This window comes from Flavobacterium phragmitis (assembly GCF_900112575.1).
Classification (GTDB): domain Bacteria; phylum Bacteroidota; class Bacteroidia; order Flavobacteriales; family Flavobacteriaceae; genus Flavobacterium; species Flavobacterium phragmitis.
Genome location: NZ_FOMH01000007.1, coordinates 115,343 through 173,013 on the forward strand (window position 1 = coordinate 115,343; position 57,671 = coordinate 173,013).

At 33.9% G+C, this 57,671-nt stretch carries 48 protein-coding genes (2 of these 48 running past the window's edge); 33 read left to right on the plus strand and 15 right to left on the minus strand.

Features of this window, described 5'->3' with window-relative positions; genetic code table 11:
* A protein-coding gene (locus BM289_RS13650) for a DUF6932 family protein (RefSeq protein ID WP_091494443.1) crosses the window boundary here: on the minus strand, positions 1-76 show its 5' portion. The gene continues 401 nt to the left of window position 1, outside the view; the window shows 76 of its 477 coding nt (coding positions 1-76); the start codon lies at positions 74-76; the stop codon falls past the left edge of the window.
* A gap of 74 nt (positions 77-150) precedes the next feature.
* On the minus strand, positions 151-894 hold the full coding sequence (locus tag BM289_RS13655; protein WP_091494445.1) for a DUF3298 and DUF4163 domain-containing protein: 744 nt from the start codon (positions 892-894) through the stop codon (positions 151-153).
* Positions 895-1,044: 150 nt separating this feature from the next.
* Here BM289_RS13655 and BM289_RS13660 point away from each other — a divergent pair, with 150 nt between their 5' ends.
* Entirely contained in the window at positions 1,045-2,232 is a 1,188-nt protein-coding gene (locus tag BM289_RS13660) for a cystathionine gamma-synthase (protein ID WP_091494905.1), read from the plus strand.
* Positions 2,233-2,317: 85 nt separating this feature from the next.
* Here the strand turns inward: BM289_RS13660 and BM289_RS13665 are convergent, their stop codons facing one another.
* Positions 2,318-3,109: a THC0290_0291 family protein gene (locus tag BM289_RS13665; RefSeq protein ID WP_091494446.1), complete on the minus strand. Its 792-nt coding sequence runs from the start codon at positions 3,107-3,109 to the stop codon at positions 2,318-2,320.
* 324 nt (positions 3,110-3,433) lie between these two features.
* On the opposite strand from BM289_RS13665, the gene gdhA reads away from it, so the two are divergent.
* From gdhA to BM289_RS13700, 7 genes are all read left to right on the plus strand, one after another.
* Positions 3,434-4,777, plus strand: coding sequence for an NADP-specific glutamate dehydrogenase (gene gdhA, locus BM289_RS13670; RefSeq protein WP_091494448.1), 1,344 nt, complete (start codon positions 3,434-3,436; stop codon positions 4,775-4,777).
* A 119-nt stretch (positions 4,778-4,896) separates the two neighbouring features.
* On the plus strand, positions 4,897-7,179 hold the full coding sequence (gene porZ / locus BM289_RS13675; RefSeq protein WP_091494450.1) for a type IX secretion system anionic LPS delivery protein PorZ: 2,283 nt from the start codon (positions 4,897-4,899) through the stop codon (positions 7,177-7,179).
* A gap of 82 nt (positions 7,180-7,261) precedes the next feature.
* On the plus strand, positions 7,262-7,975 hold the full coding sequence (gene recO / locus BM289_RS13680; RefSeq protein ID WP_091494452.1) for a DNA repair protein RecO: 714 nt from the start codon (positions 7,262-7,264) through the stop codon (positions 7,973-7,975).
* Positions 7,976-8,092: 117 nt separating this feature from the next.
* Positions 8,093-9,988 carry an outer membrane protein assembly factor BamB family protein gene (locus BM289_RS13685; RefSeq protein WP_091494454.1) on the plus strand — a complete coding sequence of 632 codons (1,896 nt, stop codon included), beginning with the start codon at positions 8,093-8,095 and terminating at the stop codon, positions 9,986-9,988.
* Between the two features lie 50 nt (positions 9,989-10,038).
* Positions 10,039-11,958 carry a hypothetical protein gene (locus BM289_RS13690; protein ID WP_167365427.1) on the plus strand — a complete coding sequence of 640 codons (1,920 nt, stop codon included), beginning with the start codon at positions 10,039-10,041 and terminating at the stop codon, positions 11,956-11,958.
* Between the two features lie 204 nt (positions 11,959-12,162).
* On the plus strand, positions 12,163-15,564 hold the full coding sequence (ileS, locus tag BM289_RS13695) for an isoleucine--tRNA ligase (protein ID WP_091494456.1): 3,402 nt from the start codon (positions 12,163-12,165) through the stop codon (positions 15,562-15,564).
* A 6-nt stretch (positions 15,565-15,570) separates the two neighbouring features.
* Entirely contained in the window at positions 15,571-15,951 is a 381-nt protein-coding gene (locus BM289_RS13700) for a TraR/DksA family transcriptional regulator (RefSeq protein WP_012022792.1), read from the plus strand.
* Positions 15,952-16,189: 238 nt separating this feature from the next.
* Here BM289_RS13700 and BM289_RS13705 read toward each other — a convergent pair whose 3' ends face one another.
* On the minus strand, positions 16,190-16,570 hold the full coding sequence (locus tag BM289_RS13705; protein WP_091494458.1) for a hypothetical protein: 381 nt from the start codon (positions 16,568-16,570) through the stop codon (positions 16,190-16,192).
* 32 nt (positions 16,571-16,602) lie between these two features.
* Positions 16,603-16,959, minus strand: a complete 357-nt coding sequence (locus BM289_RS13710; RefSeq protein WP_091494460.1) for a roadblock/LC7 domain-containing protein — start codon at positions 16,957-16,959, stop codon at positions 16,603-16,605.
* A 181-nt stretch (positions 16,960-17,140) separates the two neighbouring features.
* On the opposite strand from BM289_RS13710, the gene BM289_RS13715 reads away from it, so the two are divergent.
* The 6 genes from BM289_RS13715 (at position 17,141) to BM289_RS13740 (ending at position 27,043) form a co-directional block, all read left to right on the plus strand.
* On the plus strand, positions 17,141-17,359 hold the full coding sequence (locus BM289_RS13715) for a hypothetical protein (protein WP_091494462.1): 219 nt from the start codon (positions 17,141-17,143) through the stop codon (positions 17,357-17,359).
* 119 nt (positions 17,360-17,478) lie between these two features.
* Positions 17,479-18,078: a lipoprotein signal peptidase gene (locus BM289_RS13720; RefSeq protein WP_091494464.1), complete on the plus strand. Its 600-nt coding sequence runs from the start codon at positions 17,479-17,481 to the stop codon at positions 18,076-18,078.
* A 139-nt stretch (positions 18,079-18,217) separates the two neighbouring features.
* Positions 18,218-21,376 (plus strand): UvrD-helicase domain-containing protein, encoded by a 3,159-nt coding sequence (locus tag BM289_RS13725; protein WP_091494466.1) that lies wholly within the window; start codon positions 18,218-18,220, stop codon positions 21,374-21,376.
* A gap of 82 nt (positions 21,377-21,458) precedes the next feature.
* Entirely contained in the window at positions 21,459-22,652 is a 1,194-nt protein-coding gene (gene kbl / locus BM289_RS13730; protein WP_091494468.1) for a glycine C-acetyltransferase, read from the plus strand.
* A gap of 113 nt (positions 22,653-22,765) precedes the next feature.
* Positions 22,766-24,217: an OmpA family protein gene (locus BM289_RS13735; RefSeq protein WP_091494470.1), complete on the plus strand. Its 1,452-nt coding sequence runs from the start codon at positions 22,766-22,768 to the stop codon at positions 24,215-24,217.
* A gap of 63 nt (positions 24,218-24,280) precedes the next feature.
* Positions 24,281-27,043, plus strand: coding sequence for a PD-(D/E)XK nuclease family protein (locus BM289_RS13740; protein ID WP_091494472.1), 2,763 nt, complete (start codon positions 24,281-24,283; stop codon positions 27,041-27,043).
* Between the two features lie 155 nt (positions 27,044-27,198).
* On the opposite strand, the gene BM289_RS25435 is transcribed toward BM289_RS13740, so the two are convergent.
* Positions 27,199-27,342 carry a hypothetical protein gene (locus BM289_RS25435; protein WP_167365428.1) on the minus strand — a complete coding sequence of 48 codons (144 nt, stop codon included), beginning with the start codon at positions 27,340-27,342 and terminating at the stop codon, positions 27,199-27,201.
* A 288-nt stretch (positions 27,343-27,630) separates the two neighbouring features.
* Between BM289_RS25435 and BM289_RS13745 the strand changes: the two genes are divergently transcribed.
* A complete protein-coding gene (locus BM289_RS13745) occupies positions 27,631-27,951 on the plus strand; it encodes a roadblock/LC7 domain-containing protein (RefSeq protein WP_091494474.1) in 321 nt (106 codons plus the stop codon).
* 26 nt (positions 27,952-27,977) lie between these two features.
* Positions 27,978-28,352, plus strand: a complete 375-nt coding sequence (locus tag BM289_RS13750; RefSeq protein ID WP_091494476.1) for a hypothetical protein — start codon at positions 27,978-27,980, stop codon at positions 28,350-28,352.
* Between the two features lie 85 nt (positions 28,353-28,437).
* Here the strand turns inward: BM289_RS13750 and BM289_RS13755 are convergent, their stop codons facing one another.
* Together BM289_RS13755 and BM289_RS13760 are read right to left on the minus strand one after the other, a co-directional pair.
* A complete protein-coding gene (locus BM289_RS13755) occupies positions 28,438-29,214 on the minus strand; it encodes an alpha/beta fold hydrolase (protein ID WP_091494478.1) in 777 nt (258 codons plus the stop codon).
* Between the two features lie 28 nt (positions 29,215-29,242).
* On the minus strand, positions 29,243-29,785 hold the full coding sequence (locus BM289_RS13760; protein WP_091494480.1) for a sigma-70 family RNA polymerase sigma factor: 543 nt from the start codon (positions 29,783-29,785) through the stop codon (positions 29,243-29,245).
* 168 nt (positions 29,786-29,953) lie between these two features.
* On the opposite strand from BM289_RS13760, the gene BM289_RS13765 reads away from it, so the two are divergent.
* The 3 genes from BM289_RS13765 (at position 29,954) to BM289_RS13775 (ending at position 36,498) form a co-directional block, all read left to right on the plus strand.
* Positions 29,954-31,087 (plus strand): FecR family protein, encoded by a 1,134-nt coding sequence (locus BM289_RS13765; protein ID WP_091494482.1) that lies wholly within the window; start codon positions 29,954-29,956, stop codon positions 31,085-31,087.
* 163 nt (positions 31,088-31,250) lie between these two features.
* On the plus strand, positions 31,251-34,637 hold the full coding sequence (locus BM289_RS13770) for a TonB-dependent receptor (protein WP_091494484.1): 3,387 nt from the start codon (positions 31,251-31,253) through the stop codon (positions 34,635-34,637).
* A 4-nt stretch (positions 34,638-34,641) separates the two neighbouring features.
* A complete protein-coding gene (locus BM289_RS13775) occupies positions 34,642-36,498 on the plus strand; it encodes a RagB/SusD family nutrient uptake outer membrane protein (protein WP_091494486.1) in 1,857 nt (618 codons plus the stop codon).
* Positions 36,499-36,724: 226 nt separating this feature from the next.
* Here BM289_RS13775 and BM289_RS13780 read toward each other — a convergent pair whose 3' ends face one another.
* Positions 36,725-37,528: a TIGR00266 family protein gene (locus BM289_RS13780; RefSeq protein ID WP_073410371.1), complete on the minus strand. Its 804-nt coding sequence runs from the start codon at positions 37,526-37,528 to the stop codon at positions 36,725-36,727.
* 179 nt (positions 37,529-37,707) lie between these two features.
* Here BM289_RS13780 and BM289_RS13785 point away from each other — a divergent pair, with 179 nt between their 5' ends.
* Complete coding sequence (locus BM289_RS13785) at positions 37,708-38,061, plus strand: hypothetical protein (protein WP_091494488.1); 354 nt, start codon at positions 37,708-37,710, stop codon at positions 38,059-38,061.
* 89 nt (positions 38,062-38,150) lie between these two features.
* Positions 38,151-38,669, plus strand: coding sequence for a ferritin (locus BM289_RS13790; RefSeq protein ID WP_091494489.1), 519 nt, complete (start codon positions 38,151-38,153; stop codon positions 38,667-38,669).
* Positions 38,670-39,073: 404 nt separating this feature from the next.
* On the opposite strand, the gene BM289_RS13795 is transcribed toward BM289_RS13790, so the two are convergent.
* Both BM289_RS13795 and BM289_RS13800 read right to left on the minus strand, forming a co-directional pair.
* Entirely contained in the window at positions 39,074-40,366 is a 1,293-nt protein-coding gene (locus tag BM289_RS13795) for an aminopeptidase P family protein (protein ID WP_091494491.1), read from the minus strand.
* A gap of 449 nt (positions 40,367-40,815) precedes the next feature.
* A complete protein-coding gene (locus tag BM289_RS13800; RefSeq protein ID WP_091494493.1) occupies positions 40,816-41,175 on the minus strand; it encodes a hypothetical protein in 360 nt (119 codons plus the stop codon).
* A gap of 84 nt (positions 41,176-41,259) precedes the next feature.
* Between BM289_RS13800 and BM289_RS13805 the strand changes: the two genes are divergently transcribed.
* The 8 genes from BM289_RS13805 (at position 41,260) to BM289_RS13840 (ending at position 47,319) form a co-directional block, all read left to right on the plus strand.
* Positions 41,260-41,472, plus strand: a complete 213-nt coding sequence (locus BM289_RS13805) for a hypothetical protein (RefSeq protein ID WP_091494495.1) — start codon at positions 41,260-41,262, stop codon at positions 41,470-41,472.
* 62 nt (positions 41,473-41,534) lie between these two features.
* Positions 41,535-43,061: a tail fiber domain-containing protein gene (locus BM289_RS13810; RefSeq protein ID WP_091494496.1), complete on the plus strand. Its 1,527-nt coding sequence runs from the start codon at positions 41,535-41,537 to the stop codon at positions 43,059-43,061.
* 193 nt (positions 43,062-43,254) lie between these two features.
* Entirely contained in the window at positions 43,255-43,959 is a 705-nt protein-coding gene (locus BM289_RS13815; protein ID WP_091494497.1) for a hypothetical protein, read from the plus strand.
* A 7-nt stretch (positions 43,960-43,966) separates the two neighbouring features.
* Complete coding sequence (locus BM289_RS13820; RefSeq protein WP_091494498.1) at positions 43,967-44,578, plus strand: hypothetical protein; 612 nt, start codon at positions 43,967-43,969, stop codon at positions 44,576-44,578.
* Between the two features lie 7 nt (positions 44,579-44,585).
* Positions 44,586-45,023 (plus strand): GNAT family N-acetyltransferase, encoded by a 438-nt coding sequence (locus tag BM289_RS13825; RefSeq protein ID WP_091494499.1) that lies wholly within the window; start codon positions 44,586-44,588, stop codon positions 45,021-45,023.
* A gap of 195 nt (positions 45,024-45,218) precedes the next feature.
* Positions 45,219-45,668 (plus strand): GNAT family N-acetyltransferase, encoded by a 450-nt coding sequence (locus BM289_RS13830; protein WP_091494500.1) that lies wholly within the window; start codon positions 45,219-45,221, stop codon positions 45,666-45,668.
* Between the two features lie 2 nt (positions 45,669-45,670).
* Positions 45,671-46,231, plus strand: a complete 561-nt coding sequence (locus tag BM289_RS13835; protein WP_244165377.1) for a hypothetical protein — start codon at positions 45,671-45,673, stop codon at positions 46,229-46,231.
* Between the two features lie 353 nt (positions 46,232-46,584).
* Positions 46,585-47,319 carry an alpha/beta hydrolase gene (locus tag BM289_RS13840; RefSeq protein ID WP_091494501.1) on the plus strand — a complete coding sequence of 245 codons (735 nt, stop codon included), beginning with the start codon at positions 46,585-46,587 and terminating at the stop codon, positions 47,317-47,319.
* Between the two features lie 253 nt (positions 47,320-47,572).
* Here the strand turns inward: BM289_RS13840 and BM289_RS13845 are convergent, their stop codons facing one another.
* A complete protein-coding gene (locus BM289_RS13845) occupies positions 47,573-48,934 on the minus strand; it encodes a hydroxymethylglutaryl-CoA synthase family protein (RefSeq protein WP_091494502.1) in 1,362 nt (453 codons plus the stop codon).
* Between the two features lie 355 nt (positions 48,935-49,289).
* On the opposite strand from BM289_RS13845, the gene BM289_RS13850 reads away from it, so the two are divergent.
* From BM289_RS13850 to BM289_RS13860, 3 genes are all read left to right on the plus strand, one after another.
* Positions 49,290-49,955 (plus strand): succinate dehydrogenase cytochrome b subunit, encoded by a 666-nt coding sequence (locus BM289_RS13850; protein WP_091494503.1) that lies wholly within the window; start codon positions 49,290-49,292, stop codon positions 49,953-49,955.
* A 15-nt stretch (positions 49,956-49,970) separates the two neighbouring features.
* Positions 49,971-51,971, plus strand: coding sequence for a fumarate reductase/succinate dehydrogenase flavoprotein subunit (locus tag BM289_RS13855; protein ID WP_091494505.1), 2,001 nt, complete (start codon positions 49,971-49,973; stop codon positions 51,969-51,971).
* Between the two features lie 95 nt (positions 51,972-52,066).
* Positions 52,067-52,813 (plus strand): succinate dehydrogenase/fumarate reductase iron-sulfur subunit, encoded by a 747-nt coding sequence (locus BM289_RS13860; RefSeq protein ID WP_091494507.1) that lies wholly within the window; start codon positions 52,067-52,069, stop codon positions 52,811-52,813.
* Between the two features lie 56 nt (positions 52,814-52,869).
* Here the strand turns inward: BM289_RS13860 and BM289_RS13865 are convergent, their stop codons facing one another.
* Positions 52,870-55,161 carry a family 20 glycosylhydrolase gene (locus tag BM289_RS13865; protein ID WP_091494509.1) on the minus strand — a complete coding sequence of 764 codons (2,292 nt, stop codon included), beginning with the start codon at positions 55,159-55,161 and terminating at the stop codon, positions 52,870-52,872.
* A gap of 157 nt (positions 55,162-55,318) precedes the next feature.
* Here BM289_RS13865 and BM289_RS13870 point away from each other — a divergent pair, with 157 nt between their 5' ends.
* Complete coding sequence (locus BM289_RS13870; protein WP_091494511.1) at positions 55,319-56,095, plus strand: DeoR/GlpR family DNA-binding transcription regulator; 777 nt, start codon at positions 55,319-55,321, stop codon at positions 56,093-56,095.
* Here the strand turns inward: BM289_RS13870 and BM289_RS13875 are convergent.
* Complete coding sequence (locus tag BM289_RS13875; protein ID WP_091494513.1) at positions 56,092-57,162, minus strand: dipeptidase; 1,071 nt, start codon at positions 57,160-57,162, stop codon at positions 56,092-56,094. The genes BM289_RS13870 and BM289_RS13875 overlap by 4 nt on opposite strands.
* Positions 57,163-57,171: 9 nt before the next feature.
* A protein-coding gene (locus tag BM289_RS13880; RefSeq protein ID WP_091494515.1) for a D-TA family PLP-dependent enzyme crosses the window boundary here: on the minus strand, positions 57,172-57,671 show its 3' end. It continues 604 nt past the right edge of the window; the window shows 500 of its 1,104 coding nt (coding positions 605-1,104); the start codon falls outside the window, past its right edge; the stop codon is at positions 57,172-57,174.

The following is a 57,671-nucleotide window of genomic DNA, read 5'->3' on the forward strand; positions in this document are numbered from 1 at the left end:
CATTTTCTAACTCTTGGATTGTTGAAGCAATTTTATTGTCAGGAACCAGAAGTCCTGAATGATTAAATGTTAACATATTTGAGAACCTTGAATGATATTAAAAAACTTATTTTGTAGTAAAAATAGTATTTTTAAAATAAATCACGATACTTAATTAAAATTCAAATATTGCCTCACTTCATCATAAGAAAACAAAAGCTCTTTTGGGCCGTCTGCATAAGATGCTGCTTCGTATGAGTTGTAATATAAAAGTAAACCTTGAGAAGTATAAAATATATTTTGAGGCAATTGAAAAGTATCATTTTCAAACATTAAACCCGTGGCATTGATATTGGCTTTTTCAGGAATTTTATATTTGGAACGGAATGCCTTTTCGGCGAAAGCCTTAAACTCTTTTTCGTTTTTGAATAATTGGTTGTTAAAAACAGCTTTCCCAGTTTTCGGATTGAATAATAAAGAACGATAACCTTGATAGCCGTGGGCGCCTCCTGTAAAAGTATAATGATCAATTTTTAGGTTTAAAATCTGTTCCGATTGAAACTCTACATTTCCGATTATTTTAGCTTCCCAGCCAAAAGTATCTTCCGGGAATTTCTGATGCATTTCTTCATAAGAAGTAATAAAAGATTTGGCCAATGATTTATAGCCATCAACTTTTACGGAATCTTCTTCAAAAAATACAATCTCTTTAATGACAGCAAAAACCTTTTTATTGATGCTGTCTGATATTACTTTGATATTTTTGGCAACTGGAACTTCTATTGTGATACTCGGGCAATCGTTTTTGCACGGTTTAGTAGATTTTTCTTCAAAGGTTTCATTCTCAAATGAAAGCTCTTTTTTGCAACTTGTAAAAATCAAACACAAAAAGATTATAAATATGTAATTTTTCATATCAAAAAGTGTTAATTATCTACAAAGGTAAGAACTTGTGGCTCGATAAAATAAATTAAGCGGTAAATTTGTAAAACAATTAAGGAAATAAAATTTATAACTATATGAAATGAGCATAATCATAAATTGGTCGCAAACACCAATGAAGATATGCGAATTAAGTATGAACAACAAAAAAACAATAAATATCTACATATGAAATTCAATACAAAAGTAATACATGGTGGTCAGCATCATGATCCAAGTACAGGTGCTGTTATGCCTCCGGTATATCAAACTTCAACATTTGTGCAATCTAGTCCGGGGAAACCTTTAGCAGATTACGAATATAGCCGAGCTTCAAATCCTACTCGTACAGCTTTAGAAGAGGCGCTTGCAAGTATTGAAAATGGAACTCGCGGATTAGCTTTTTCATCTGGTCTTGCGGCGACGGATTGTATTTTAAGATCTTTTAAAGCAGGTGATGAAATCATTGCGATGGATGATTTATATGGAGGAACTTATAGAATGTTTTCAAGAATTTATAAAGATTCCGGAATTAAGTTTCATTTTGTTGATATGACAGATATTGAAAAATTCAAAAGTTTAATCAACGAAAACACTAAATTAATCTGGGTTGAAACACCAACAAACCCATTGATGAAATTGGCAGATATTCAGGAAATAGCAAAAATTACAAAAGAGAACAAAATTCTTCTTGCGGTAGATAATACTTTTGCTACTCCTTATTTACAAAGACCTCTTGATTTAGGTGCAGATATTGTAATGCACTCTGCAACAAAATATTTAGGTGGACATTCGGATGTTATCGCTGGAGCTTTAATTGTAAAAGACGCAGCATTAGGAGATCAATTGCATTTTCAACAATTTGCTACTGGTGCAACACTCGGACCAATGGATAGTTTTTTGGTTTTAAGAGGAATCAAAACTTTAGCTTTACGAGTACAGAGACATTGTGAAAATGGAGAAAAAGTGGTGGAATATTTAAGTAATCATCCAAAGATTAAAACGGTTTATTATCCAGGTTTAAAAAATCATCCATTTCACGAAATTGCTAAAAAACAAATGAAAGCTTTTGGCGGAATGGTTTCGTTTGATTTTAAATCGGGGAAAAAAGAAGATTCTATTGCATTTTTAGAAAAACTGAAAGTATTTACTTTAGCTGAATCTTTAGGAGGGGTTGAATCATTGGCAAATCATCCAGCTTTAATGACTCACGCATCAATTCCTGCAGATAAAAGAGCAGAAGTTGGTATTACCGATGATTTAGTTCGATTAAGTGTTGGTATTGAAGATGCGGAAGATCTGATTGCAGATTTAGAACAAGCTTTGGTTTAAAAATAAATTCCAATAAAAAAATCCCAAGTTCCAAAAAGTAAAATTGGAATTTGGGATTTTTTATATTTTGAAATTTAGAATGTTTTTAGAATTCTAAATAGTAAATGTATCCGAAATTAAACCAAACTTGCCAGTCGTTAGATTTGTTTTCTTTGTAAATATCTTTATTTGGATTTAAACCGTCAACCCAGTCAGAGTTATACATCTGAAAACGAGTTTCAAACATTAAATCACTCATGTCTGTTAATTTGTAATGTACTCCAAGTGCTGCTGTTGCAGATAAAACAATGCCACTTTCTGTAGAAAATCCGTGAGCACGGCCATCAGAAGGAGTCAAATATTTCCCTGGCGTATTGGCTGGAAGTGTAATGTCTCCTAAACGAGATCCTACTTTTGCAGAATAATAGCTTACTTGAAAACCTACACTACCGTACGGACTAAGACTACCAACTGAGTTTTCAAAGTCGTGAATTTTCATAAATGGAGAAAATTCCAACTGTGTACCCAATCCTAATATAGAAGAAGACGCATGCATATTTCTAAGCTGCTGGGCAAATAGTCCATTAGGTTTTCTTTCAACCCACTGGCCAAAGTGTTTTAAATTAGTTCTGCTGAAATTTAAGTCAGATCGAACTTTAAAGTGTTCAGTGAAGTAATTTTCTCTGTTGTTATTGGCAGAGAAGTTAATGAAATGCATAATTCCAATTCCAAAGCCAGAGTTTCCAGCATTGGTGTCAAAGTTGTGTCTTTCACCAAAATCTGACTGTAAAGTAACTGGTCCGGCATAAATTCCGATCTCTTGAGCTAGTCCTTGTGCTGTTACAGCACTTGATATGCCCAGTAGGGCAAATAATGTGATAAATAGGTGTTTAGACATTTTCGAGGGCTTACAAATCTCGGCAAATATATAAAAAACATATTCGATTCAAAATATTAAATCATTCTATTGAATAATAACTATCAAAATACTTAATTTACTAACTTTTAATTAGTGATTTGCATGTAAAGACCTACATGAAAAATGTGTTTTTTTTGCAATGTTTGAAAAAAACACAAATCGTTTCAAAAAAGTGAAAAATATAACATCGAATCATTATTTGATATATCTTTGTGTGTTAAAACGAAAACGTTTTCTTAAACTCCCTTTTGGGGTCAGAAAATAAAAATTAAATCAAAAATTATCTGAAAATTTATTTCAAATATGGAACAAAAAATAAATGAATTTATGGCTCTTATTGAGTCAAAAAATCCAAACGAGCCAGAATTTCTTCAAGCAGTAAGAGAATTTGCAGAAACAGTTATTCCTTTTATATCTGAACGTAAAAAATATGATGGAAAGAATATACTCTTGAGAATTGCTGAACCAGAACGTTCAATCATTTTTAGAGTTCCGTGGGTAGACGATAAAGGAGAAATTATTGTAAACAGAGGTTTTAGAATTCAAATGAATTCTGCAATTGGACCTTATAAAGGAGGAATCAGATTTCATCATTCTGTGAATCTGTCTGTTTTGAAGTTTTTAGCTTTTGAACAAGTTTTCAAAAACAGTTTGACTACACTTCCAATGGGTGGTGGTAAAGGAGGTTCTGACTTTGATCCTGAAGGAAAATCGGATGGTGAAATTATGCGTTTCTGCCAATCGTTTATGACTGAATTATGCCGTCATATTGGACCTGATTTAGATGTTCCTGCTGGAGATATCGGTGTTGGAGCAAGAGAAATTGGATACTTATTTGGGCAATACAAGAGAATCAGAAATGAATTTACAGGAGTTTTAACTGGAAAAGGTTTGGCTTATGGAGGTTCATTAATCAGACCAGAAGCTACAGGATACGGAGTCGTTTATTTTACCGATCAAATGTTACGTACAATTGGTCATGAAATTAAAGGTAAAAAAGTAGCTATTTCTGGATTCGGAAACGTGGCTTGGGGAGTAGCGCTTAAAGTAAATGAACTTGGTGGAAAAGTTGTTACAATCTCTGGACCTGATGGATATATTTATGATGAAGAAGGTATTTCGGGAGAAAAAATTGATCATATGCTTGAAATGAGAGCAACTGGTGATAACAGAGCTGAAAGATATCTGGAGAAATATCCAAATGCTGTTTTCCATAAAGGGAAAAGTCCTTGGGAAGTAAAAGTGGATATTGCTATTCCATGTGCTACTCAAAACGAATTGAATGGAGAAGACGCTCAAAAGTTAATTGATAATGGCGTTTTATGTGTAACTGAAGCAGCAAATATGCCTTCTACATTAGACGCTATCAAACTTTTCTTAGACAATAAAGTATTATTTGCTCCAGGAAAAGCGGCTAACGCGGGTGGTGTTGCAGCTTCTGGGTTAGAGATGACTCAAAACTCTATTCGTTTAAACTGGACAAGCGAAGAAGTGGACTTGAGGTTAAAAGAAATTATGGTTGGAATTCATAACCAATGTAAAAAATATGGTGCTGAAGAAGACGGATATGTAAACTATGTAAAAGGAGCAAACATTGCCGGATTTGTTAAAGTAGCCGATGCTATGCTTGCACAAGGTGTAGTTTAAAAATCTATCTGTAATAATAAGGATGCCTTCGATTAATAAAGTCGAAGGCATTTTTTATTGGTGCCAAAAATTAAATACTCTTGTTTGTAGTATATTTGTCTAATCGAATATATGAAGTGATGAAAAAAATACTTTTCTGCGTTTTCTTTTTAACAATAATTCAGTTTTGCCAAGCCCAAAATAAACTGTCTTGGCAAGGGTATTTTTCATTTAATGAAATCAAGGATGTTTCAGAATCTTCTACAACTGTTTTAGCAGCTTCAGAAAATGCTTTGTTTTCTAAAAATACTTCAACAAATGTTCTAAAAACAATAACTACAGTCGACGGATTATCAGGTCTGACGATCTCTGCGATTTATTATAGTGAAGCCTTCAAAAAAACTTTAGTTGGTTACGAAAATGGAATGATGATTTTAATCAACGAAAGCGACGGGAGCATGTTGAAGATTGTCGATATAATCAACAAACAGCTCCCGGCAAACACTAAGAAAATCAATCATTTTATGGAGTACAATGGGTTGGTTTATGTTTCCTGCGATTTTGGAATTGTTCAGTTTAATTTGACTACTTCGCAATTTGGCGATACTTATTTTATTGGCGATAATGGTGCAGAAATTAGTGTCAAACAAACGACCTTATTTAATGGATTTATTTTTGCAGCAACATCAAGCGGTATAAGAAGAGCGGATATTGCAAACGCAAATCTAATAGACTATAATCAGTGGTTGGTAGTGAATACAGGAAATTGGTTTAGTGTAGAAGCTTTGGATACTGAACTTATTGCGATAAGTGATTCTGGAAATATTCATCGATACAATTCTAATACCTTTAATAGTTTTTTTCAATTGCCTCAAGCTTCTGTTGATATGAGAGCAAAAAATCATAATTTGTTTATCACTACGCCAAGTACAGTTTATGTGTATAACAATCAAATGGTTTTAACCCGTCAGATTACGAATTCTCAGGTTTTAGAAAATACTTTAAATTTTAGTTGTACCACTGCAGTTGGAGATCGAATTTTTATTGGAACTAAAGAAAAAGGAATGTTTTTTTCTACTCTTAGCAATGTGTCGGCTTTTGAAAATAATACCCCAACAGGACCTGTAAAGAATAATATTTTTTCGATAGATGTAAGTCCAAATACTGTATGGGCAGTTTATGGAGATTACGACACGTCATATGATCCATATCCATTGGATAGCTATGGCATAAGCCGGTTCAATGTATCAGGCTGGTTGAATATTCCGTATTCTGAAGTTTATGATGCAAAATCGATTACTAGAATTTTAGTAAATCCAAATAATGAAAAGCAGGTTTACGCAAGTTCTTTTTTCTCGGGATTATTAAGGATAGAAAATGATGTGCCAAATTTTCTTTATAATGAAAAAAACAGCGGTTTAGAATCAATCACAAACGCAGGTGCAGATTATATAGATGTACGTATAAATGCCAATGCTTATGATAAAGCAGGAAATCTTTGGATTACCAATAGCCGTATCAATAATGGTTTGAAAGTTTTAAAAACAAATGGACAATGGGGAAGTTATTCAATGGTTCCGATTTTTGATATTGCTGAAAATATAAGTTACTCAAGTATTGCTGTTGATAGGAATAATGTAAAATGGCTTGGAACCAATCGCGATGGAGTTGTTGGTTTTAATGAAACTACCAATACATTTAAAAAAATGACTTTTGGTACCGATACTGGAAATCTTCCTATTGCAGACGTTAGAGCTATTGCTTTAGATACCAAAAATCAGCTTTGGATTGGTACTACAAAAGGATTAAGAGTGCTGTCGAATATTGGTAATTTTCAATCGGAAAGCCAGCTCAAAGCAAATCCGATTATTATTACGGAAGATGGTCTGGCGCAGGAGTTACTTTACGAGCAATTTATTACTTCTATAGCCGTTGATGGAGCCAATAATAAATGGATTGGAACTGCAGATTCAGGTATTTTTATGGTTTCTTCAAACGGTCAGGAAACAAAATATCATTTTACAATAAACAATTCGCCACTGCCAAGTAACTATATAAACGATGTTAAAATAAACAATAAAACAGGCGAAGTTTTTATTGTTACTAATAAAGGAATGGTTTCGTTTAATGGAATTGCAACTGGAGCAAATGATAATCTTAATAATGTATATGTTTATCCAAATCCAGTGCGTCCTACTTACACAGGAACGGTAAAAGTGGCCGGTTTAATTGATAAAGCCAATATTAAAATTACGGATATAGAAGGAAATTTGGTTTTTGAAACAACCTCTTCCGGCGGAACAATCGAATGGGATACAACAGCTTTTGGTAAATACAAAGTAGCTTCTGGTGTTTATATGGTTTTTATATCTGCACAAGATGGCGGGGAAACCAAAGTTAAGAAAGTGATGATTATTCGATAGTTTTCAGTCGCAGTTATAGTTTTCAGTTAGATTTTAGAATTCATCAATCTAGAATCTAAAATCATCAATCTAAAATCATTTCGTGCAAGTCAAAACCAAAGCCATAGTAATCTCTTCTTTGAAATTTCAGGAAAAAAGCCTGATTGTAAAGTGCTTTACACTTTCGAGCGGGCTGAAATCATACTTTGTGCGTGATGCTTTTTCGAGTCGGAAAGCAAGTCAGAAGATTGCCTATTTTCAGCCGTTTTCTATTTTGGAAATTGAAGCCGTTCATAAAAATAAAGGAACACTTGAAAATTTTAAAGAAATAAAAACTGCTATTCCGTTTCAAAGTATTCATACCGATATTGTCAAAAGCACAATGGTAATGTTCTTGTCTGAAATGCTGCATTATTCCATTCAGGAAGAAGAAAAAAACGAACAGCTTTTTTTGTTTTTAGAAACCGCTCTAACTTGGCTGGATCATCATGATGAAATTTATAATTTTCATCTAATTCTACTTTTAGAAATCACAAAATATTTGGGTTTTTATCCAGATCTTTCGGAAGTAGAATTACCATTTTTTGATATTAATGAAGGAGTTTTTACGGTTTTCCACAATTCTACGGCACTTTCTGAGCATGAAACTAATTTGTTTAAAAGACTTATTGAGCTAAAATTTGATAATGATCAAAAAATCTTTCATGTTATTGAAAGACAAATGCTCTTAAAAATCCTAATTGACTTTTATTCTTCTCATTTAGAGGGTTTTAAGAAGCCTAAATCGCTCGATATTTTGAAAGAAATTTTTTCATAATAACATTTCTATTTTTATATATTTGTTCAGTAAATTTTTACTAAAAAAGCTTCCCAATTTTTTAGTAAGAAGGCAATTCTCATAAATATCTAATACCAATTATTAAAAAAATCTACCATGAAGAAAATTACGTTTTCGATTATTTTGCTTCTGTCGGTAACGGTTTCATCAATTGCCCAAAGAAAATATGATGAAATAGTTACAACAGAAAACACTGTCCAAGATTTGGTTCAGAATGAAATCACTGGAGTTGTAGTCTTTAAAGAAGGCGGTACTATTAAAGGTCTTGATCCTGAAACAAAAAAAGTAATCTGGACTCTAACAAAAGAAGATTTTGGAACTACATCCGCAGGTGACATTTTAAGTGATCCTGATTTTGGAAAAGTTTTCAAAGAAAAAAGTGCTTTAACAACTGTTCCTGGAAGTCCTTATGTTGAGGCTTACATCAACAGTAAGTACATTATCATTAATACCGATTCTGGTAAAGTGGTTTACAATTCATCAAAAGAGTCTTTTTGGGTTACGCAATCAGACTTTATTCCTGAAACAGACGAATATCTGCTTACTTTAAAGAAAGATGGAGATATGGCGATTGCTTTATTGGATATGAAAACGGGTGAATTAAAATGGAATACTACTGTAGATAAAGCAAAATCTTTATTCAGTTTTTCTTTCAAAGAATCTGCAAATACCAATACTGCAACAGTTCACGGATCAGTAATCTATTATTTGCTGTACGGAAAACTATATTCTTTTGACAGAAGCAGTGGAAAATTAAACTGGAAAGGTGAAGAAGATTATTCAAAATTCTATCTGACTCAAAACAACAAAAATATTGTAGTTGTAAATAATGCGGGAACTTTTTCTTCTAAACAATATTTAAATGTATTAAACACAGAGACTGGAAAAAGTATTTGGAAAGAGTCTATCAAAACAAAAAGAGTCGTTTATCTTGAAGACTGGGGAACAAAATTATTAGTGGCGCATTTCAGCGGATTTAATTTTTATGACTTAAACTCAGGTGAAAAAATCTGGAAAAAAGACGCTCGTGGAGACGGATTGAAAAGAGTTATTCCAATCGATCAAGATTTCTTATATGTTGCAGAAAATGAAATGATGTTAATCAACAAAGATGGAGAAAAGCTTTGGAAAAAGTTCATCGAAATTTCTGATGATAAAGAAGATCCAATTTACTACTTAGGAAAAGTTGGTGAAAAGGTTATGTATCTTACAGGAACTTACGGAAATATGGTAGATTATAAAACTGGAGTTAAACTTTGGAAACGTAATATTAAGTTTGAAAAAAGCCGTCCAGTTTTACCAACTTATGACGAAGCTACAAATTCTTACTTAGTTTATAATGATGAGAAATTATATAAATTTGATCCAAGCATCAACGATAAACCAGAGCCTTTTGCTAAAGTAAATATCAAAAGAGAAAAAGAATTAAACAGTATCGAACAGTTTCCTTGGGGGGTTGTGCTTTCAGGACCTCTTGAAGTAATGGGGGTTAATATGGATGGAACTGTAAAATACCATTTCACTTACAATCAACCAGGTGAAACAGGAAGACGTTTACTTAAAAGTGCCGCAATTGCAGGAAGCATTGGTTTAGGTGTTGGTTCTGTAGCGAGTGATATCAAAGGTGCTGATTTGACTATGACCTATCGTGATGCTGACGGTAACATGAGAACCTCAGTTGCAAAAGGAGATCAGACAAATAAAGATCAGGCAAAAGCTTATGCGGCTGGTTCTGCAGCTCTTGGCGTAGTAGCGGCTAAATTTAACTCTCGTTTTAATGCAATGAAGCAAAACAGAGATTACTCATATATTTTTGCAAAAGCAGATACGGGAGAAAAAGTTTTAGTTAAAGTTAGTAAAGCAGAAGGAAAAGAGATTGATAAAATCATCTTCACGAACAATAAACCTCTTTATGAGATTGACCCAGCAACTCAGAATATTTTTTATGTTTCTGATAAGTCAATTCAGATCTTTAACAAGAAAGAAAAATAAAAAAAATCCATGGCCATCAGGATCTGATTCTGATGGCTTTTTTTTTGCCTATGAAAAAAACATTACTCCTAATAGCTTTGCTTGTGATTGGTTCAATTCAGGCACAAGAAAAAATAAGTTCCAAAAAAAAGAAGTTTTACATCCCAGTAATAAACTATTCAGAATTTCCTGTTCTAGATAATGTTTTAACGCAGACCACTTTTTATCAAATGGACAAACAGTTAATACAGGAAGAACCTATACTAAAGAAAAACTATTTTAATATAGAGGGTTTTATAAAAGATCCTGCAAACGGAAAACTGAAAATTTATTTAACCATTGAACTACCGCAATATAAAGCCACTAAAATTGATAGTATCTTTGATAAAAAGAAAAATGGATGGAAATTTCAGGCATTTTCGAATTATAGCGTAAAAATAAAAATGGAAGCGAAATGTGCAGATAAGCTTTTATTAACCAAAGATTTTAATACAGTAGAATCCTATTTAATCGCTGTAGGTAGCCAAAAAGACAATTTAAAGGCTGCAGTTGAGATGAATAATAAAAAAATTGCAGAAGCAGAAAAAGATGGTAATTATACCGTTGCAGAATTGGGATTAGATACGGTAATTTACAGTTCTGTTCAGGCAATACAAAACTACCTTAATTATAAATTAAGGTACACTATAGGCGAAGAAAAAATAAAGTTTGAGTTTGTAACTTCAAAAACACATCCTGAGTACAATCAGATGCTGGCATTTGAGAACGAAATTACAGCTCAGATGCAAAAAGTAACACTTGAAAAAGGTTTAGACGAAAAAACTTTAGTGCCTCATTTGCAATATTTGGAAAGTCTATTGGTGAAATATCCGCCTTCGCCTGCAAACGAAAATATTCGTTTCATAGTTACAAACAATTTAGCAGAGACTTATTATTTACTTGAGAATAAAGAAAAAGCGTTGCTTTATGCTAGTCTGCTTATTGAGAATGATAAACAGGATTCCAGAGGATCTTCGATAGTTAAAAAAGTAAATAACGGCTTTTTTGTCGATAAAAAAATAAGAAGCCATACCACACGCTTTGCAGATCTTCAAAAATTGGGGCTAAAGATAGCTGAAGAAAAAGAAGAAAAGAGATTAGCATTTTTTGAAAAGATTCAGCAGCAAGATGCAGAATGGGAAATCGAAAAAGCTAATCGTGAAGCTTATCTGGAAAAGATTAAAACCCAAAGACATAATTTGCTTGACTCTATACCGTATCAATTAAATGCAAATCTTTTGGCAAAAGTAGTTGATAATCTGGGAGGAAGCCAAGCGCTTAAGAAAGTAGAAAAAGCACATTTGTATTCTAAAATTTCGATAGAAGGAACGAATATTCCTCAAACAGAAGAAAAATGGGCCACAACATCTCATTATCTTCTTAAGAAAAAAATGCCTGAAGCTTATTATGAAATTGTAAACGGGGCAGAGGCTTGGAGTCATGACGATCGTGAAACGGGTATAAATGCCAAATGGGCAAAATTAACAGCCTATGATTATGGAAATTTATCTAAGAATGTTGATTTGGTAAACTTTCTTACCGATTTAAGACTCGATTTATGGAATAATTTTGAGATTTTAAACGATGAGATGTATGAAGGCAGATTGTGTTATCATTTGAATTATTTTGAAAAAACATTAAGTTCAGGAAACAGAACAATTCCGAAGACTGATTATCACGTTTTTATTGATAAAGAAAATTTTAATATTGTTTCTACGGAAAAAACAGAATTTGATAACGGCAACAAAAGCTTTTTTGAAAGAAAACTATTTGGTGATTATCGTCCAGTTGCGACATTAAATTCAGGAAAAATTCCGCATAAAATTAACTATGAAATTGAAGATTTTAATGGGGAAACTTTGTATCAGGAAATCCGTGAAAAAGTGGATGTGAATCCCGTTTTTGGAAATCGAATTTTTATGAAGGAAGTGTATTTCGGCGGATTTAAATAAGAGATAAAGTTTAGCAATAAGCTATTTTTAGAATTGGTTATTTTTAGGTTCATTAGCTCAAAAAAATGAGAATAATGTCAGAAAGTAACCAATTCTTCTGTTTTTGTATCTATTATCTCAACAAAAGTTTGTGAAATTTAAAGAAATTGGTGGTCAATAGTTCAAAATTTCTTACTTTCGCACCTCGTTTAAGAAAAGGATAAAATGAGTACAAAATTTACTGAATACAAAGGACTTGACTTACCAACTGTAGCGTCTGAAGTTCTTGATTTTTGGAAGAAAGAAAATATATTTGAAAAGAGTGTAACTACTCGCGAAGGTGCTGAGCCTTTCGTATTTTTTGAAGGTCCGCCTTCAGCAAACGGATTACCTGGAATTCACCACGTAATGGCACGTGCGATTAAAGATATTTTTTGCAGATATAAAACTCAAAAAGGTTTTCAGGTAAAAAGAAAAGCCGGATGGGATACTCACGGTTTACCTGTAGAATTGGGTACCGAAAAAGAATTAGGAATTACAAAAGAAGATATTGGCAAAACGATTTCGATCGAAGAATATAACGAAGCGTGTAAAAAAACCGTTATGCGTTATACTGACGTATGGAATGATTTGACCGAAAAAATGGGGTATTGGGTTGATATGGAAGATCCATATGTGACTTATAAACCAAAATACATGGAGTCTGTTTGGTGGCTTTTGAAACAAATCTACGATAAAGGTTTGTTGTACAAAGGTTATACTATTCAGCCTTATTCTCCAAAAGCAGGAACAGGATTGTCTTCTCACGAGGTAAATCAGCCTGGTGCTTACCGTGACGTTACCGATACTACAATCGTAGCGCAATTCAAAACTTTACCAGAAACGCTTCCGAGCTTTTTACAAGGTTTTGGAGATATTCACATTTTAGCCTGGACGACAACTCCTTGGACTCTTCCATCAAATACAGCTTTGACAGTTGGACCAAAAATCGATTATGTTTTAGTTAAAACATTCAATCAATATACTTTTGAGCCAATCAATGTGATTTTGGCTAAAAACTTAGTTGGAAAACAATTCGGAAAAGGATATTTTGTAAGTGAAGATGACGCTGATTTTGACAATGTGAAAAACGGCGACAAAAAACTTCCGTACAAAATTTTAACTGAGGCAAAAGGAGCGGATTTAGTAGAAATCCGTTACGAGCAATTATTGCCTTACGTGTTGCCATACCAAAATGCTGAAAATGCATTTAGAGTAATTTCTGGTGATTTCGTTACAACAGAAGATGGAACAGGAATCGTGCATACGGCTCCGACTTTTGGTGCTGATGATGCTAAAGTAGCAAAAGAAGCTAAACCAGAAGTGCCGCCAATGTTGGTTTTGGACGAAAACGGAACTGCAGTTCCTTTGGTGGACTTACAAGGTAAATTCACTTCTCATGTAGGTGATTTAGCTGGTAAATATGTTAAAAACGAATATTACGATGCAGGACAAGCTCCAGAGAAATCTGTGGATGTTGAAATCGCTATTCGTCTTAAAGAAGAAAACAAAGCTTTTAAAGTTGAAAAATACGTGCACAGTTATCCACACAGCTGGAGAACAGATGAGCCGTTATTATATTATCCTCTAGATTCTTGGTTCATCAAAGTAACCGATGTAAAAGATAGAATGTTCGACCTGAACGAAACTATCAATTGGAAACCTAAATCTACTGGTGAAGGACGTTTTGGAAATTGGCTTAAAAATGCTAATGATTGGAACTTATCTCGTTCTAGATATTGGGGTATTCCGTTGCCAATTTGGAGAACAGAAGATAAAACAGAAGAAGTTATTATCGGTTCTGTTGAAGAATTGTACAATGCAATCGAAAAATCGATCGAAGCAGGTTTCCAAAAAGAAAATCCGTTTAAAGGATTTGAAATCGGAAACATGTCTGAATCAAATTATGATTTAATCGATTTGCATAAAAATGTGGTTGATGCTATCACTTTGGTTTCTGCTTCTGGAAAACCAATGAAGCGCGAAAGTGATCTAATCGACGTTTGGTTCGATTCTGGAGCAATGCCGTATGCGCAATGGCATTATCCTTTTGAGAACAAAGATAAAATTGACGGAAACAAAGATTTTCCAGCGAACTTCATTGCCGAAGGAGTAGACCAGACACGTGGATGGTTTTATACCTTGCACGCTATCGGAACTTTGGTTTTTGATAAAATTGCATACAAAAACGTAGTTTCAAACGGTCTTGTTTTGGATAAAAATGGAATTAAAATGTCTAAGAGTAAAGGAAATACTATAGATCCATTTAAAACCATTGCAGAAAACGGTCCAGATGCTACACGTTGGTATATGATTATGAATGCAAATCCGTGGGATAACTTGAAGTTTGACCTTGAAGGAATTGCTGAGGTTAAACGTAAATTCTTCGGAACGCTTTACAATACCTATTCATTCTTCTCGTTATATGCTAACATCGATGGATTTAAATATGCTGAAGCTGAAATTCCGTTAAACGAAAGACCAGAAATCGATCAATGGATTATTTCTGAATTGCATTCTTTAATCAAATTTGTTGACGAATGCTACGAAGATTATGAGCCAACAAAAGCGACAAGAGCAATTTCTGATTTCGTTCAGGAAAACTTAAGTAACTGGTACGTTCGTTTATGCCGTCGTCGTTTCTGGAAAGGGGAATATGCAAAAGATAAAATCGCAGCTTACCAAACGCTTTATACTTGTTTGCTTACAATCAGTAAACTAAGCGCTCCAGTAGCTCCATTTTTTATGGATAAATTGTACAGAGATTTAACAACATCTACGGGAACCGAGGATTTTGCTAGTGTTCACTTGGCTGAATTCCCGAAATTTGTCGAAAACTTTGTTAATAAAACGTTGGAAAGCAAAATGCAGAAGGCGCAAACGATCTCTTCTTTAGTTTTATCACTACGTAAAAAAGAGATGATTAAAGTTCGTCAACCTCTGCAAAAGGTAATGATTCCAGTACTTGACGACAATCAGCGTGCTGAAATCGAAGCTATTTCTGACTTGGTAAAAGCCGAAGTAAACGTGAAAGAAATTGAACTTTTAGACGATGCTTCTGGTATTTTAGTAAAGCAGATTAAGCCTAATTTTAAAGCCCTTGGTCCTCGTTTCGGTAAGGATATGGGCTTGATTTCTAAGGAGATACAAGGTTTTTCGGCTGAGCAGATCAATCAGTTGGACAAGCAGGGGACGCTAGATATTGTTATTTCTGGAAATAATGTAACTTTATCACTAGAAGACGTCGAGATAACATCACAGGATATCGAAGGATGGCTGGTTGCAAATTCAAACGGAATAACAGTTGCACTTGACATCACAATATCTGAAGAATTGAAAAATGAAGGTATCGCAAGAGAGTTAGTAAACAGAATTCAGAATATCCGTAAAGATTCAGGATTTGAGGTTACTGATAAAATTAAGGTACAAATAAAAAGAGATGGTATTTTAGAAGATGCCATTTTGAAAAACGAAGAGTATATTAAGTCTGAAACATTAACAGACGACTTAGTTTTTGTTGACACTTTAGAAAACGGCACAGAAATTGAGTTTGATGATATTAAAACAATGATATTAATTTCAAAATAGATAAACATGATAGATGAAATTACAAGATACTCTGATGCAGATTTAGCAGAGTTCAAAGAGATAATCCAAGCAAAAATTAAAAAAGCACAAGAAGATCTTGATTTGATCAAAAGTGCCTATATGAACGATTTGAATAACGGAACTGACGATACTTCTCCAACTTTCAAAGCTTTTGAAGAAGGAAGTGAGACCATGTCTAAAGAAGCAAACTCTCAGTTGGCTATCAGACAAGAGAAATTCATTCGTGACTTAAAAAACGCACTTTTCCGTGTTGAAAACAAAACATACGGTATTTGCAAAGTAACAGGTAAATTAATAAGCAAAGAAAGGCTTAAAATCGTTCCTCATGCAACAATGAGTATCGAAGCTAAAAACTTGCAGAGATAATAAAAATAAACTCCAATTAAACGCTCCTTTTAGGGGCGTTTTTTTGTTTAATGTTTTAGTGATTTGTGGTAGTTTGCGGTGTTTTTTGTTTGAAAGAAAATGTTTATGTTTCTAAAATTTGTTTTCAAAAAAGCGTGTGATTTTTTGTAAGAATGAAAAAGGTATTAGTCTGAGACTGTGCAAAAAAAAAGAACTGTCTTGGTTAGAGACAGTTCAACAGTAAAGAAAAGTAAAGTTATTAAGCTAGATTTTTTTCAACATCAGCTTTGTGTTTTCTTAAAATAGCTCTCGTCATACCTAAATTAGCTTTTGAGGCATCAGCGGCTAAATAGATCATAAATTTTTTGTTTGGAGAAATATCGATAATGTGAATTTGATTCGAAAGTGTAATCAAAATATCTTCAATATCTTGATTTAAGCCTAAGGCTTTTACGGCATTTAGTTTTGCTTTTACAACTTCAAGGTTGTAAGCTGCGGCAAGTTCTGGGTCAAAACCTGGATCAACTGTTAAATTTCCAAAGCTTAGTCCAGATTCAATTTCCGTTACAGCGACAGCAATAAAGCCGTTTACGTTGGTTTTCATTTCATTTAAAAACACGTTTAAAAAGTCATTACTCATAGTGATGTGGGTTTGTTTGTTAATAGATTATGTTATTTCAGTAGGGAATTTTTACTTAATTCAGCAGAAACTTCTTCTGTTGAACGCATTAATAAAGCCAAATTGCTTCCTTCTTTTGAGAAGGCAACGATAAAATTGGAACCGCTGATTTTGTTTCCAACAATAACGCCTTCGGCACTTTTTAGATACAATTGTTTTAAAGAACCTTTTTCTAAATCAATTAAGAATTTTTCACTCATTGATAAGATTGCGGCGCTCATAGCGGCGATACTGTCTCCGTAGTCAAGGTTTAAGGAAGTGATTAATTTTCCTTTTCCGTTTAAGATTAATGCTGCTGTGGATTTTGTGCTGACAAGAAAGTCATTCAGTGTAGTTGTGATTTCATTCATGATTTTGTAGGATTTAGGGAGGAATGTTAAATTTAGTTTGTTTTGGTATTTGATTTTAAAATTAATCTTGAATCATCCTAAACAAGTGTTAATTTTGTTTAACAAATATAAATTAAATTATGTATCATTGTAGTACCAAATCGTTAATAATTTAAATTATTTACTGTAAAAAACTTACATTATGGCTAAAGTATTGAAATTCAAAGAAGTAAACTCTGACGTAGAGCGCAGAATGAAAGATTTTGAAAAACTGCGCGTCAAGTTTAAGGCGGATGTAAAAAAAGGGGAAGCGAAGAAGCTTGCTGCCGGAAAAGAAAGCAAAGGAATATTTAAATCTATTTCAGATTTTTTCTCCGACAGTCCAGCAAAAACGGCTGCAAAAGCTCCCGTGAACAAGTAAGCTTTCTTGGGTTTAGATTAGCAGATAAACTTAGTTTACTTATCAGGAAAGAATTAACGCTCCATTGGGAGCGTTTTTTTTGATTTAATTGCTATTTTTGCCCATCAAAAAATAATAAAATGTCATTACGAAAAGCGTATTTAATTATATTCCTAGTTTTAATTATAGATCAACTTTCTAAAATTTATGTCAAGACAAATTTCGTTCTTGGAGAAGAAGTCATAATTTTTGATTGGTTTAGAATTCATTTTATCGAAAATGAAGGTATGGCTTGGGGCACAAAAATCCCAGGAGAATATGGAAAACTGATTTTAACTGTTTTTAGAATTTTTGCGGTTTTCGGAATCGGTTGGTGGCTTTCTGATGTGGTGAAGAAACGTCAATCAACTTATTTAATAGTTGCTATCGCTTTGATTTTTGCAGGTGCGGCAGGAAATATTATTGATTCTGTTTTTTATGGAGTAATTTTCGACGACAGTACGCATAACTTGGCAACACTATTTTCTCCAGCTCCATATGGAACATGGTTTCATGGTTTGGTCGTAGATATGTTTTATTTCCCTATTTGGGAAGGTAATCTTCCAACTTGGCTTCCTTTTTTTGGAGGCAAACACTTTGCTTTTTTCAATGCAATTTTCAATGTTGCAGATATGGCAATTTCTACTGGTGTGGGAATTCTTTTGGTTTTCAATAAAAAAGCATTTCCAAAACACGCATAAATTTAAAAATCCCAAAATTTTCAAAATTCCAAATCCCAATATTTGTAGCATTCGCAGCAAAAAGATATTGGGATTTGGAATTTTTCATTATTGAGGGTTGAATATTTTGTATTATTTTTACAATACAAAAAAACAAACTATGCAAAGTCCGTCTTTTTCTATTTATGATGCTTCTGCGGGATCAGGAAAGACGTATACATTGGTAAAGGAATATTTAAAGATTATTCTTTCTTCACCAAAAAATGATGCATACCGAAATATCCTTGCTATAACATTTACCAATAAGGCTGTTCATGAAATGAAAAGCCGTATTGTGGGCAATCTATCTGAATTTGCCAAAGACGATCCATCTCCAAAGGCGGTTGATTTAATGGAGGATTTATCTCGGGAAACTGGGCTTTCAATCATTAAGCTTAAAACAAAATCACAACAAATCATAAAGCACTTAATTCATAATTATGCTGCTTTTGATATTTCTACCATTGATAAGTTTACCCATAAAGTAATTCGTGCTTTTGCGCACGACTTAAATCTTCCGATGACTTTTGAAGTTACTTTGGATACCGAGAATTTATTGGTCGAAGCGGTTGATGCCATTATTGCGCAGGCAGGAGAAGATGAGACGCTGACAAAACTGCTCATCGATTTTACAATGGAAAAAACCGATGATGATAAAAGCTGGGATGTTTCGCGTGAAATTCTCGATACTGGAAGATTGGTTTTGAATGAAAACAATCGGAATGAAATTCTGCATTTTCAAGATAAAACGATTGGAGAGTTTGTTGAGATTAAAAAGAAAATGCAGGCGCTTTGCAAAGAGTTGGAGGATACAAATACAGGGCTGGCTCTTAAAGCAATTGAATTGATTGATAAAAACGGAATCGATCCGAAATCATTTTCAAGAGGAACTTTTCCAAATCATTTAGAAAGCATTCGTGACGGCAGATTCAATCCCAAGAATAAAACTTTTCATGAGTTTGAAGATATTGCGATTAACAAAACAGCAAAAGATAGAGCTTTAATAGAAAATATTATTCCTGAGCTGCTTCAGGTTTTGAAAGAGGTTTATCAAAACTTTGAAAAAAGAGATTTTTATAAAGCCTTCTTAAAAAATATCACACCGCTTTCTTTGCTGAATACAGTTAGTAATGAATTGTCGAAAATTCAGTCGGAACAAAATATTTTGTCTATTTCTGAATTTAATGCCATTATTCACCGCGAAATTCAAAATCAGCCAGCGCCTTTTATTTATGAACGTTTGGGGGAGCGTTACCGTCATTTTTTTATTGATGAATTTCAGGATACTTCTGAAATGCAATGGCAGAATTTAATTCCATTAATAGATAACTCGCTTTCAGGTTTAGATGATTTCGGAAATAAAGGAACTTTGATGATTGTTGGTGATCCTAAACAATCAATTTATCGCTGGCGTGGAGGTAAGGCAGAACAGTTTATTGAATTGAGCAAAGATATAAACCCGTTCAATAATCCGGATAAACAGATTAAGCATTTAAATACAAATTACCGCAGTTACAGCGAAGTAATTGAATTTAATAATGCTTTTTTTAAACTGATTTCAGCTGAGTTTTCGAATGAAGATTATAAAGATTTGTATAAAAATCACAGTTTTCAAAATACAAACTCGAAAAAAGGAGGGTATGTCAATATTTCTTTTCTTCCTGTTGCGGAAAAAAATGAATTTGCGGATGAAGAAGAAGCGGTTGAAAAATCAGATTTATATGTTTTGGCAACTTTAAATACAATTCAGGAAGTTGTAAAACAAGGATTTGAGTATAAGGATATTGTGATTTTAACTCGCAAAAGAGGTCAGGGAATTGCAATTGCAAATTATTTGACGGAGCAGGGAATTCCACTTTTGTCTTCCGAGACTTTGATGGTTCAAAATGCTTCAGAAGTTCGTTTGATTATTCATTTGTTGCGTTATTTGAGCAATAGTGCAGATTTAGAATCCAAAGCAAATTTTCTTCATTTTTTGGCTTCAACCAAAGATTTATCAATGCCAATTCATGATTTCATTGCAATGGGAATGAATCATAAAATAGAAAAAGAATTTGAAGATTGGCTTTTGACTTTTGATGTTTCTTTTTCTTTTAAAGATGTTCGGAAGAAATCATTGTATGAAGCAGTTGAGATTATAATTTCTAAATTTATTCTTCCATCAGAAGGGAATGCTTATGTCCAGTTTTTTCTAGATATTGTGTTGGAACGCGATATTAGAAATCAGTCAGGTGTAGCAGATTTTTTAGTTTTCTGGGATAAAAATGGAGAAAAATATAGTATTCCATCTCCTGAGGGAAATAATGCGGTTCGTATTATGACCATTCATAAATCAAAAGGGTTAGAATTTCCTGTTGTAATTATGCCTTTTGCGGACGAAGATTACAATCGTAAACCAAAAGATAAATTATGGTTGGATACAGACGAAGTTGATTTGGGAGTTCCGAAAGCACTTGTAGATAACAGCAGTGTTGTGGAAAGTTTTGGAGAAAGTGCATCGGCGGTTTTTAATTTGAAAAAACAAGAAGAGTTACTGGATAATATCAATGTACTGTATGTTGCATTAACTCGTGCTGAAGAACAATTGTACGTGATTTCTCAATCTCTTGAAGCAAGGAAAGATGGAGAATATCCAAATAATATGGCTTCTTTTTTTATTAAATTTTTAATTCATGAAGGAGTTTATGATGAAGCAAAATTAAATTATGAATTCGGTGATAAAACAAGGCTTTCGAAAGTCTCGAAAACTGTCGATTTGGTAAAATCAATTCCGATAGTAAAAGAAGTTTTAAATCCGAAAAGTATAAAAATTGCACAGCGCGAAGCTTTGATGTGGGGAACGCATCAGCAGGAAGCGATTTCTTATGGGAATGTTGTACATGAAATCCTGGCCTTCGTAAGAGATAAATCGGATATTGATTTAGCAGTAACGAAAGCGTTGGAGAATGGTTTGGTTACTTACGATCAGGTCGATCAGGTTTTGAATACGTTAAGTGAAATTGTAAATCATCCTGAATTGACAGTTTGCTTTGATGGAAGTCATACGGTTTTAAACGAACAGGCCATCGTTCAGAAAGAAGGAAGAATTTTAAAACCGGATAGGGTTGTTTTTTTAGAAAGTAAAGAAGCGTTTCTGCTGGATTATAAAACTGGAGCTGTTAATGCAAAATATCAGCAGCAAATTCAAGAATATCAAGACGCAATTGAAGATTTAGGATACAAAGTGTTAAAAAAAGCATTGGTGTATATTGGGTCGGAAATTGAAGTGGTAAATTTGTGAAAAAATTAATCAGATGTTAAAGAAATAACGAAGCTTTATTTTTGTTAAGTTGTTAATTTTTAACGTTTTAAATAAATAAAAAATGTACGGTAAAATTAAAGAGCATCTGCAAAGCGAGCTGCAGACAATCGAAGAAAATGGAATTTTTAAAAAGGAACGAATTATCACATCTCCTCAAGGTGCTGAAATTAAAATTTCGACAGGAGAAACAGTTTTAAATTTTTGTGCCAATAATTATTTGGGACTTTCGTCACATCCAGAAGTCGTGCAGGCGGCTAAAGATGCATTGGATACTCATGGTTTCGGAATGTCATCTGTTCGTTTCATCTGTGGAACCCAGGATATTCATAAAACATTAGAAAAAAAGATAGCTGATTTTTACGGCACAGAAGATACTATTTTGTATGCTGCCGCTTTTGATGCAAATGGAGGTGTTTTTGAACCTTTGTTAGGGGAAAATGATGCGATTATTTCGGATAGTTTAAATCATGCTTCTATTATTGATGGAGTTCGTTTATGTAAAGCGGCGCGTTATCGTTATGAAAATAACAATATGGAAGATTTGGAACAGCAGTTGATTAAAGCAAATGAAGCAGGTGCACGTTTTAAATTAATCGTAACAGATGGTGTGTTTTCTATGGACGGTCTAGTTGCTCCACTTGATAAAATCTGTGATCTTGCTGATAAATATGATGCGATGGTTATGGTAGACGAATGTCATGCGGCAGGTTTTATTGGTGCTACAGGAAAAGGTACTCTTGAGGCAAAAGGTGTTATGGGGCGTGTTGACATTATTACGGGGACTCTTGGAAAAGCGCTTGGAGGTGCAATGGGTGGTTATACAACTGCCAAAAAAGAAATAATTGAAATTCTTCGTCAGCGTTCAAGGCCGTATTTGTTTTCAAATTCTTTAGCACCTTCTATTGTTGGTGCGTCAATCAAAGTTTTCGAATTGTTAGAAAAAGATACAACTCTTCGTGATAAATTAGAGTGGAATACCAACTATTTTAAAGAAGGTATGAAAAAAGCCGGTTTTGATATTATTGATGGAGATTCTGCTATTGTTCCTGTAATGTTATACGATGCTAAATTGTCGCAAACGATGGCAAACGAGCTTTTGAAACAAGGAATTTATGTGATTGGATTCTTCTTTCCCGTGGTGCCGAAAGATAAGGCTAGAATACGCGTTCAGCTGTCTGCGGCGCACGAAAAGGAGCACTTGGATAAAGCGATAGAAGCCTTTACAGTTGTCGGTAAAATGTTAAAAGTTATATAATTACCACTTTGGTCAAATTTTTGTAGGTTTTTTTTAACATTTCATTTTGTATTTAAAAAATTTGGTGTTACTTTTGCTTGTAATTAACTAAATTGTAATTAAAAAAATTAAGTATGAAACATCTTAACAAACTTTTAGTTGCTGTATTGATGGCGATGGGTTTAAATGCTCACGCGCAAGACAGTAACAATCCATGGGCGATCTCTTTTGGGGTTAATGCTGTGGATACAAGGACTAGTTCAGGTTCAGGAAGTGGATTTTTTGATCAGCACTTCTCACAGCCATTCGCAGTAAAAGACAACTGGAATATTCTTCCTTCTTTATCTTACATTGGTGTAAACAGATATGTTGGTAGCGGTTTCTCTGTTGGTTTACAAGGGTCTGTAAACAAAATTGATAAATTGGTTACTTTCAATCCAACTGCTCCTGGTCATGATTCAAGAGGAAACGTTGTAACAAATCCTGGAGACTTAATGTACTACGGAATTGATGCTACTATCAAATACAGCTTCCAAGAGTTAATCAAATCTAAAGTGATTGATCCTTCGTTATCTGTTGGTGGAGGTTATACTTTCTTCGGAGATAACAGTTTTGGAACTGTTAACCCAGGAGCTGGTATCACATTCTGGTTTACTGACGCTATTGGTTTAGAGTTAGCTACAAAGTACAAATGGGCTGTTGCTGCTAACGAGGACAAACCTCTTGACAGATCAGTTTTCCAACACACTGCAGGTTTAGTTTTCAAATTCGGAGGTAAAGATACTGACGGAGACGGAATCTATGACAAAGACGATGCTTGTCCAGATGTTGCTGGTTTAAAACAATTCAACGGATGTCCTGATACTGACGGTGACGGAATCGTTGACGCTTCTGACGCTTGTCCAGATGTATTTGGTTTAGCTGCATTAAACGGATGTCCTGATACTGACGGTGACGGAATTGCTGATAAAGATGACGCTTGTCCAGATGTTGCTGGTTTAGCTGCTTTAAAAGGTTGTCCTGATACTGACGGTGACGGAATCGCTGATAAAGATGACAAATGTCCTACAGTTGCTGGTCCTAAAGAAAATGGTGGTTGTCCATTCTTAGATGCTGATAAAGATGGTGTTATCGACAAAGATGATGACTGTCCTACAGTTCCAGGTCCTGCTAGTAACAGAGGATGTCCAGAAGTAACTTCTGCTGCATTAGAAGATCTTAAAGTTCAAGCTAGAGCAATCTACTTCAACTCAGGAAAAGCTACTTTCAAAACTGGTGACAAAGAAACTCCAGCTAGATTAGACGCTATTAAAGAAATCCTTAAAAACTATCCAAACGCGAAATTCTCTATCGAAGGACACACAGATAGTACAGGTTCTGCAAAAGTTAACCAAAAACTTTCTGAAGATAGAGCTAACGCTGTATTGAATGCTTTAGTTGAAAGAGGAGTTAATCCAGAAAACTTAGAAGCTAAAGGATTTGGATCTTCTCAACCAGTTGCAAGTAACAAAACTGCTGCAGGTAAAGCTCAAAACAGAAGAACTGAAATTAGACACATTGGTTCTAAATACCAAGGAAAACTATAATTTAGTTCCTAAATAAATATGAAAAGCCATTCTTAATTGAATGGCTTTTTTTATTTTTATACTATGATAAATGATACTTTTCTTCAAAAGCTGGCTAGTGTTGTAATTCAGGATTATGCTGAAAAACTTTCTCAAATAACAATAATTCTTCCTAATAAAAGAGCAAAAGTTTTTTTAATTGAAGCGCTTAAAAAAGCAACGGATAAAACAATTATAGCTCCAGAAATTACAAGTATTGAAGATTTTGTGCAAGATGTTGCGTCAATTCGATCTATTGACTCAATTGAGCTTCTGTTTGAGTTTTATGAAGTGTATTTGTCGGTTACGGAAAAAAAGCATCAACAGTCGTTTGAATTGTTTGCAAATTGGGCCAGAACGCTATTGCAGGATTTTAATGAAATTGATCGTTATCTTTTAGATCCCTCTCATGTTTTGTCTTATTTGAAAGATATTGAAGATATAAAAAAATGGGGATTAGAAGTCGATCAGAAAACGAAACTTCTTGAAAATTATATTGATTTTTGGAAACTGCTTCCTTTGTATTATGAGTCGCTTTATAATCATCTTTTGTTTAAATCTATAGGTTATCAAGGTTTGGTTTATCGGGAAGCGGTAAATAACCTGAATCATTTTTCTAATACCATTGGAAATCGAATTTTTATTTTTGCGGGATTCAATGCTTTAAATGCGGCTGAAGAAAAAATAGTGCAACATCTCCTTGCTCTGGATCAGGCTAAAATATTTTGGGATGCAGATCAAACTTTTTTGAATGACCCTTATCATGATGCCGGACTTTTTTTAAGACGTTTCAAGGAAAGCTGGAAACACTATAAAGGTCATCCTTTTGAATGGATTGCAGATGATTTTTCGATGTCAAAAAACATTCAGGTTATTGGAACTCCTAAAACAATTGGACAGGCAAAATTGGCCGGAAGTATCATTGAAAATTTAATCAATGACAATCCGAATGCGTCTTTGGATAAAGTGGCAGTTGTGTTGGGAGAAGAGAATTTGCTGGTTCCAGTTTTGTATTCACTTCCTTCTTCCGTAGGAGCTTTAAATATTACAATGGGTTATTCGGGTAAGAATAATCCGTCTCAGATTTTGATTGCCAAATTGTTTAAAATGCATACTAATGCACTTTCGAGAAAAGGAAGCAGTTATGTTTTTTATTATAAAGACGTGTTGGATGTTTTAACGCATCCTTTGGTGGAACCTTATGCCAATGCTCAGGGATTGGTTAGAATTATTAAAGAGAATAATTATACATTTATTACGCATCAAAAAATTCTGGAACTTCATTCAAATCAATCTAGATTTTTTACTCTTTTGTTTGAAAAATGGGAAAGTGGTTCAGTTGCGGTTTTAAATAATATTTCGGCATTATTAATTGCTGTCAAAGAACATTTCAGTAATGATAATGAAGAAGAAAAAATAGCAAAAGCTTTTGTGTATGGTGTTTTTAAAGTGATTAATAAACTTATAAATTATTATACCAAACACAATCATATTGATAATATCGATACGCTTCATGCGATTTATAAGCAAATTATCGATTTGGCAGAAGTGTCTTTTGAAGGGGAACCGTTGCGTGGATTACAGATTATGGGCGTTTTGGAAAGTCGTGTTCTAGATTTTGAAACGGTTATTATAACTTCAATGAATGAAGGTAAATTCCCAGCTGGAAAATCGCAGAATTCATTTATTCCTTATGATGTAAAAAGAGAGTTGGGACTTCCGACTTTTAAAGAAAAAGATGCGATTTATACCTATCATTTTTATCATTTGCTGCAAAGAGCAAAAAATATCTATTTGATTTATAATACTGAAAACGACGGATTGGATGCTGGAGAAAGAAGTCGCTTTATTACACAGTTAGAAGTTGAAAAACAGCGTAGACATAATATAACTTTTGATATTTATAATCCTGTTTTGCCTAATGTAGCGCATGAACCTATTTCGGTTCCGAAATCAGAATTAGTTATGGAACGCTTAAAGGAAATTGCTAACACAGGTTTTTCTCCTTCAGCATTAACGAGTTATATTCGAAATCCGATTGAATTTTATTTTCAGAAGATACTAAGAATTCGTGAAGTGGAAGAAGTGGAGGAGAATATTGCACTGAATACTTTAGGAACAATTATACATGAGACTTTAAAAGCTTTATATGAGCCTTTTATTGGTAAATTTATTTCGGAGAACGATCTTTTAAATTGTTTTAAGCTGTTGGATGATGAAGTTTTAAAACAGTTTAAATTGGTTTATAAAGAAGGAGAAATTAAAAAGGGACGAAATCTTCTGGCTTTTGAAGTAGCGAAACGAAATGTGGCTAACTTTTTAAGAATGGAACAGGATGCTGTAAAAAATGGAGAAGCAATTCAGATTATTGCTTTAGAGAAAACATTTGAACGTGAATTTGTTCATCCGAAACTTCCTTTTCCTGTTTTGATCAAAGGAAATGTGGATAGGATTGAACGACGCGATGGAAAAATCAGAATTATCGATTATAAGACCGGAAAAGTAGAGAAGTCGAATGTAGTGTTGAAAACATGGAATGGATTGACGCAAGAGCTTAAAAATGATAAAATTATCCAAGTTTTGGCGTATGCGTTCATGTTTGAAAAAGAAGCTGGTAATCTGCCAATTGAAGTAGGGATTATTTCGTTTAAAAATTTAAAATCTGGTTTTTTACCTTTCGGATATAAAGAAGAGAGAGAATTGAATGCGGTAGTAACATCAGAAATTTTAAAATCTTATCTTGATGAAATTGCTAATCTGCTTGGTGAAATATTTGATGTAAATATTCCTTTTGAGGAAAAAATATAAATCATTTGTAATAAAGTAGAACTGATATGAGTTTTTCGTCCATGAACAGGATAATTTTATTATTGATCGCTAAACAAAACAGAGAAAGTTTTTATTATTAAATCAACAAAAAAAGCCGAACTTCTTAAAAAGTTCGGCTTTTTTTTTAAGCGCTTTTAGCTGAATATTTTTTTGAAGAAACCTTTTTTAGATTTGTCTTCAGAAGCAGTATTATTGATGTGTCCGTTTTCAATACGAAATCTTCTAAACTTCTCCAATTTTACATTTAGGTCAAAGCGTAATTCGTCAACAGTTTTCATAAAATAAATTTTTTGCAAATCTATGTAAAAACATTTTGTAAATGCAACATTCTGCAAATGTTAATTTTAGAATTGAGTTTTATGAAACGAAATGTTACGATTTTAATATAATGTGTTTTTTCTGTTAATTTTTATTGCATTTTTTTTGTAAAAAAATAAGTTTAATTATGTGATAAATAAAAGTGAGTCAGTCTGTTATGTCAATGTTTTTTTTAACAAGTGTTTATCGAGCAATTATCAATATTGAAATATCTTTGACCCTTCCAAAAACATGACAAATAAAAGAATATGATTGATTTACAAACACTAGTACAAGAGACTGGAGCAGAATCTGGATTGAGTTTTAATATTGATGGAATCTTAAACGAGTCTGTTAATTTAGAATATGACGGAAATGTTGCAGCTATGATCGGAATGATCTTAAAGATGTGCCTTGAAATGTCGGAAGACGTAAACAACGGTGATCTTAAGCAAGTTATGATTAAAAATAATGACGGAATTGTCGTTGCTACCAAAAACGAAGATGATAACTGCATCGCGTTACTTTCTAAGGATTTGAGTAAAATGGGACTGTTACTTCGAAAAATGGACACCATTTTTAGCAACTAATTTTAAACTTAAAACTTGAATAAAATATGTCAGATTTTTTACAAAACTTTCAAAACGATTTAAAAGAAAATATTAACGGATTTATTGCTGTTTCCGTAACTGAAGTTGAAACAGGAATGTCTTATTGTTCACTTACTGCAAGACCTGATTTTGATCCTGAATTAGCTTCTGCTTATAACTTAGAAGTGGTTAAAGCAAAATTAAATGCTATCAGAGCTTTAGGATTAGATCAAAAAATTAATGATATTTTAATTACACTTTCAGATCAAATTCATATTATTGATCTTTCTGACGATGGAAGATATTTTATCTATTTGGCTGTAGATTCTAATAAAGCGAATCTTGGCTTGACAAGAGCAGTTTTGTCTAGATATAAAAAAGATATTATCACCAAATTATAACGATTTTTTTGCCCCCAACAAAGAAAAAAAGGCTATTTCGACTTTCTGTCTGAAATGGCCTTTTTTGATTTTGCAAAGCTGGATTTTATTCGAAGAAATCTGCTAAAACAGTTTTTAAGGCTTCTTTATTCTCGATTTGGCTCATGTGGCCGTCTTCAAAAGAAACTAATTCTACTGTTGTGTCTTCAATTTGAGAAAGACTGTCTTCGTAATTTAGAACCGGATCTTTTTTTCCTAAGATTAATAAAACCGGAAAACGATTTTCGTGTAAAAGCCATTCGCGGTCTTTTCGTATTTTCATTCCTTCTAAAGAAGCAATAATTCCTTGCAAAGGAGTCTTTAAAGCTTCGGTTTTTACTTTTTCAATTTCGTTTGCTAATCGAGTTCTGTTGTTTTCGCTGAATAAATTGGCGATCGCCAAACTAACAAAACTTACATAATTCTGTTTTACAGCTTTGATAGCACGGGTTCTGTTGCTCTTTTTTTCGGCACTGTCTTCTTTGGAAGTTGAATTTAGCAAAACTAGTTTTTGGATTTTTTGCGGATATAATTCGGCGAAAGCCAAACCTACATAACCGCCCATCGAATGTCCCAAAATAGTAGCTTTTTCAATTTTTAAATGTTCTAAAACTTCGTTTACTGCATTCGCATTATCTTCCATTTCATGAACATAACCTAGGGAATCTGATTCTCCATGTCCTAATAAATCAATGGTGATAACACGGTATTTATTGGAGAAAAAATCAACATAGTCGTTCCACATTTTTTTATTTTCCAGAAAACCATGAAGGAAAACAATTGTGTTTCCTTTTCCAGTGTCGGAAAAGGATATTTTGGTGTTTTTGTATAAAGTGTGATTCAAAACGGATATTTTAAACAGCAAAAATACGCTATTTTATTAGCCATATAAAATACAGTACGAATTTTAACTGAGAGAGATTTTGAGATTCTCTTAAAGAAGCATAAGCTCTTTTCATTTGTGTTTTTACAGTGTTTATGGAAATATTGTGGTCTTCTGCAATTTCTGAATAACTTAATCCTTCAACAACATGCGAGATAAAAATTTCTCTTCTGGCTTGCGGAATTTTCTCGATTAAGGTTTGAATTTTAGGTTTTTGGTTTTCTTCTGTATTTTCAAAAACTGTTTGTTCTTCAGATTTTGGAAAAGCAATTTTTTTGTCTTGAATGCTAACTGTTTTAATTTTTTCTAAATGCTGAAGGCTTAAATTTTTTATAGCTTTTGTACCATAGGCTTTAAACGAAATGCTGAAATTTAGTGTTTCTTCTTTTTCCCAGAGGTAAGTAAAAAAATCCTGAACAATGTCTTTTGCTGCATCTTTATCCTTTACAATGTTGAACGAAACCAATGAAAAAAAGACAAAGTGTTCTTTGTATAAGGTTTCAAATGTTTTAAAATCTTTATAATTCAGCATCTCCAAATGTCATTTATTCGTTTGTAATGGATTACATAGTGCCAAATGTAAAATAAAAAGTTAGTTTTTTTTTGTAATGTGTAAAAAAAATCAAAAAATTTTGATTTGTTGTCACCCTAAAAAACTTTTTTTCTAACCTAGTAGAAAAACACTATATAAAAAAAACAAATGACTCCAAATTCAAAATTGATTAACGTCCTAAGGGAAATAAAGTCCAAAGGAAATGTTGATGCTACTACAATAGCATCTTTATCTCCCGAAGAACAGGATTTAATACAAAACCTTCAAAGTAATGGTTTACTGGAAGAAGCATTATCGTATGCAGAATCGATAGATACTGATAAAAACTGGGGAGAACTGGAAGAAAAATTAAATACAGATAAAAAGTCAGTCGTAATGAACTGGAGAAATATTTTTCAATACGCGGCAATTTTTGTCTGTCTTTTAGGGCTGGTTTTTCTTTTTCAATATAAAACTGGTAAACAATCTAAAGAAGAAATTCCTTCAGATGCTATCCAGTTGGTTTTGGAAAATGGAGATATTCAGGTTTTAAATCCTAATGGAGAACAGCAAATAATTAAGAAAAATGGAGAAGTAGTGGCTTCTCAGAAAGAGAATGAAATTAATTATCGTTCGGATAAAGCGATTAATAAATTGGTTTACAATGAGATTAAAATTCCTTATGGTAAAACTTTTAGAATAAAGTTGTCAGACGGAACTTCGGTAAGTATGAATGCAGGTTCTTCTTTAAAATATCCCGTTCAGTTTATCAAAGGACATAATAGAGAAGTTGTCTTAGAAGGAGAAGCTTTTTTTGATGTGGCAAAAGATAAGGCGCATCCGTTTATTGTAAAAACAAGAGGTGTTGATGTGATGGTTTTGGGAACAAAATTTAATGTGAGTTCTTATAAAGAAGATACAGATATTAATACGGTTCTGGTAGAAGGTTCGGTTAGTTTATCTGATAAAAACAATAAAAAAGCAATACTTGAACCAGGCGAAAAAGGATCTTGGAATAATGAAGAAACAGAAATCGCTGTCGAAAAAGTAGATACTCGTTTTTACACAGAATGGATTAATGGTGAAATTGTTTTTAGAAAAACAGCTTTTAGAGATATTGTTATCAAGCTCGAACGAACGTACAATGTAAAGATTGAAAATAACAGAGAGGATATTTTAGATAAAAAATTTAATGCCAGTTTCAATAAAAATATTGAAAGCATAGATAAGGTATTAGAAACGATGAGTAAAATAATGGGGTTCACTTATAAAAAAGAAAGAGAGCTAATAAAAATAAACTAACTATTTACTAACCAACCAAAAACCAAATTTATATGAAGAGGATGTAATTTTTTTTAAAGAAATACAAGAAGTAAAATCGGAAAATAGTACCAGTATTTTCCGATTTAGTAATGTATTTCAAACGATGTATCGAGATTAAATCATTTAAAATCAATCCAAAATTATGAAAAAAATAATTAAAAGGAATTGGCTCAGTCCTTATTTGCCTGTAATCAGCCTAAGAATGAAACTAACCACAATACTATTGATGCTTTCGTTGATGAGAATTCAAGCGAGCGTCTATTCACAAAATACAAAGCTGACATTAGATGTAAAAAATACTTCAGTCGAAAAATTGTTTAATAAAATCGAATCTGTTTCAGAATACAGGTTTCTTTTTGAAAGCAGTATAATTGACTTGAACAGAAAGATTACCCTTAATGTTAAGAAGCAGAAAATCGATGCCATATTAGAAGAAGTATTTAAAGATACTGACATTGCTTACAGCGTCGCCGATCGCCAGATTATATTAGTAAAGAAAAAAAAGAAGGTAAATCTTCCTGAAAAAAGCACAGTTCCGAATATTGTAGCTGAACAAGGAATTGAAATTACAGGAGTTGTAGTCGACTCCAGAAATATGCCAATACCGGGCGCAAATGTTAATGAAAAAGGAACTAAAAATGGAGTATCAACTGATTTGGACGGGAAGTTTACAATTCGTGTAAACGGAACCAATAGTGTTTTGGTTTTTTCTTTTATAGGATTTGAAAATAAAGAAGTTACTGTTGGTCAAAGTAAGTCTTTGAGTGTGATTTTGAGCGAACAAAATTCGGCGCTAAATGAAGTTGTAATTGTCGGTTATGGAGCAGTGAAGAAAAAAGATTTGACAGGAGCTGTAGCAACAGTGAAATCAACGGATATTGTTTTGAGTCCGGTTTTAAGTCCAATGGAAGCACTTCAGGGAAGAGTTTCAGGTTTGGATATTCAGCGTGGATCAGGAAAAGCAGGAACTTCTCCAAAAGTGTTATTGAGAGGAAACAGATCTTTAACGGCTAGTCAGGATCCGTTGTATATTGTGGATGGAATTCCTTCAAGTATTGATAATCTGAATCCGAATGATATTGAAAGTATCGATGTTTTAAAAGATGCTTCGTCAACAGCAATATATGGTTCTTCGGGAGCGAATGGAGTTATTATTGTTACCACTAAAAAAGCAAAAGCAGGAAAAACACAAATAGACGTTAACAGCTATTTTGGATTAAATGGTTTCTCTTCTTTCCCGGCGCCGCTTACTGGTGATAAATGGTTAAGTTACAAACGCGACCGATTTTATTTGGATAATGGTTATCAGGCTACAAGTTTAACCGATTTAGGCTTAAACGCATCTGCCATTGCAGCAATCGAAAACGGACAGTATGTAAACTGGATTGACGAAACTTTGCAGGTAGGAACACAGCAAAATCATAATCTTTTTATGAGAGGTGGGTCTGAAAAAGTACAGGGTTACTTTTCTTTGGGATATGTTGGTGAAGAAGGAATCTATCAAAACGACAAAGTAAACAGCTTTAATTCTAGAGGAGGAGTTGATATTAAATTCAGTGATAAATTTAAAACAGGTTTCCAACTGATTTTAAACTATCGTAAAAACAGCACAACAAACAGTAGAATTAACAAAGCTTACAGCGTTTATCCTTTAGGAGTGCCATTTGATGAAAACGGTGTTGTAAATCTTTATCCGATAGAGGGAGATCCTAACAACATTAGTATTTTGGCAAATAATTATCCAGGCGCTTTTGCTAATGAATCTTTAAGTTATAATGTACAGTTCAATCCTTATATGGAGTTTGAATTTTCTAAAAACCTGAAGTTAAGATCTAATTTAGGTACAAGATTTTCAGGAGGTAGAGCGGGAACTTTCCAGAATAAGAATTCATACAATTTATTGTCTGAAGGAAGAACAGCAAGTGAGGCAACTTATAATATGACTTTGGGGTACAGTTATATCTGGGAAAATATCCTGAATTATAATTTTAAACTTGGTAAAGATCATGATTTTGGTTTGACAGGAATTACTTCTTGGGCTGACAGTAGATCAGAAGGAACTTATATGGGCGGTAATGGTATCGATTATGACGATTTCCAGTTTTATAATATGGGAGCGGTTAAAAATCTTACTACGAGAATGAATACATATAGCCAGTTTAACAGAATGTCATTTGCCGGCCGTTTTAATTATAGTTTTAAAGGCAAATATTTGTTTCAGCTAACGAATAGATGGGACGGAGTTTCTCCGTTAGCCGAAGGTAATAAATGGGCCTCTTTTCCATCTGCTTCATTGGCTTGGCGTATCAGTGATGAAAGCTTTATGCAGGGAACGAGTTCATGGTTGAATAACTTGAAATTACGATTAGGTTACGGTATTTCAGGATCGGCAAATATTGATCCGTATTCTAGTTTAACCAGAACAGCAACCAAAACAAGCAGTCTTTCGCTTGGTGGCAGTACAGCTTTACCAATGTATGTGCCTACAGAGCATATCTCGAATCCGGATTTAACTTGGGAGCGTTCGACAAATACGAACTTAGGTTTGGATGTTTCGGTATTGCATAATAGAGTTGATCTTGTAGCAGAATATTATTGGACCAATACAGATGGTATTTTATGGGATCGTCGTCTGCCAACCAGTTCAGGTGGTTATGATGCTAAAACACCTTATAAAAAGACATCGAATATTGCGACTTCTCAGAATAGAGGTTTTGAGCTTTCGATAAATACTAAAAATATTGATACCGAAAACTTCAAATGGAATACATCGTTTACTTACACACACGCTACAGAAAAGTTGACGAACATTGATTTAGGAAATTTAACGGTTGCCGAATTAATTTCGGAAGGTCTTTTCATTGGACAGACTCCGGCAGCAGGAGGTGTGTTTTATGATTATAAAAAAATAGGAATCTGGCAGTTGGGTCAAGAAGCCGAAGCCGCTTTGTATGGTGCTAAACCCGGTGATATAAAATTGCAGACAGTTCCTCAGGTTGATGCCAACGGAGTGTCAGATAATGGAGTACACGTATATTCTACAAAAGACAGAATGATTGTAGGGAACAATGTTCCAGATTATTTCTTTGGTTTCCAAAATACCTTCAAATACAGGAATTTTGATTGTACGATATTTGTAAACGGAAGATACGGTGGCATGATGCGCGCTCAGGTTTTAGGATATTGGAACAAAGAAGCACAGCCGGAAACTTATAGTTACTGGACACAAGACAATCCAACAAACGATTTTCCAAGACCGGGAGGTAGTTTTAACACACAGTTCCAATCGTCATTAGAGCTAGTAGACGCTTCATATATCAAAATCAAAAATATCACTTTTGGATATTCGATGCCACAAGATTTCCTTAAAAGAACAGGAATAAGTTCGATGAGACTTTATGCAACGTCTTACAATCCTTTTGTTTTTAGTCGAAGCCATTTGTTGAAAAATGTAGATCCAGAAAGTGGAGGATCAGATTCGTTCCCATTGTTTAAACAAGTTGTTTTTGGTCTTAATTTATCATTATAGTATTATGAAAAAGTATATCAATATAAAATCAGTAATTGTCTTAATGTCTTTTATGGTTGGTTTGCAATCATGCAGTTTAGACGAAAAAAATCTTACCACTGTTTCTTTGGATAAATCCTATAGCGAAAGACCAGGATTTGAAGGCTTAATTAATAGTTGTTACGAAAATCTGTATTTCCTTCACGGAAAAGTAGATTATATAGCGCCGACAGAAGCAGGAACAGATTCTTGGGAAAATGTCAGCAACAGTGGCATTGGTTATACACAATACACCAGCCAGTTAAATCCGGACGATGGGAATATCAAAGTAATTTGGGGAACAGCTTACACTACTATAAATCTTTGCAACACGGCGATTTATTATTCAAAAGATGTTAATGGCTATTCTTCAACAGAGGAATTAAATGCCAAATTAGCGGAAGCTTATTTTCTAAGAGCTTTTAGTAATTTCATATTAGTAGAGCAATTTGGAGGTGTGGTTTTAAGAACAAAATCATCGATTATTGAAGGAGCAGATAATGCACCTGTTCGCAGCTCTGAGAAAGAGTTTTACGATTTGATCATTGAAGATTTAAAATTTGCCTGCGCACATCTTCCAGTTCAACAGACTTTACAGGGACGAGTAGCTAAGAAAGCAGCCTATGGTTTGCTGGCAAAAGTATATTTGCAACGAACAAGATTAGGAGATGTTTCAGAATATGCAAAATTAGCTTTGGATACTGCTGAAGAATTAATCAATAACGCCACAAAATACAATACTGCTTTGTATCTAAGTGATAATACGAAATCGGGATTCAGTAAACTTTGGGATGGGAACAATAATAAGAAAAACACAGAATTTCTGTTTACGCAGGGAATTGATCCAGGCGGACTTAATCCTGAAGGTTACAACAGAGGAAGGACAAGACAATATTATTTGCCTGATTTAGCAACAAGAGGAGCTGAGTGGGGAGCGGGAGCAACCAGTATCTTATACGGACGCGCCAATAGCCGTTTGTTAAAACCAAGTAAATATTTGTTGACAGAAGTATTTTCTCCTGTGCCATCACCAGCAGATACTCGTTTTGCAGAAACATTCACTTTTAAATTTTATGCCGCTGCCAATAAAACAATTACACAGACAATGGCAACTGCTTACAAAAAAGATGCTTCGGTAGTAGGTTATACGATTAAAAATACTTTAGCTCAGGCATTGCCAACAGTTAATTTTTATTCGCAGAGAATAGAAGAGCAAATCAATATGAATAACGATGAAGGTTTGTCTGTTTTTACGCCTAACTGGAATATTGATCCTGCTGTAAAGAGCAAAATGCCGGTTCTGGTTGCTGATCCAAGTGATATTTTTGAGCCTGGAACTAATAAATATAAAGATCCAGCAATGTATCCAAATGACCCAAATTTGATTAATATTTTTCCAGCAATGCGAAAATTTTCTGCAGCATTGTACTGTCAGAGTAATCAATATTGGTTGGGAGATATTCCGATAATCCGTTTGGGCGAAGTGTATTTGATTGCCGCAGAAGCCGCTATTCTAAATAGTGATCAAAGTAAAGCCTCGACTTATGTAAATACTCTAAGAAAAAGAGCCGCTTTGACATCAAGAGAAAATGAAATGTTGGTGTCAAGCGGGCAAATGAATATTGATTTTATTTTAAAAGAAAGAGCAAGAGAATTATCTGGCGAACACACCAGATGGATTGATTTGAAACGTACAGGAAAGTTAACCAAAACCTATTTAGATCAGACGAATCCAATTGCGGGGACAAATTTTGTTGACAGTAAACATATCGTTAGACCAATTCCGAGGTCATTTTTGGACGCAATTTCAAATGCCAAAGAATTTGGGAATAATGGATATTAAGTGCACTTTTGGTTAGGTGTTAGGAATGGGCAGTTCGAAAGAACTGCCCTTTTTTATAAAGATTTGCTCTAGTAGAAATAAGCTTAAAGAGATAAGAAATAGGCAATGAAAATTTATAAAGTAAATTAATTAGTGAAATTAAAAAGACAAAGAAATTAGTGATAATTTGTGCGATTCGTGGCTAAAAAAAAAACGGCTTACATTCTTCTGTAAGCCATTCTATAAATTAAAATCGGTTATCGCCGTCTAAAAGATTTCCCAAACCGCCAAGAAGACTTCCTTCATCACGACTGTTGCCACCAGATCTTGGTGCCGATGCAATAATTCTGTCAGCCAATCTTGAGAAAGGCAATGATTGTATGTAAACCGTTCCTGGGCCTTTTAAAGTAGCATAAAACAATCCTTCGCCACCAAAAATAGAATTCTTGATTCCACCAATAAATTCGATATCATAATCCACATCTTTAGTAAAACCAATAATACATCCTGTATCCACTTTTAGAACTTCGCCGTGACCTAATACCTTTTTGGCCATTGTTCCTCCAGAATGTACAAATGCCATTCCGTCTCCTTCGATTTTCTGCATGATAAAACCTTCACCGCCAAAAAGACCGCGTCCTAGTTTCTGAGAAAATTCTATTCCGACAGAAACACCTTTGGCAGCACATAAAAAAGAACTTTTCTGACAGATAAATTTGCCTTGAAATTCTGTTAAATCAATTGGAAGGATTTTTCCAGGATATGGCGATGCAAATGAAACTTTGCTCTTAGTATTGCCTTGGTTTAAAAATGCCGTCATAAACAAACTTTCACCGGTAAGTACTCTTTTTCCGGCGCTTAAAAGTTTGCCAAATAAGCCTGAACCTTGTTGTTGAGAACCATCTCCAAATATGGTTTCCATCTGGATGTTGTTTTCCATCATCATAAAACTGCCAGCCTCAGCAATTACAATTTCCTGTGGATCTAATTCTATCTCCACATACTGCATTTCTTCTCCAAAAATCTGATAATCTATTTCGTGCGCTTGCATAATTTCTTAGTTATTTGTTTTCAGAATTAGACTAAAGCTCCTGTAGAATGTTACAGTTTTTAGTACACTTCGGCCATTTTTAAATAGATTAACAATTTTTGTTATTTTAAATTAGTCTTAATTATGTGGTTAATTACTTTTAATTATATATTTTTGCACCGTTATCATATTTTATCAGAATGTTAGTTAGTGATTTGACCACCAAAGTATTATTTGAAACCGAAAAAGGATATAGTTATCAATGTGATTTGACTAATAGTATAATCATCAATTTTGTTGATACTGTGTCAAGTTATAAGATTCAAGATTTTTTGATTTTTCAAAGAAAGGTGAATAGCGTTGACATTTTGAATATGCTTTATGACTTATCAGATCAGTCAGATGCACAGCTGATTGAAACTACCAAAAGAAATTTTTCCAGAAATCTTACCATCTGTGAAATCGTGCAGTTAAGAGATTTACTAAACGGTACTAAATTTACCCTCAATTTGCATTCTATGCTTTGTAATATGGTAAATGTGGAGCTTATTTAGATTCTTACTTAGATTAAATCCAAATTTTCAGGGGGTTAGGGCTGTATCCTTTAATTTTAGTAATTTTACACTTATAAAAATTAAAGGTTATGAAAGATTTACTAAGAACACGTACTTCATTAGTTGAAGGTGTAGAAAATATATTGAACTTACAGGCAAAATTAGAAAGCGATGCTTCAAACAAATATTTAGCTATGGCTGCATGGTTGGATAGAAACGGTTATGCTAATTCAGCATCTTATTTATACAAACAAGCTGAAGAAGAAAGAGAGCACTTTCTAAAAGTTTTCAAATATATTACAGATATGGGAGGGATTGCGGTAACGCCATCTATTCCGGAAGTGCAGCAGGAATTTGCTTCTTTAAGAGAAGTATTTGAAATTGCTTTGCAAAACGAAATTGCGGTTACACAGGCTGTGAATAAAGTAATCGCAAAATGTAGAGCTGAAAATGACTATGCTACAGAAGATTTTATGATGTGGTATGTAGCTGAGCAAAGAGAAGAAGAGAAAAATGCAAGAAGAGCTTTAGAGCTTTTTGAGTTAATCGATGAAAACGAAGCAGCTGGTAAATTCCAATTGGATGTACAAATCTCAAAAATCGGATAATAACCGATTTATAAAATTAAAAAAGCCCTTAATATTTTTATTAAGGGCTTTTTTAATGTCTATTCATTCATCAGTTTTTAATCAGTTTAGGCTTCGGAGAAGCCAGATATTTATAGAAAATTTATTTATTAGAACCGATAAAGCTCCGGAGGAGCGACATGTAGTTTTATAGTATAATGGAATAAGTCGATTGGTAACGCGGATAAAGCAGATTTACTTCGTAAAAACGCGGATTAAAACGGATTATCTATATAAATCTTTAGTTAGATTATTAAAAAATCCGTTTTAATCCGTGTCTCCGCGTTAGCGAATCCGTACAATCTGCGTCTGATTAGGTGGCTTTTCAAGAAATATCAATATAAAAAAATGCTGCCCACTAATTTTTTGGACAGCATTTTGTTTTTTTATTCATTCATCAAGCTTTCAATCTCGTCAGCTTCAACAGGAATGTTTCTCATTAAGTTAAAAGGTTCTCCTTTTTCCTGAACCACAACGTTATCTTCTAAACGGATTCCGAATTTTTCTGCTGGAATGTAGATTCCCGGCTCAACCGTGAAAACCATATTGGCTTTCATTGGCTCATGAAGCAAACCGTAATCGTGCGTGTCCAATCCCATGTGGTGAGAAGTTCCATGCATGAAATATTTTTTGTAAGCGGGCCATTCTGGATTTTCGTTCTGAACATCAGCTTTGTCTAATAAACCTAAACCTAGCAATTCAGAAGTCATAATTTTACCTACTTCAACATGATATTGTTTCCAAAGCGTTCCTGGCGTAAGCATTTTTGTAGCCTCGTTTTTAACTCTCAAAACTGCATTGTAAACCGCTTTCTGACGATCTGTAAAACGTCCTGAAACCGGAATTGTTCTAGTCATATCACTAGAATAGTTGGCATATTCAGCAGCAACGTCTAATAATAACAAATCGCCTTCTTTACATTGCTGATTGTTTTCGATATAATGTAAAACATTCGCATTGTTTCCGGAAGCAATAATTGGTGTATAAGCAAAACCTTTAGAACGGTTACGGATGAATTCGTGCGCTAATTCGGCTTCAACTTCATACTCAGTAACATTTGGTTTTACGAATCCTAATAATCTTCGGAAACCTTTCTCGGTAATATCACAAGCATGCTGGATTAAATCGATTTCTTCGCTTTCTTTTACAGAACGCAATCTTTGTAAAATTGGGTTGCTTTTTGCCACATTGTGCGCTGGATAACGCTCTTTCCACCATTTTACAAAACGAGCTTCACGAGTTTCTGTTTCCACAGAAGCACGATAATGTTCGTTGGTGTTGATGTACATCGTATCAGCATACGTCATCATTTCGTTCAAAATTTTATGAAAATCCTGCAACCAATAAACCGTTCTAATTCCAGAAACCTGAAAAGCACGTTCTTTTGTCAATTTCTCACCTTCCCAAACGGCGATATGATCGTTGGTTTCTCTCAAGAAAAGAATTTCTCTTTGGTGCTCATAAGGCGCATCTGGAAACAAAAGCAAAACGCTTTCTTCCTGATCGACACCGCTCAGATAAAAAATGTCTCTGTGTTGTGCAAACGGCAAAGTACTGTCGGCACTAATTGGATAAATGTCGTTTGAATTGAATACGGCAACAGCATTAGGTTTCATTTCAGCCATGAACTTTCTGCGGTTTTTTACAAAAAGAGCGCTGTTTATTTGATGATATTTCATAATTATTTCGTTTTTGAACTTCGAATTTCAAAATTAATGATTTTGGAGGAATGGCGTATAATTGATTTATTAAAGTTTTCTTATTTATTTTTTTTGCTACGAAGGCGCTAAGGCACTAAGTTTTTTTTACCGCAAAGAGCGCTAAGATTTAGGCAAAGAACGCAATGATTATTTTTTTGTTGAAAAAGAAAGAAAAGAACACAAAGCTTAAGTTCTGTTTTTGTCTTCCTGAGCGAAGTCGAAGGATCAACGCAAAGTATTTGCCCAATCTTTGCATTTTGATGAACGAGACTCGAGTGATAGCGAATAGGCGAAGCAAATCTCCGCAGGTAACTCCACAAAGAGTGGTAAACACATTTTGTCATCTAGACGAAAGGAAAAATAACAAAGCTGTGAGCCAAAAAAACCGAAGCTTTCGAAATTTCAAAAGCTTCGGTTTTTTTTATGTATTATTTATTGGCAATCTTTTCTTCCAGATATAAAATCTGTTTTTTCATGCTTTCAATGGTTTCCTTTCGCGAATCAGCTAATTCTTTATAATTTATAGCTACATCTTCGATTTGTTGCTCGACTAAAGAATGAATATTTTCATTTTTAATCATTGGCCCTTCATTTTTTATCAACCATTCGCAATTGTATTTGGGATATATTTCAACAATTTTAGAAATCCATTTTGATTGAATGTCGCTGTTGTTGGCGATAGCTCTCGATAAAACACCTTTACTGGCGCCTATTAACAGCTCCAGCTTTGAAATGGTTATACCCTCGTTTTCAGCTATTAGTTTGAAATTTTTCAAAATACTATTCATTGTTGTAGGAAATTATCTTAAAAATAATTTGCTTTCGTTGAAAATTATCATACATTTGTTTCAAATTTTAAAACAAAAAAAGCAATGGACAAAAGTAAGACAAAAAATTACAAATCCTATGATTCCACTGTTTTAGAAGCCTTGTTTCTTAAATATAAGGTGTCAAAATATTACATCCGTCAATGTATAAATGGAACAGTGCAAGGGATAAAACCGGATAATATCAAAAAGGATTATTTAGCTATGGAAAAAGCGAACAAAGATGCCGTCTTTAATCTTATTAAAAAGACACTCTAAATAGTTGTTTAAAAGATGTAGCAAAGAAGATGAAGTGGAATTAATAATTTATAATATTTAAAATGAAGAAGAAGTTTTTTAGGTTTAGCCTCGTGCTAAGCTCTATGATGATGGGTAATATGTATTCGCAAGTAGGGATGCCGACCAATAATCCAAATAAAGATGCAGTATTAGATTTGAACAGAACAGATGGTACAAGTGCAAAAGGTCTGCTGTTGCCAAAAGTAGAATTGACAGCCCTAAACAGTGCATTACCTATGACGGCAAATGTAGCAGGGATGCATGTTTGGAACACTGCAACAACAACTGGAATAAACGCAGTAACTCCTGGAGAATATTATAATGATGGAGCAAAGTGGGTTCGTGTGGCTTCTCCTATTGATGCTTGGTTGCAGGATGGAAATACTAATGGAGCATTAAAGACAATAGGGACTAAAGATAATTTCGATCTTCCTTTTATTACCAATAATACAGAAAAAATGCGATTGACATCAGGTGGTAGGCTTGGTATTGGTACAGATACTCCTTTAGTGGGATTTCATTTAAAATCTAGTGACCCTAATAATAATGATTTGATGATAGAGGGAGTTGACGACGGGGCAACTTTTATAATAAAACGTTCAACTACTTCGAGCTTACCAACTGGACAAGCTTTAGGTGGTTTAATTTGGACAGATGTTGATCCAACTCCTGGTGTTGCAGCTTTAACTAGAATTAACTCTTATTTTAGAGGGCCGGATTTATCATCGCTAAGTTTTTTTGTAAGCAGATCAACATTAGCACAAATGACTTTAAATCAAAAAGGATATCTAGGTTTAGGTACTACTTCTCCAGGATCAAAATTTCATTTATATAATGAAAATATTTCTGATAGTGATGATGATTTTAGGATTGAAACTAGATCTGATACATACACACCAGGTGTTTTTATTGATAGAAATCGAACTGGCGGGGCAAATCTTATGAATAATGATCCTTTGGGACTTGTTGTTTTCAGATCTAATCTAGGAGGAGCTTCCTCAGCTAGTCAGTTAGTTTATCTTAAAGGTACATATAAAGGAGATGGAACTACTAATTTGTCAAGTTTAGCTCTAGGAACATCAAATACAGATCGTATGGTAATCAATGAAAACGGAAATGTAGGTATCGGTACAAGTGCGCCAGCCCAAAAGCTGGATGTAAATGGGTCAATTAAATCAACAACTGCATTAATTGTATCAGATGCTCGTTATAAAACGAATATCGAAACACTACAAAAACCATTAGAAATAGTAAATCGTCTTCGTGGTACATCGTACGAAATGAATACCAAGCAATTCCCAGATAAAGGTTTTGCAGAAGGAAAACAATATGGTGTTATCGCGCAGGAGGTAGAAAAAATATTACCGGATTTAGTAACAACCGGAAGCGACGGTTATAAAGCGGTAAATTATCAAGGTTTTATTCCGGTTTTAATTGAAGCTGTAAAAACTCAGCAAACAGAAATCGAAAATCAGAAAAAACAATTAACTGCCAAAGATTCGGAAATAAAAGAGCTTAAAGCCAGAATGGATAAATTAGAAAAAGCGGTAAATGGTCTGCTGAAATAACGAATTGTAGTTTTATAAATACTCTAAAATTCGAATTTGAAATTCTTTCGAAAAACAAAAACCAAAAACCCGAAGCATTTTAATTGCTTCGGGTTTTTGGTTTGTATCAAGTTGTTAAATACAATTTTTCTGACTGTTGAATTGGTTTTGAGTTTAGAATTGTGTAATCTTGAATAAGAAAAGTTTTTATAGAATGAAATTAAAAACAATAGTATTACTATTTATTTCTTTCCTCTTTACAAGCTGTAAAGAGGAAATTCCGGCATCGATAAAGTTGAAAATCGAATTTGAAAATAAATTAAATCGAGATCTTTCAAAAATTTATGGTATTCAAGTCTATAAGGATGGAAAAATATTCAAAGAATTTCGCGCATTTGAAAAACCGTATATAGAAGAAGAAATTATTTTAGACAGTTTGACAAACGGCTCCTATAAAATTGTGTATGCGAATTTGGTCAATCAAACTTTACAGAAAACGATCGACATAAAAGAAAACAAGTTTTATGAAGTTTCGATATTTCCGAATTATTCAGATTACAAAGTTTTAATTAGTAAATCATTTGTTCGAAACTTAAAGGAAAATCAAAAAGTAGAATTCTATTTTGAAAGCTTAGGTTGTTTTCATTCTGCAAAAGAAAATTTAATTGTTTCAAAAAAAGACAAAACACATTACGTCGAGTATAATGGAAAACGTCGAATTCTAAATAAAAACGAATTAGACGCCATAATTAAAATGGAATGCGAACTGGAACTTATAAAATATGGTGGCTGTACAACGTCAGATCATTACAGTATCAAATCTGGAAATCAAGAAAAGGAATTTTATGATGAAACCTGTAAATGGAATGGTTGGAATAATTTGATTAAACTTCTTAATTTGAAGAAAACTAAAGTTTGATTTTAGGATGAACACTGAAAGCATAAAAATATTAAGAAGCAAAATAGCAATTCCGTTAAGCGAAGCAATTCGGCTTTTAAAGAAGAATAATGACGATGTTATACTTTCTGAACAAGATTTTCATAATGAGAATATTATAGAAATTTGTAAAAAAGCAGATTGTCAAGAAGAAACAGCAAGAAAAGAATATCATATTTGTGATTGTGATGTAATAAAAACGATTGAAAGAATCAATCAAAAGCTAGTTGTTATAGCAACTGGGAATAATCCTGTTTCAAAAATAGGTTTTATTTTGTGGCCGGAAAATGCAGAAGGAGAATTTTATAAAACAGAGAAAAGGAATGATGTTTTCATTCAAACTGAAGATTTTGATCTTGTTTTAAAAGAATTTCAGAATGTTTTTCCAATGAAAAATCCTTGGAACAATGAGGCAGAAAATGAATTTGACGTTTTAGGACATAATTATTTCGACAATAAAACGTGTGAAAAGATTGTGGAAGAAATAAATAAGATTCAAACAAGAGACAAAAAAGAAGAAACTTTTCTGGCAGAACTAAAAAACTGGCTCAACGACAAGTTGAATTATGCTGATTTTATTGTGGTTTATGGTAATTTGTAATTAGAATATGAAATCAAATATCAAAATAAGAAAAGCAGAAAACCAAGACCTAAACTTCGTCTACAAAGCCATCTGTGAACTCGAAAATGAAGTTTTAGATTTTGAAGTTTTTGAAACGATATTCAATGAAAACATTTCAAACCCAAAAAATCTTTATTTAATTGCCGAAAACGAAAATGAAGACTTAGGGTTTATTAGTTTTCATACCCAAAATTTACTGCATCATTGTGGATTGGTTGGAGAGATTCAAGAGTTTTTTATCGATCAAAAATATCGAGGTCAAGGCGTTGGAAGAGTTTTGATAAATGAGATTTTAAATTTTTCAGAACAGCATAATTTAAAAAGTATCGAAGTGACGACAAATAAAAAGCGAATAGAAAATGTGGCGATTTATGAGAATTTGGGGTTTACTTTGAGTCATAATAAGTTTACGATTTATAAGTAATCATAGAATTTATCGGCCAGATTTGTCATTTCGACCGAAGGGAGAAATCACACACGAAACTCCGCATGGAAAATCGCCAATCTTTGTCGAGTCACTAGTGTGATTTGCTTCGCCTGTTCGCTATCGCTCGGGTCTTCCTTCGTCGAAATGACAAGATTGTGTTGAAAAATTTTGATAGATGTCCATTTCAAACCAATGAAAATAGAAAAAGCCAATATAACCGACAACGAAACTCTAACGGAAATAACCAAAAAATCAAAAGCTTATTGGGGATATTCTGAAGAACAAATTCGGAAGTGGGATAAAAATTTGACCATTTCGCAAGATTACATAAGATTACATAACGTTTTTAAATTGGTTGATAATGATTTAATTATTGGTTATTATTCTTTTATTTTTGAAAATGACAAAACTGTAGAACTTGATAATTTATTTGTCTTGCCTGGATATATCGGAAAAGGATTTGGAAAATATTTGCTTCTAGATTTTTTAAACCGAATGAAAGGAATTGGAATCGAAAAAATAACGCTAGATTCAGAACCCAACGCTGCGGAATTTTATTCTAAAATGGGATTTGTAAAAGTTGGAGAATTTGAATCGTCAATAAAAAACCGTTTCATGCCAATTATGGAAGTGAAACTTTAAAAATGAACGGAATTAAAATTATGAATACAAAACAACGCTGCCTGATTGGATTAGTATTTTTTCTAATCAGTTATTTATTCTTTTCTAAACTGTTACCAAATGTAAGCGAATCGGTAGATTTTGCGCATTGGTTTAATTTAATTGGCGCTTGTTTTTTATTGTCTTTTAATGATGCATTTCCAAAAACAAAGATTAATAAAGTGGGTTCAGTTTTAACAGCTTTAGGTGTTGTTGCTCATATCGGACTTTGTACAATCGATTTTATAATGTCGAGTTACGGAAATAACGAAATCGAAAAAGCGGAACTAAGCCAACATATCAGTAATTCGCCATTGCTTTTTTATCCATTTATAGCTGTTGGGCCTTCTTTGCTTTTTCTTGGTTTGGCGCTTCATGCCTTTACTTTTATAAAAACCGAAACTGTAAAATCTTTAATGGTAATAATTGGTGCGGTTGCTGTTGGAGTTGCCTTTTTTGCTTTGAAAAATGGTGTTTTGATGGTTTTAAGTTGTGCGTTTTTTGTTTTAGGGTTGGGATTGTTGCTGTATAAAAGAGGAATTTAGAAGCCATTAATTTACTAATAGCAACATTTAAATTAAATTTTTGAAAAAGATTTTTACTGCAATCTTGTCATCCTGAGGAACGAAGAATCACACTAGAGATTCCGCATGTAAAATCGCCAATCTTTGTCGAGTTTCGAGTGTGGTTCTTCGTTCCTCATAATGACAAACTATTAGTGTATAAAAAAAGAAGGGATTTTGCTTCAGCTTTTTGTTTGGAATTTAGTCCCGATAGCTATCGGGATCAAATATTGGAATTTAATCGCCCAATTAATTAATTTCCAGAAATATCTGTAGAAATACTAAATTTGGATATTTAGGTTTTTGAAATCTTAACTTAACAGAATCAATTGAATATGGGAACAAAAAAAGGGAAGCTGAATAGAATTTTGAAGACAGTATGGATCTTAGGAGGTTTGTTATTTACAATTTGGCTGTTTTATTCCTATGAATCGGATGGTGTCGATAAGTCTTTTTTAGAAAGTAACAATTCGGTGAAAGTAGAAAATGCTTCCGATTATTATTTATTTGAGCCTAAAAAAGAATTTAAAAACGTTGTAATCTTTTATCCTGGAGCAATGGTGGAAACAGAAGCTTATGTGCCGCTGTGTCGCAGATTGGCGGATCAAAATATAAAGGTTTATTTGATAAAAATGCCTTGGCGACTTGCGTCAAAAGGATATAACAAACCTAAAGATTTATACCTTTTTGAAGATGCTTCAAAAAACTACATTCTGACAGGACATTCTCAGGGAGGAAAAATGGCAGCGCAGTTTGTATATGAAAACCCTAAACTAATTGATAAGTTGATATTAATAGGAACTTCGCATCCCAGAGATATTTCTCTTGCAGCAATTGAGATTCCAGTTTTGAAAATTTACGGTTCAAAAGACGGTGTTGCAGGCGAAGGATCTATTATGCAAAACAAATCGAAATTACCTCAAGCAACAAAATTTGTAAGGATAGAAGGAGCAAACCATTGCCAGTTTGGTTATTATGGATTTCAGTTGGGAGACGATAAAGCCGATATCAGTAGGGAACAACAGCAGAAAGAAACTTTGGATGCAATGGTTTCTTTTATACAAGAATGATTTTTTCTGGTTAGAAAATTAGTCAATGAGATAATTAGTCAATTTGATAATTAGGAAATTCTTTTTACTCAATTTTGTCATTTCGACTGAAAGGAGAAATCACACTAGAAACTCTACAAAGATTGGCGATTTTGCATGTCGAATTACTAGTGTGATTTCTCCTTTCAGTCGAAATGACAAACTATGTAAAAAAAACCAAAGCGAAAGCTTTGGTTTTTTAATGGAATTTGGAATTTAAAAATTTTGGAATTTCTTAATCAACCCATTTATAATAACGAGCTCCAATTAAAACAGGAATTTCTTTTTCGATTCGGTCTAAAACCCATTCGTTTTTCGGTGTTCTTATGCTTTGTTTTTGTTCTTTTTTATGAAGACTTTCGTAAGTATTGAAATCAATCTCTATGCTTTCGGCTAGATTTTCGAAAAGTTTTACATTCTCTAAAGCCGATTTCCATTCTGGCTGAATCGTTCCTTCAAAAACTTTTGATTTCGATCCGCTTCCGTATGCTAAGAAACCGAATTTAGTTCCTGAAACTTCTTTTTTAGTGTCATAAAAATGAGCCAAAGTCGATAACAATCCCATGAAAATGGAACCAGTGTATAGGTTTCCGATTAAAGAAGAAGCCAATTCTGCAGGTTGTAATTTCTCGGTAACAAAACTTCTGTAATCATCCGATTTTGCCACTTCTTTAATTTTTGTCTGATAATCTGCAGGTGCAATAGCATCGGCAATAATTTTTTCGGCACTGTCTAAAGCGTAGATTTCAGACAACATTCTTCTTCCTTGGAAAGAATAGGGTAAATGCATTACGATGCTATGCCAGGTGTTGTATAAAGTTTCGGTTGTGTTTTTTAATTTTTTGAATGAAAAGTAGGCATTACGCGTACGATCCATATAACATTGGTTGGAATATTGTCCGTCAAAAACCGGCTGATCTTTGTGGATTTCGATTTCAGATTCTAAATTATCAAACCAAGAATCGTTGTTTGCGTTTTGAGTAATTTCTTCTTTAGAGATAGTTCTATACGGTTTAAAGAAATCAAAAACACCTTTTGTACTAGTTGCCCAATTGTCATCAAAAGCAATAATTTTTGGGTTTGCAGAAATTAACATGGCAACAGCTCCTGCGCCTTGAGTGTATTCTCCGCCAGAATTCAAATCGTATTTTGCAAAATCAGAAGTAACTACAATTGCTTTTTTAGTGGGATTTAATTTTACGAAATCCAAACAGTTTTGCATGGCATCAACTCCTCCAATACAAGCGAAAGTAAAGTCAACTACATCACATTCTGCTAATGAATCTTCGCCAAATTTTTGCTCCATTAAACTAATTAAATAAGAAGCAATTGGTTTCGAGCTGTCAATACCGCTTTCGGTACCAACATAGATTCGGCTGATTTCTTTTAAGTCAATTTTATTATCAATGATAAGCTTGGTTAAAGCATTTGCTCCAAAAACAACCGCGTCCTGATGAACATCTGGGAAAGTCATTTTCAATAAACCAAGACCTTTTTCTAGTTTTTCGGGTTCAATATTTCTGGCGATTGCCAAAGTTTTTATGGGTAAATGTATGTTTGCTACATCAAACGAAATAGCATCAATTCCTGTTTTCATTAGTAATTTTTTGAGCGGCTAAAGGTAAAACTATGTTGTGGAATGACAATTTTTTACTCAGATAAAATTTATTGGTGATCACACTTTTAAAGAAAACAAATCAAAACTTTGAATAAAATAACAATATGATAAATTTTTGGTAATCTACTTAGGGTTGAATTTCTTTTTAAAATTTTAAAAACAGTGATTTGAGGTTTTCTATAATGAATTATTTTTTATCAACTTCAACTCTGTACGTAAAAATACGTAGGGAAGGGCTATTTTAAAATCATTATAAATAACAACGAAATGGTTGTAGTTCTTTTGTAATTGAGTTATTTTTGTCTAATTTTTTAAAACAAACTACTTAACACTTATGGCACAATCTGCACAGTTGAATGCTTCCATCTTAAAGAAAGTAGCAATGGCTCTTTCGGGAATATTCTTAATCACGTTTTTAGCGCTGCATGTTACCTTAAATTTTATTTCCGTTCTTAGTGAAGACGCTTTCAATGAAGCTTCTCACTTTATGGGATACAATCCGCTGATTCAGTATGTAATGCAGCCAGTTTTGGCATTTGGAGTAATTTTCCACTTTGTAATGGGATTTGTACTTACAGCACAAAACAGCGCAGCAAGACCAATTGCATACGCTAAATACAACGGAGCTGCAAACGCTTCTTGGAGTTCTAGAAATATGATTATTTCTGGATTGGTTATTTTGGCTTTCTTAGGATTGCACTTTTATGATTTCTGGTTTCCTGAAGTTAGCTACAAATATATAGCGGGTACAGCACCAGATGCTACAAGGTATTATGGAGAGTTAGTTCACAAATTTCACAGCCCGGTTCGTACAGGATTATACTGCGTTTCTTTTATCCTTTTAGGATTTCACTTATGGCACGGGTTTGCATCTTCTCTTCAATCTGTAGGGATGCACAACAAATACTCTAGATTTTTGGCGAAAGTAGGTTACTGGTTTGCGGTTGTAGTTCCGGCAGCTTTCGTAATTATCGCTTTATTTCATCATTTCAAACAATAATTAATATCAATTATAATGGCATTAGATTCAAAAATTCCAAATGGTCCTATAGCGGACAAATGGACAAATTATAAAGATCATATTAATTTAGTAAACCCTGCTAATAAACGTAATCTTGATATTATCGTTGTTGGTACAGGTTTAGCTGGAGGTTCGGCTGCGGCTACTTTGGCTGAGTTAGGATATAACGTAAAAGCATTCTGCTTCCAAGATTCTCCACGTCGTGCGCACTCTATCGCTGCACAAGGAGGTATCAACGCGGCAAAAAACTATAAAGGTGACGGTGACTCTGTTTACAGATTGTTTTATGATACTGTAAAAGGAGGTGACTACCGTGCTCGTGAGGCAAACGTTTATCGTTTGGCTGAAGTTTCTGCTAACATTATTGACCAATGTGTGGCTCAAGGGGTGCCATTGGCTCGTGAATATGGTGGACTTTTAGATAACCGTTCTTTTGGAGGAACTTTGGTTTCTCGTACATTCTACGCACAAGGACAAACTGGACAACAATTATTGTTAGGAGCTTATTCTGCAATGAACCGTCAGATTGGTCGTGGAAAAATTAAAATGTACAACCGTCACGAAATGCTTGACATTGTAATCGTTGATGGAAAAGCGAGAGGAATTATCGCTCGTGACTTAATTACGGGAAAAATAGAAAGACATTCTGCTCATGCGGTAGTAGTTGGTTCTGGAGGATACGGAAACGTATTTTTCCTTTCTACAAATGCTATGGGAAGTAACGCAACAGCAGCTTGGAAAATTCATAAAAAAGGAGCGTTTTTCGCAAATCCTTGTTACACGCAAATTCACCCAACCTGTATTCCGGTTTCAGGAGATCACCAGTCAAAATTGACTTTGATGTCTGAATCTTTGCGTAATGACGGTCGTATTTGGGTACCTAAAAAATTAGAAGATGCTCAGGCAATCCGTGAAGGAAAGAAAAAAGCAATTGATTTATCTGAAGACGAAAGAGATTATTTCTTAGAAAGAAGATATCCTGCTTTTGGTAACTTAGTTCCTCGTGACGTTGCGTCTCGTGCAGCTAAAGAAAGATGTGATGCTGGTTTTGGAGTTAACAAAACTGGAGAAGCAGTTTATTTAGATTTCGCTGCTGCTATCGAACGTTACGGAAAAGAAGCTGCTCACGTAAAAGGTTTGAATGAAAACGACAAAGCTTTAGTTACTAAATTAGGAACTGATATCGTGAAAAGTAAATACGGAAACTTATTCCAAATGTACTTGAAAATTGTTGACGAAGATCCTTATGTAACACCAATGATGATTTACCCAGCGGTTCACTACACAATGGGTGGAACTTGGGTTGATTATAACTTAATGACTACAATTCCTGGATGTTTCTCAATTGGAGAATCTAACTTCTCTGACCACGGAGCAAACAGACTTGGAGCTTCTGCTTTGATGCAAGGTTTAGCTGATGGATATTTTGTACTTCCTTATACTATCGGAGATTATTTAGCTCCAGATATTAAAATGGGACCAATTTCTACAGACTTGCCAGAATTCGTTGAAGCTGAGAAAGCAGTTGTAGATCAAATCAATAAATTTATCAACAACAACGGTAAACATTCTGTAGATTATTTCCATAAAAAATTAGGAAAAATTATGTGGAATAAAGTTGGTATGGCTCGTAATGCTAAAGGTTTGACTGAGGCTATCGAAGAAATTGCTGCTTTACGTGAAGAGTTTTATAAAGATGTAAAAGTTCCAGGAAGCGCTTACGAATTTAATCAGGAATTGGAAAAAGCGACTCGTGTTGCCGATTTCTTAGAATTAGGAGAATTGTTCGCAAAAGATGCTTTACACCGTAATGAATCTTGTGGAGGTCACTTCCGTGAGGAATATCAAACAGAAGAAGGAGAAGCACTTCGTGACGACGAAAACTTTGCATACGTTGCAGCTTGGGAATACAAAGGAAAACCAAGTGATGCAGTATTACACAAAGAACCTCTTAATTACGAAAACATTAAATTAGTTCAAAGAAGTTATAAATAAGAATTTGGTCGAAAGCCCAAAGTCTTAAAGTCAAAAGGCAATATGTGCCAAGCGACTTTCGACTTTCGACTTTATGACTTTCAAACGAAAAAGGTATGAAACTTACATTAAAAATATGGCGTCAAAAAAACGCTCAAGATAAAGGAGGGATTGTAGAATATCCTATCGATGGAATCGAACCAGACATGTCTTTCCTTGAAATGTTAGATGTTCTTAACGAAGGTTTAATCAACAAAGGAGAAGAGCCTGTAGCATTTGATCACGATTGTCGTGAGGGAATCTGCGGAATGTGTTCTTTATTCATCAACGGTGAAGCGCACGGACCAGACAGAGGTGTTACAACTTGCCAGTTACACATGCGTATGTTCAAAGATGGTGACACGATTTTTATTGAGCCATTTAGAGCAAAAGCTTTCCCAGTAATTAAAGATTTAGTGGTTGACAGAAGTTCTTTTGACAGAATTCAGCACGCAGGAGGATTTATCTCTGTAAATACTTCAGGAAATACAATTGATGCGAATACTATTCCAATCAACAAAGACGACGCAGATAAATCATTTGATGCAGCTGCTTGTATTGGTTGTGGAGCTTGTGTTGCAACTTGTAAAAACTCTTCAGCAATGTTATTCGTTTCTGCAAAAGTTTCTCAATATGCATTATTGCCTCAAGGTAAAGTTGAAGCAGTTGACCGTGTATTAAACATGGTTCACCAAATGGATTTAGAAGGTTTCGGTAACTGTACCAATACAGGAGCTTGTGAAATCGAATGTCCAAAAGGAATTTCACTTGAGAATATTGCACGTATGAACCGTGAGTATTTAGCAGCAAGTTTAAAAGGTTAATTAAAACCGATTGATATATTTAAAAAACGCTTCCAATATCGGAAGCGTTTTTGTTTCTATTCATAATATAATTGTGATGCGTTGATTTCTTCTTTGTTCAGGCCTTCTTTCTGAATAAAACAGTTTAAAATTGTTCCGCCCGTCAAATCAAAATAACTGATGTTGAGTTTGTGAAATCCTTTTTCCAGTTTTACAGCGCCGTAAGCTTCGTTCATCCAATGAATGCCATCGTTGTCTACAATTAATTCATCATCTATAAAAAGCTTCGATCCGTCGTCTGAAAGCGTCGAAAAAGTATAATTTCCTGTTTCTGGAATAAAGATATATCCGTTGAATTTTAAACCGATATAACGCTCTAATTTCGTTTTCCATTTTTCAGCAGTGATTTTGCCTTCTAAAATGCCAGAAGAAACAGGTTTTGCAAGTTCTAAATCCTGAACTTGTTTAAATGTTCCTGTAAAATACTCGTATTTCAAACCATTTTTCTTTGGCTGAATAGCTAGAGCCGGTCTCAAATCTGGATTGCGAACAATTATTTTGTTTATGGAACTTCTTTTGCCACTTTCGCTTATTTGAATTGTTTTAATAATTCGATATTCTCCTTTCGGAATATTTATTGTTACAGGATTTTGATATAATGCTGCCGTTTCATCAGGATTGTAACCATCAATGGTATAGAAGATTTTCCCATTTTTTATGGTTGGTTTCAAATCCAAAATATATTTTGATGCAATTAATGCTTTTTCTTCAGAACCAAAAGACGTTGGAACTTTATATAATCTGTTTTCTAATTCCAGTTTTTCTAAATGATAAGGTAATTGATTTTGAATAAAATGATTGTAATTTTTATTCGGAGTTTGGGTCCACGCGATTTCGGCTAAAGCAAAAATTCTGGGATAAAGCATATAATTTAATTTTGCCGGACTCGTTAAATATTCCGACCATAAATTGGCCTGAACTCCTATAATATATTTTTGTTCTTCAACGCTTAAACTATCAACAGGAGTTGGATTGTAATGATACACTTTTTCTAAAGTACTCAATCTGCCAACCGTAAGCGGTTCGTTTGGTGAATATCCCTGATTATAATCAAAATAGACCGTGCTTTCTGGAGTCATTACGACTGGATGTTTCAGTTTTGCAGCATGAATACCGCCCGATTCTCCTCGCCAAGACATAACGGCAGCATTTGGTGCAAGTCCGCCTTCCAAGATCTCATCCCAGCCAAAAACCTGTCTTCCGTTTGCATTTAGGAATTTTTCAATTCTTTTAATGAAATAACTCTGCAGTTCATGTTCGTCTTTTAAACCCAGATCTTTGATTCGTTTTTGACAGTTTGGACAAACTTTCCATCTCGTTTTCGGACATTCGTCTCCTCCGATATGAATATTTTTGCTCGGAAATAAAACGATTACTTCTGTTAAAACATCTTCCAGAAAAGTAAAAGTTTCTTCTTTTCCTGCACAAAAAACATCTTCAAAAACACCCCAAGACTCTACCACTTTATAATTTCGATCTGGAAAACAAGCCAGATTTGGATATGCGGTTACAGCTGCAGAAGCATGACCCGGCATTTCGATTTCGGGAATAACATTCACATAATGTGCTTCGGCAAATTTTATGACGTCCTTAATTTCTTCGTGAGTATAAAATCCGCCGTATGGATTTCCGTCAAAAAAGAAGGGTGATCTTTCGAATTTATTGCCTACTAAAGTCTGTGCTCTTTTAGAACCCACTTCTGTCAGTTTTGGGTATTTTTTTATTTCAATTCTCCATCCCTGATCGTCTGTTAAGTGCCAGTGAAAGTTGTTTAATTTATAACTGGACATTTGTCTAATAAAATCTTTTATAACATCAATAGTGAAGAAGTGACGGCAGACGTCTAAATGCAAGCCTCGGTAAGAATATCGGGGTTGATCTTCAATAATTATGCATGGTAATTTAATTTCACCGGAAATTTTGTTGGGAAGAAGTTGTAATAATGTTTGAACAGCATAAAAAAGTCCTTCTTCTTTTCCCAAAATTGAAATTTTATTTGAAGTAATTTCAATTTTATATCCTTCTTTTGATTTGAAATTTACATCCGAATTAAACTCAATTTTCAGATTTGATTTTTTTGAAGATGATTGAGCGTTTAATGCCGATTCTAAAATTTTTGCCGATTTGGATTCCTTTTCGCTGAAATTTTTATTTATAAAATTCACCTGAACTTTTCCGTTAATGCGAATACTGTCTCCAGTCAGTTTATAAAAGTTTGGAGCTGGAATTATAGAAATGTTCTGTTGTGAATTTTGAGCATTTCCATTTAAGAAAGGAAGAAGGAAAAAGATAAAAAGGAATTTTTTCATAAGAGAAAAACTTTAAATTGTATTAAAAAGGTATTTTAAAGATAGGTAAAGGATTTTAAAACTGGTTTTTGAGTGATTTTATTGATAATACCGCTTTTGGTTTCGATGAAATATTTATTGAAATGTTTATTTTTGTAATTAGAAAAAAACAATCGGCATGAGCACTGAAAATGAAGTTTTAAATTACAGTAAAGAAGAACGTAAAAATCATATTCTAAAAGAAATCAACCTGCACACGCGTGTGAGTTTTGAAACTCTTTCGGCTAAACTTGGTGTTTCCGAAGATACTGTTCGCCGTGATATTAATGAATTGGATGCCGACTCGCTTTTGATTAAAGTGAAAGGTGGTGCCATGACCAAAGGATATCACTATTCTTCATCTAACCAGACTTATGCTGTAGAAGCCAAACAAGTTATTGCACAAAAAGCAGTCGCTCTTCTTCATGATGGAATGGTTTTAATTGTTGACGGAGGAACTACTATTCGTGAATTCATCCGCTTAATTCCAAATGATCTTAATCTGACTGTTTTTACAATTACGGCTTTAACGGCGGTTCAGCTTTTAGATAAACCTAATATCAAAACTATCATGATTGGTGGAAGCATTTCTTCATACAGTCAAATGTGTGTGAGCGGTGAAGCTTTTCATCAATTGGCCAATATAAAAGCAGATCTTTTGGTTTTGGGAACAAATGCTCTAGACATTGACGGCGGTTATTCTGATTCTGACTGGGAAACGGTTCAGGTTAAAAAAGCCATGATTCAGGCTTCAAAGAAAACTGCAGTTTTAACTATTACTGAAAAACTGAATACCGTTCTTAAAATGAAAATTGCCAGTGTATCTGAGGTAAATTATGTAATTACCGAAGAAGAACCAACGAGTACCAAACTAAAACCATATAAAGAAAACTTTCCAAGTTTGACGGTAATTTAATCCCAATTTTTTACCAGAAAATCAATCCAGTTTTGATGAAAGATTTTTTTCAGATCTTCATCAGTATAACCATGATTTTTAAATATCAAAACTAACTTTTGTAAATCGGCAATGGTGTCTAAATCATACGGACATTGTTCTGTTCCAAAAGCGCCGTCCAAATCGGAACCAATTCCGATATGATTTGCATTTCCTGCCAGTTGGCAAATATGATCCATGTGTTTGAAAGCGGTTTCTAAACTGCAATTCATTTTCTTCGGATCTGAAATTCCTCTTTCCCAATTCGGAACCATCATCCACGCATCTAAAGCACCGCCAATAACAGCTCCTCTGGAAATTAAAGCTTTAATCATCTCGTCGCTGTATTGGCGATTATGATCAACTAAAGCCCTGCAATTGTTGTGACTTGCCCAAACCGCTCCATTAAAATGATCTAATGCCTGCCAAAAAGCATCGTCGCATAAATGTGTCGCATCCAGAATAATATTCAAACGTTCCATTTCTTTCAATAAATCAATTCCGTTCTGGTTCATTTTTCCAGTTGCATCGGTTCCGTTGGCATATCTTCCCGGGCCGTAATGTGCGGGGCCAATGGCTCGCAATCCATAATTATAGGCTTTTTCCAAATAGGAAATATTTACAATTGAATCGGCACCTTCCAAACTTAAAATATATCCAATTGGTTTTTTATCGTTTGGAGTTCCGTCATTCCATAAATCATAATGTTTTAGGAGTGATTTTTTATTTGTAATCTGCGTCATTTCTCCGGCTTCTTCCATGGATTTGTACCAGGTCAGCTGTCCTTGAGTTTGTGCCCAGGCTTGTTCCGGAGAATTCCATCCCGGAATAATACTACCCGGTTTTACAAATCTTGCGATTTGAGTGGCAACCACAATTCCGATATTACCGCGTCGAAGATCGGGAAAAGAAACTGTTGCGCGTTCGCGATCGGGTTTGTCGGTCATTCCTTTTTCCAAATGACGTAAAGTTGGAACATCGTTTCTCAGATCCCGATTCCATTCCATTGCATTCATGCTGAGATCCAAATGAGCGTCTAGTATAAACATAAGTAAAATTTAAATAGTGTTTTTTCGGCCTCTTGCGCCAACTGGCCATTGCGCATAAATTTGATGTTTTTTGTTCACTGTCTGAAGATTGTCGTATAAAGCGACAGTCGGACAAACATGATACGGTTCGGCATAAATAATATCGCCAATTTCATATTCATTCTGACTTCGATTTTCTACAATCAAATGTTCTTCAGAATGAGCAGTCGGAATAAGGTTTTCATCATTCAAAACAACCAATCTTTTATCAATTGGATTTTCTGATGAAACCGCTTTATAACCAATATCAACACAAATAGTATTTTTTGTAGGTTTTGAAATGATAGTTCCCACAATCACCAATGCAGGCTTAAAATCTTGTTCCGGAAGATGAGCCTGATAATTAGAATCCCAAAAAACAAAAGTTCCTGGACTGCATTCTACATTTTCCTGTGATGCATAAAACGGAAATGTGTTTGAACCTCCTGCCACAATTTTTAAATCATAATTACTGGTTGCAATTTGATTGA

What these genes read in the sequence shown, in the direction of transcription:
- BM289_RS13830 (WP_091494500.1), top strand. Translation starts at nt 45,219, where the DNA reads ATGAAAATAGAAAAAGCCAATATAACCGACAACGAAACTCTAACGGAA.
- BM289_RS13750 (WP_091494476.1), top strand. Translation starts at nt 27,978, where the DNA reads ATGTCAGATTTTTTACAAAACTTTCAAAACGATTTAAAAGAAAATATT.
- BM289_RS13820 (WP_091494498.1), top strand. Translation starts at nt 43,967, where the DNA reads ATGAACACTGAAAGCATAAAAATATTAAGAAGCAAAATAGCAATTCCG.
- BM289_RS13845 (WP_091494502.1), bottom strand. Translation starts at nt 48,934, where the DNA reads ATGAAAACAGGAATTGATGCTATTTCGTTTGATGTAGCAAACATACAT.
- BM289_RS13765 (WP_091494482.1), top strand. Translation starts at nt 29,954, where the DNA reads ATGACTCCAAATTCAAAATTGATTAACGTCCTAAGGGAAATAAAGTCC.
- BM289_RS13860 (WP_091494507.1), top strand. Translation starts at nt 52,067, where the DNA reads ATGAAACTTACATTAAAAATATGGCGTCAAAAAAACGCTCAAGATAAA.
- ileS (WP_091494456.1), top strand. Translation starts at nt 12,163, where the DNA reads ATGAGTACAAAATTTACTGAATACAAAGGACTTGACTTACCAACTGTA.
- BM289_RS13795 (WP_091494491.1), bottom strand. Translation starts at nt 40,366, where the DNA reads ATGAAATATCATCAAATAAACAGCGCTCTTTTTGTAAAAAACCGCAGA.
- BM289_RS13785 (WP_091494488.1), top strand. Translation starts at nt 37,708, where the DNA reads ATGTTAGTTAGTGATTTGACCACCAAAGTATTATTTGAAACCGAAAAA.
- BM289_RS13825 (WP_091494499.1), top strand. Translation starts at nt 44,586, where the DNA reads ATGAAATCAAATATCAAAATAAGAAAAGCAGAAAACCAAGACCTAAAC.
- BM289_RS13840 (WP_091494501.1), top strand. Translation starts at nt 46,585, where the DNA reads ATGGGAACAAAAAAAGGGAAGCTGAATAGAATTTTGAAGACAGTATGG.
- BM289_RS13875 (WP_091494513.1), bottom strand. Translation starts at nt 57,162, where the DNA reads ATGTTTATACTAGACGCTCATTTGGATCTCAGCATGAATGCAATGGAA.
- porZ (WP_091494450.1), top strand. Translation starts at nt 4,897, where the DNA reads ATGAAAAAAATACTTTTCTGCGTTTTCTTTTTAACAATAATTCAGTTT.
- BM289_RS25435 (WP_167365428.1), bottom strand. Translation starts at nt 27,342, where the DNA reads ATGAAAACTGTTGACGAATTACGCTTTGACCTAAATGTAAAATTGGAG.
- BM289_RS13705 (WP_091494458.1), bottom strand. Translation starts at nt 16,570, where the DNA reads ATGAGTAATGACTTTTTAAACGTGTTTTTAAATGAAATGAAAACCAAC.
- BM289_RS13805 (WP_091494495.1), top strand. Translation starts at nt 41,260, where the DNA reads ATGGACAAAAGTAAGACAAAAAATTACAAATCCTATGATTCCACTGTT.
- BM289_RS13725 (WP_091494466.1), top strand. Translation starts at nt 18,218, where the DNA reads ATGCAAAGTCCGTCTTTTTCTATTTATGATGCTTCTGCGGGATCAGGA.
- BM289_RS13760 (WP_091494480.1), bottom strand. Translation starts at nt 29,785, where the DNA reads ATGCTGAATTATAAAGATTTTAAAACATTTGAAACCTTATACAAAGAA.
- BM289_RS13850 (WP_091494503.1), top strand. Translation starts at nt 49,290, where the DNA reads ATGGCACAATCTGCACAGTTGAATGCTTCCATCTTAAAGAAAGTAGCA.
- BM289_RS13790 (WP_091494489.1), top strand. Translation starts at nt 38,151, where the DNA reads ATGAAAGATTTACTAAGAACACGTACTTCATTAGTTGAAGGTGTAGAA.
- BM289_RS13800 (WP_091494493.1), bottom strand. Translation starts at nt 41,175, where the DNA reads ATGAATAGTATTTTGAAAAATTTCAAACTAATAGCTGAAAACGAGGGT.
- BM289_RS13660 (WP_091494905.1), top strand. Translation starts at nt 1,045, where the DNA reads ATGCGAATTAAGTATGAACAACAAAAAAACAATAAATATCTACATATG.
- BM289_RS13655 (WP_091494445.1), bottom strand. Translation starts at nt 894, where the DNA reads ATGAAAAATTACATATTTATAATCTTTTTGTGTTTGATTTTTACAAGT.
- BM289_RS13690 (WP_167365427.1), top strand. Translation starts at nt 10,039, where the DNA reads ATGAAAAAAACATTACTCCTAATAGCTTTGCTTGTGATTGGTTCAATT.
- BM289_RS13740 (WP_091494472.1), top strand. Translation starts at nt 24,281, where the DNA reads ATGATAAATGATACTTTTCTTCAAAAGCTGGCTAGTGTTGTAATTCAG.
- BM289_RS13700 (WP_012022792.1), top strand. Translation starts at nt 15,571, where the DNA reads ATGATAGATGAAATTACAAGATACTCTGATGCAGATTTAGCAGAGTTC.
- BM289_RS13775 (WP_091494486.1), top strand. Translation starts at nt 34,642, where the DNA reads ATGAAAAAGTATATCAATATAAAATCAGTAATTGTCTTAATGTCTTTT.
- BM289_RS13780 (WP_073410371.1), bottom strand. Translation starts at nt 37,528, where the DNA reads ATGCAAGCGCACGAAATAGATTATCAGATTTTTGGAGAAGAAATGCAG.
- BM289_RS13710 (WP_091494460.1), bottom strand. Translation starts at nt 16,959, where the DNA reads ATGAATGAAATCACAACTACACTGAATGACTTTCTTGTCAGCACAAAA.
- gdhA (WP_091494448.1), top strand. Translation starts at nt 3,434, where the DNA reads ATGGAACAAAAAATAAATGAATTTATGGCTCTTATTGAGTCAAAAAAT.
- BM289_RS13835 (WP_244165377.1), top strand. Translation starts at nt 45,671, where the DNA reads ATGAACGGAATTAAAATTATGAATACAAAACAACGCTGCCTGATTGGA.
- BM289_RS13715 (WP_091494462.1), top strand. Translation starts at nt 17,141, where the DNA reads ATGGCTAAAGTATTGAAATTCAAAGAAGTAAACTCTGACGTAGAGCGC.
- BM289_RS13770 (WP_091494484.1), top strand. Translation starts at nt 31,251, where the DNA reads ATGAAAAAAATAATTAAAAGGAATTGGCTCAGTCCTTATTTGCCTGTA.
- BM289_RS13870 (WP_091494511.1), top strand. Translation starts at nt 55,319, where the DNA reads ATGAGCACTGAAAATGAAGTTTTAAATTACAGTAAAGAAGAACGTAAA.
- BM289_RS13865 (WP_091494509.1), bottom strand. Translation starts at nt 55,161, where the DNA reads ATGAAAAAATTCCTTTTTATCTTTTTCCTTCTTCCTTTCTTAAATGGA.
- BM289_RS13665 (WP_091494446.1), bottom strand. Translation starts at nt 3,109, where the DNA reads ATGTCTAAACACCTATTTATCACATTATTTGCCCTACTGGGCATATCA.
- BM289_RS13720 (WP_091494464.1), top strand. Translation starts at nt 17,479, where the DNA reads ATGTCATTACGAAAAGCGTATTTAATTATATTCCTAGTTTTAATTATA.
- BM289_RS13685 (WP_091494454.1), top strand. Translation starts at nt 8,093, where the DNA reads ATGAAGAAAATTACGTTTTCGATTATTTTGCTTCTGTCGGTAACGGTT.
- BM289_RS13810 (WP_091494496.1), top strand. Translation starts at nt 41,535, where the DNA reads ATGAAGAAGAAGTTTTTTAGGTTTAGCCTCGTGCTAAGCTCTATGATG.
- BM289_RS13815 (WP_091494497.1), top strand. Translation starts at nt 43,255, where the DNA reads ATGAAATTAAAAACAATAGTATTACTATTTATTTCTTTCCTCTTTACA.
- BM289_RS13735 (WP_091494470.1), top strand. Translation starts at nt 22,766, where the DNA reads ATGAAACATCTTAACAAACTTTTAGTTGCTGTATTGATGGCGATGGGT.
- BM289_RS13745 (WP_091494474.1), top strand. Translation starts at nt 27,631, where the DNA reads ATGATTGATTTACAAACACTAGTACAAGAGACTGGAGCAGAATCTGGA.
- BM289_RS13855 (WP_091494505.1), top strand. Translation starts at nt 49,971, where the DNA reads ATGGCATTAGATTCAAAAATTCCAAATGGTCCTATAGCGGACAAATGG.
- kbl (WP_091494468.1), top strand. Translation starts at nt 21,459, where the DNA reads ATGTACGGTAAAATTAAAGAGCATCTGCAAAGCGAGCTGCAGACAATC.